Annotated in this window: 12 protein-coding genes (1 of these 12 running past the window's edge); 8 read left to right on the forward strand and 4 right to left on the reverse strand. The window is 72.6% G+C overall.

From position 1 onward, the window contains the following. Window positions 1-8676: type I polyketide synthase (locus tag IZR01_RS06500; protein WP_194923265.1), on the forward strand; the 8676-nt coding region annotated here is incomplete at its 5' end. 142 nt (window positions 8677-8818) lie between these two features. Continuing rightward, the gene (locus IZR01_RS06505) at window positions 8819-10321 is read left to right on the forward strand and encodes a glycosyltransferase family 39 protein (protein ID WP_194923266.1); all 1503 of its coding nucleotides are present in this window, start codon (window positions 8819-8821) and stop codon (window positions 10319-10321) included. Between the two features lie 215 nt (window positions 10322-10536). On the opposite strand, the gene IZR01_RS06510 is transcribed toward IZR01_RS06505, so the two are convergent. Further along, on the reverse strand, window positions 10537-11286 hold the full coding sequence (locus IZR01_RS06510; RefSeq protein ID WP_194923267.1) for a thioesterase II family protein: 750 nt from the start codon (window positions 11284-11286) through the stop codon (window positions 10537-10539). Between the two features lie 254 nt (window positions 11287-11540). Between IZR01_RS06510 and IZR01_RS06515 the strand changes: the two genes are divergently transcribed. After that, entirely contained in the window at window positions 11541-12119 is a 579-nt protein-coding gene (locus IZR01_RS06515) for a DUF1707 SHOCT-like domain-containing protein (RefSeq protein WP_194923268.1), read from the forward strand. A 693-nt stretch (window positions 12120-12812) separates the two neighbouring features. Here the strand turns inward: IZR01_RS06515 and IZR01_RS06520 are convergent. Beyond that, a complete protein-coding gene (locus IZR01_RS06520; protein WP_194923269.1) occupies window positions 12813-13346 on the reverse strand; it encodes a YybH family protein in 534 nt (177 codons plus the stop codon). Between IZR01_RS06520 and IZR01_RS53005 the strand changes: the two genes are divergently transcribed. Next, complete coding sequence (locus IZR01_RS53005; RefSeq protein ID WP_194923270.1) at window positions 13339-14256, forward strand: helix-turn-helix domain-containing protein; 918 nt, start codon at window positions 13339-13341, stop codon at window positions 14254-14256. The two genes, IZR01_RS06520 and IZR01_RS53005, sit on opposite strands and share 8 nt — an antisense overlap. A 36-nt stretch (window positions 14257-14292) precedes the next feature. Here the strand turns inward: IZR01_RS53005 and IZR01_RS06530 are convergent, their stop codons facing one another. Next, a complete protein-coding gene (locus IZR01_RS06530) occupies window positions 14293-15411 on the reverse strand; it encodes a hypothetical protein (protein ID WP_194923271.1) in 1119 nt (372 codons plus the stop codon). Between the two features lie 80 nt (window positions 15412-15491). Next, window positions 15492-15995: a SigE family RNA polymerase sigma factor gene (locus tag IZR01_RS06535; protein ID WP_194923272.1), complete on the reverse strand. Its 504-nt coding sequence runs from the start codon at window positions 15993-15995 to the stop codon at window positions 15492-15494. A 1031-nt stretch (window positions 15996-17026) separates the two neighbouring features. On the opposite strand from IZR01_RS06535, the gene IZR01_RS06540 reads away from it, so the two are divergent. The 4 genes from IZR01_RS06540 to IZR01_RS06560 form a co-directional block, all read left to right on the forward strand. Further along, entirely contained in the window at window positions 17027-18205 is a 1179-nt protein-coding gene (locus tag IZR01_RS06540; protein ID WP_194923291.1) for a cytochrome P450, read from the forward strand. A 91-nt stretch (window positions 18206-18296) separates the two neighbouring features. Beyond that, complete coding sequence (locus IZR01_RS06545; protein ID WP_194892233.1) at window positions 18297-19622, forward strand: serine hydrolase domain-containing protein; 1326 nt, start codon at window positions 18297-18299, stop codon at window positions 19620-19622. Between the two features lie 132 nt (window positions 19623-19754). Further along, window positions 19755-37937 (forward strand): non-ribosomal peptide synthetase, encoded by an 18183-nt coding sequence (locus IZR01_RS06555; RefSeq protein WP_228558979.1) that lies wholly within the window; start codon window positions 19755-19757, stop codon window positions 37935-37937. A gap of 13 nt (window positions 37938-37950) precedes the next feature. Continuing rightward, on the forward strand, window positions 37951-57671 hold the 5' portion of the coding sequence (locus IZR01_RS06560) for a non-ribosomal peptide synthase/polyketide synthase (protein ID WP_194923273.1). Its footprint extends 532 nt past the window's final position; the window shows 19721 of its 20253 coding nt (coding positions 1-19721); its start codon is at window positions 37951-37953; its stop codon lies off the right edge, out of view.

The raw sequence follows: 57671 nt of genomic DNA on the forward strand, positions 1-57671 counted from the left end.
CCCTGGCGCCTCGAAGTCACCCACCCCGGCACGCTCGACGGCCTGGCCGCCGCCGAATTCCCCCCGGCCGCCGCCGCCCTCGAACCCGGCCAGGTCCGGGTCGCGGTCCGCGCCGCCGGCGTGAACTTCCGCGACGTCGTCCTCACCCTCGGCCTGGTCCCGGCGGATCGGGATCCCGACGCCGGGATAGTCGGCAGCGAGGTCGCCGGCGTGGTGGCCGAGGTCGGCTCGGGCGTGACCGGACTGGTGCCGGGCGACCGGGTGATGGGCATCGTCACCAGCGGGTTCGCGCCCCTGGTGGTCGCCGACGCCCGCACCCTCACCCAGGTCCCCGCCGGCTGGTCGTACGCCGAAGCCGCCGCCGTACCGGTGGCCTTCTCGACGGCCTGGTACGGCCTGGTGGATTTGGCCCGGGCGGCGCGCGGTCAACGCATCCTGATTCACGCCGCGACCGGCGGCGTGGGTTCAGCGGCGGTCCAGGTCGCGAAGCACCTGGGCCTGGAAGTGTTCGCCACCGCCAGCCCTGGCAAGTGGGACGCGCTCCGTGCCATGGGCTTGGACGACGACCACATAGCCTCCTCCCGTGACGCCGACTTCGAGCAGAAGTTCGCAGCCGTCACGGCGAGTCAGGGCATGGACATCGTCCTGAACGCGCTGGCCGGTGAGCTGACCGACGCCTCACTGCGCCTCCTGCCACGCGGCGGTGCCTTCATCGAGATGGGCAAGACCGACCCCCGCGATCCGGACCAGATCGCCACCGATCACCCCGGCGTGGTCTACCGGGCCTTCTCCACCCAGGACGCAGGCCCCGACCGGTTGGCTGAGATCCTCACGATAATCAATGCCCTGATCAATGACGGCGTGATCACGCGTATGCCGGTTCGCTGCTGGGATATGCGCCGGATCGGCGACGCGTTCCGTTTCATGAGTCAGGCCAAGCACATCGGCAAGGTCGTCCTGACCGTGCCTCGCAAGCCCCGTGCCGCGGGCACCGTTCTGGTCACCGGCGGGACCGGCATGATCGGCGGCCGAGTGGCCCGTCATCTGGCCGCCAGCGGCCGGGCCGGTGAGCTGCTGTTGACCGGCCGCTCCGGCCCGGTCGCCAGCGGAGTCCCGTCGTTGGCGGCGGGCTTGGCGGGTTCCGGGGCCGGGGTCAGCGTCGTGTCCTGCGACGCCGCCGACCGCGAGGCGCTGGCTGGCTTGTTGGCCTCGGTGCCGGTGTCGTCGGTGTTCCACTCGGTCGGGATCCTGGATGACGGTGTGCTGACGTCGATGACCCCGGAACGAGTAGACGCCGTCATGCGCCCGAAGGCCGACGGCGCCTGGAACCTCCACGACCTGACCGCCGGCCGCGACCTGGACGCCTTCGTCCTGTTCTCCTCGGCGGCCGCGACCTTCGGTAGCTCCGGCCAGGGCAACTACGCCGCGGCGAATGCGTTCCTTGATGGTCTGGCCGCACACCGTCAGTCCTCTGGCCTTCCGGCTACAGCTCTGGCCTGGGGCCTGTGGTCCGAAGCCAGCGCCATGACCGGCCATCTGGCCACCGATCAGAAATCCCGCCTCGGCCGCGACGGCATCAATGCCCTGACTGCCGCGGACGGTCTGGCCCTGCTGGACACCGCCCTGTCCCGGGACGAAGCGATGCTGGTCCCGGCGCTGCTCGACGTCCCCGGCGTGCGAGCCCGCGCTGCCCGAGGCGAGTCCGTCCCGGCCGTGTGGCGCGGCCTGGCCGCCGGAACCGCGACCCGCCCGAAGGCCGCAGCCGTCGCGACGCTGGACGCCGCCGGCTTGCCGGACTGGCTGGCCGGGGTCGCCGAAGCCGATCGGGACCGGGTGCTGCTGGATCTGGTGCGCACGCACGTCGCGGCCGTCCTCGGCCACGACTCGCCCGACGCCGCCGCACCGGACCGGGCGTTCAAGGAACTCGGCTTCGACTCGCTCACCGCGGTCGAACTGCGCAACCGGCTCGGCACCGTGACCGGCCTGCGCCTGCCCTCGACCCTGGTCTTCGACCACCCGACCCCGGTGGCGCTGGCCCGCTTCCTGCGCACCACACTGCTCGGCGACTCGGCCGGGTCGGGCGATCCGGCCGGCCGGAACGCGTCCTCCCGTCCCCAGCCCGGCGCGCTCAGCGCCGAGCCGATCGCGATCGTGGCGATGAGCTGCCGGTTCCCCGGCGGCGTGGACAGCCCCGAGGACCTGTGGGAGCTGATGGCGCAGGGCCGCGACGCGGTCGCCGCCTTCCCCGCCGATCGTGGTTGGAACATCGAAGAGCTCTACCATCCGGATCCGGACCACAGCGGCACCTCGTATGTGCGCGAAGGCGGCTTCGTGGACGGCGCGGGCGACTTCGACCCGGCGTTCTTCGGGATCAGTCCGCGTGAGGCGCTGGCGATGGACCCGCAGCAGCGACTGTTGCTGGAGACGTCCTGGGAGGCCTTCGAGCGGGCCGGGATCGACCCGGCGGCGCTGCGCGGCTCCGACACCGGCGTCTTCGTCGGCGCCGCGACCTCCGGCTACGGCAGCGGCGGCGTCGAGGAGGCGGCGGCCGAGGGCTACCTGATGACCGGCACGGCCGCCAGCGTGATCTCCGGCCGGGTGGCGTACACGTTCGGGCTGGAGGGCCCGGCGGTGACGGTGGAGACGGCGTGCTCCTCCTCGCTGGTGGCGATGCACCTGGCCGGTCAGGCCCTGCGCGCGGGGGAGTGCGACCTGGCGCTGGCCGGCGGCGTGACGGTGGTCGCCGTACCCGGCGCGGTCATCGAGTTCTCCCGCCAGCGCGGCCTGGCCCCCGACGGCCGCAGCAAGGCGTTCTCCGACGCCGCCGACGGCATGGGCATCGCCGAGGGCGTCGGCATGGTGGTGCTGGAGCGGCTGTCCGATGCGCGCCGCAACGGGCATCAGGTCCTTGCGGTGGTCCGGGGCAGCGCGATCAATCAGGATGGTGCGTCGAACGGTCTGACCGCCCCGAACGGCCCGTCGCAGCAGCGGGTGATCCGGGCCGCGCTGGCTGCTTCCGGTCTGAAGCCGTCCGAGGTGGACGCGGTGGAGGCGCACGGTACCGGGACCGAACTGGGCGACCCGATCGAGGCCGGTGCGCTGATGGCGGTCTATGGCCAGGATCGGCCCGAGGACCAGCCGCTGTGGCTGGGCTCGGTGAAGTCGAACATCGGACACACGCAATGGGCCGCCGGCGCGGCCGGCGTGATCAAGATGGTGCTGGCGCTGCGGCATGCGGAGCTGCCCCGCACGCTGCACGTCGCGGAGCCCTCCTCGCACATCGACTGGGATGCGGGGAATATCAGGCTGCTGAGTGAGTCGGTGTCGTGGCCGGTGTCCGAGCGTCCGCGACGGGCCGGGGTGTCCTCGTTCGGGATCAGCGGGACCAATGCGCATGTGATCCTGGAGGAGCCGCCGGTCGTCGAGGCCACAGCGACTGTCGGGGCTGATCCGGTGGTCGGGGCCGATTCGGTGGGCGCGGCGGGTGGTGGTACCGGGGCCGGCCCGGTGGTCGGTGGTGTGGTGCCGTGGATCGTCTCGGGCCGATCGGATGCGGCGCTGTGTTCTCAAGCCGAGCGGTTGCGGGAGTCGACCGTGGCGCGCCCTGACCTCGATGCGCGGGACGTGGCGTGGTCCCTGGCCTCTACACGCGCGGTATTTGAGCACCGGGCGGTAGTAGTCGGATCGGCCGGTCAGGAACTGGCCGCTAGTTTGGCCGCGGTGGCGACCGGTCAGGCTGCTGGTTCAGCGGTCACCGGTTCGGCATCGGCAACCGGCCGTTCGGTGTTCGTCTTTCCCGGTCAGGGTGCGCAGTGGGCCGGTATGGGCAGCGAACTCGCTGCCGCCTCGCCAGTGTTCGCCGAGCGCCTCGCCGAGTGTGGCCGCGCCCTAGCACCATTCGTGGACTGGTCGCTGACCGATGTCCTCAGCGATCCGGCCGCACTCGAAGCCGTTGACGTCGTCCAGCCAGCCCTGTGGGCAGTGATGGTTTCCCTCGCTGCGGTATGGCAAGCGGCAGGCGTCACACCAGATGCGGTAGTGGGTCATTCCCAGGGCGAGATCGCTGCTGCGACCGTCGCCGGGGCTCTGTCTCTGGAAGACGGCGCGCGGGTGGTGGCTCTGCGCAGTCGTGCGTTGCGGGTGTTGGCCGGCGCCGGCGGGATGGTCTCGGTGGCTGAGCCGGTGGACGCGGTGCGTACCCGCATCGCAGAGTTCGGCGACCGCCTCTCGATCGCCGTGGTCAACGGCCCCTCGGCGACAGTTGTCTCCGGTGAGCCGGACGCGCTGTCCGAACTGCTCGCGGCCTGCGAAGCCGATGAGGTCCGCGCGCGCCGTATCCCCGTGGACTACGCCTCGCACAGCGCCCAAGTCGAGCAACTGCGTGCCGAGATCACCGAGGTCTTGGCGCCTGTCACTCCCGCCGACCTGAACATTCCCATGGTCTCGGCCGTCTCCGGCGAGTGGCTTCAGGGCCCTGAGTTGGGTGCCAGCTATTGGTTCGACAGCCTGCGCGCGACGGTCGAGTTCGACCGGGCCGTTCGCGCTCTGGCCGACTCCGGGCACGGCGTCTTCCTGGAGATGTCGCCGCATCCGGTACTGACCGCAGCGGTGACGGAAACCTTGGAGGACCAGGGCGTCGCAGCCCCCGTAGTCTCCGGTTCACTGCGCCGCGACAACGGCGGCCCGGCCCGCCTGCTGGCCTCGTTCGCCGAGGTGTGGGTACGCGGCGTCGACGTCAACTGGCCGACGGTCATCGGCGCGAGCCGTCAGGTCGACCTGCCCACCTACGCCTTCCAACACCAGCACTTCTGGCCGACGCCGGTGACGGCGTCGGCGATCTCCGGAACGCTCGGTCACCCGTTCCTGGCCACGTCGGTGGAACTGGTGTCGGGCGAGGGCGTGGTGCTCACCGGTTCGGTGTCGCTGCGGACGCATCCGTGGCTGGCCGATCATGCGGTAGGCGGGACGGTTCTGTTGCCGGGCACGGCGTTCGTCGAGATGGCGGTGCGCGCCGGGGATGCTGTGGGTTACGGCCGCCTGGACGACCTCGTCTTGGAAGCACCTTTGACCCTGTCCGCAGACGCGGCAGTCCAGGTACAAGTGGTGGTCGGCCCAGACATCGACGGGAACCGCTCAATCGAGATCCACACGCGGCCCGAAGACAGTGACCTGCCGTGGACCAGGCACGCCGCGGGCGCCCTCGCGCCGGCGTCGTCGGTCCCTGACACGTCAGAGTTCCTGGAGTGGCCGCCGCGTGACGCCGAGCCGGTCGCGGTTGACGATCTGTACGATCGGCTCGCTTCCGATGGCTATGGCTACGGTCCGGCGTTCCAGGGCTTGCGCGCGGGCTGGCGTCGCGGGGACGAGTTCTTCGCCGAGGTCGTCTTGCCCACGGAGCCGAACGCGGCCGGGTTCGGCATGCACCCGGCGCTCCTCGACGCGGCGCTGCACATCTCCGGCTCGGTCCTGCCGGAGGCGGGCCCGGGCCAAGTGCGACTGCCGTTCGCCTGGACCGGCGTCTCGCTGCACGCGTCCGGCGCGACCGTCCTGCGCGTGCGGCTGACGGCCACCGGCAACGACGGGATCGCGCTGGTCGCGGCCGACAGCGCCGGAATGCCGGTGGTCTCGGTGGAATCGCTTGTGCTGCGCCCCGCAGCGCTGGACCAGCTCGGGGCCGGCGCTGTGGTGCGCGACGGTTTGTTCGCGGTGAGCTGGACGCCGGTCGCGGCGGGGGAGTCGGCCGGGCGGATCGCGGCGCTCGGCGCCGGTGTCCCCGGAGTTTCGGCGGATGGTGTGTTCGCGGATGTGGCGGCGCTGGTCGAGGCGGTGCGGGCTGGCGAGCCGGTTCCGGATTCGGTGTTGGTCGCCGCCGGTGCGGATGCCGATGCATCACCTGCGTCAACCGCCACCACAGCCGCGACTCCGGCTTCGGCCGCGCCTGTGCCTGCCGTTGCGGGTTCGGCTGTGACTCTGCCTGGGGCTGGGGCTTCTGCTCGTGGTGCGGTGTCCGATGTGCTTGCTGTGGTGCAGCAGTGGCTGGCCGCTGATGAGTTGGCTGCGGCCCGCCTGGTCGTCCTGACTCGCGGCGCGGTATCCACCGGAACCGGCGAGGATGTGTTGGACCTCTCCGGAGCCGCCGTCTGGGGCCTGATTCGCACCGCTCAGTCCGAGAACCCCGACCGCTTCGTCCTCCTGGACATCCCGGGCCAGGGCTCTGATCTCCTACCCGGCGCCCTCGCCTCCGGCGAGCCCGAGTTGGCCATCCGCGGCGATGCCGTCCTGGCCCGCCGCCTCACCCGGCCCGCAGGCGGGCTGTCGATTCCCACCGATGGCACGCCATGGCGCGTGGAAGTCGAGCACCCCGGCACGCTCGACGGCTTGGCCGTCGCTGAGCTCCCGTCGGCAGCCCTCGAACCCGGCCAGGTCCGGGTCGCGGTCCGCGCCGCCGGCGTGAACTTCCGCGATGTGCTGATCACTCTCGGCATGTATCCGGGCGAGGCACTGCTGGGCAGCGAGGTCGCCGGTGTAGTGGCTGAGATCGGTCCCGGCGTGCGGCACCTGTCGCCCGGCGATCGAGTGATGGCCATGGCCGCCGGCGGGTTCGGCCCGTTCGTCGTGGTGGACGCGCGCACTGCCGTGTTGCTGCCGTCCCGGTGGTCGTTCGCCGAAGCCGCCGCAGTGCCGATCGCGTTCTCGACGGCCTGGTACGGCCTCGTCGATTTGGGTCAGGCGGCGCGCGGTCAACGTATCCTGATTCACGCCGCGACCGGCGGTGTCGGCTCGGCCGCAGTCCAGATCGCAAAGCACCTGGGCCTGGAAGTGTTCGCCACAGCCAGCCCCGGCAAGTGGGATTCTCTCCGCGCTATGGGCCTGGATGACGACCACATAGCCTCCTCCCGTGACGCCGACTTCGAGCAGAAGTTCGCAGCCGTCACCGCGAATCAGGGCATGGACATCGTCCTCGACGCTTTGGCAGGCGAGCTGACCGACGCTTCACTGCGCCTCCTGCCACGCGGCGGCGCCTTCATCGAGATGGGCAAGACCGACCCCCGCGACCCGGACCAGATCGCCGCCGACCACCCCGGCGTCCGCTACCAGACGTTCGAGACCGGCGAAGCCGGCCCGGACCGGCTGCACGAGATCCTCACCCAGATCAGTGCCCTGATCGAGGAGGGAGTGTTCACCGGCATGCCGGTCCGCTGTTGGGACGTCCGCCGGATCGGCGACGCGCTGCGCTTCATGAGCCAGGCCAAGCACATCGGCAAGATCGTGCTGACCGTCCCCCGGACGCCGTCCCGATCGGGCACGGTCCTGATCACCGGCGGCACCGGCATGATCGGCGGCAAAGTGGCGCGGCACCTGGCCGCCGGCGGCAAGGCCGGTGAGCTGCTGTTGACCGGACGTTCGGGCCCGGCCGCGACCGGTGTCCCGGCACTGGCCGCCGCGCTGGCGGAGTCCGGCGCCGCGGTGAACGTCGTGTCCTGCGACGCCGCCGACCGCCGCGCGCTGGCCGAACTGCTGGCCGCGGTCCCGGTCACCGGCGTCTACCACTCCACCGGCGTCCTCGACGACGGCGTGGTGGCCGCACTCACCCCGGAGCGGGTGGACACCGTCATGCGGCCGAAGGCGGACGGGGCGTGGAACCTCCACGACCTGACCGCCGACCGCGACCTGGACGCCTTCGTCCTGTTCTCCTCGGCCGCCGCCTCCTTCGGCGGTGCCGGCCAGGCGAACTACGCCGCGGCCAATGCCTTCCTGGACGGCCTGGCCGCCCACCGTCAGTCCTCTGGCCTTCCGGCCACGGCTCTGGCCTGGGGCCTGTGGGCGGACGCCAGCGCCATGACCGGCCATCTGGACACCGGCGACACCTCCCGCATCAACCGCGGCGGGATCGCGGCGATGACCGCGGACGAGGGCTTGGCCCTCATGGACGCGGCGCTGATCCGGGACGAGCCGCTGCTGCTCCCGGCCCTGCTCGACGTCCAAGGCGTCCGGGCGCGCGCCGGCCGGGGCGAGGAGGTCCCGGTGCTGTGGCGGGGCCTGGTCGGCGGCGCCGCCCGCCGGACCGCCGCCGCCACCGGCGGTCCGGCCGCCGGCCCCGGTGGCTCCGGTGGCGCCTCGCTGGAGCAGCGCCTGGCCGCGATGTCGCCGGCCGAGCAGGACCGGTTCCTGCTGGACCTGGTCCAGGCGCACGTCGCGGCGGTCCTGGGCTACGCCTCGGCGGACGCCGTCCGGCCCGACCAGACGTTCCGCGAGATCGGCTTCGACTCGCTGACCGCCGTGGACCTGCGCAACCGGATCAACGCCGCCGCCGGGACCCGGCTGCCCTCGACGCTGGTGTTCGACTATCCGACGCCGACGGCGCTGGCCGGGCATCTGCGCTCCAAGCTGGTGAAGCAGGAGCCGGGACACGCGCCGGTGCTGCGCGAGCTGGACGGTCTGGAGGCCGCGCTGGCGGTGATGGCCGGGGCGGAGCCGGAAGGCGAGGGGCGGATGCGGGTCCTGATGCGCCTGGAGGCGATCGTTCAGGGCCTGCGGACGGCGAACACCGAGGCGACGGCGGGTGTCGTCGCGGCGGGCGTCGAGGAGATCGGCGACGCGACCGACGACGACCTGTTCGACCTCATCGACAACGAGCTGGGCCTCGGCGGCGCCGGGGGTGAGGCGCTGAGCTGACCGACTATCATCCGGTATGCGCTCATCATCCACCCCATTCACTGGATGGGGTGGATGATCCCTTTCGTCAGCGTTCTGCGTCCCCGCGCGACCGTAAAGTCGTGATGACCGTACTGGCTGGTGGACGTGGGATGAGGCGACGATGGCGGATTCGGGTGTGGAACCGGTGGCCCGGTGGGCGACCGTTCCGGGGCGGCCGCCGGTGGCCTGGCGTGCGGTGGCGGTGGTGGCCGTCGTCGCCGTGGCGGTGCACCTGGCGGTGGCGACCCGCTTCGGCTGGCACCGCGACGAGTTCTACTACGTGCTCTGCGGCCGGAGCCCGGCCTGGGGCTACGTCGACCAGCCCCCGGTGGCTCCGGTCCTGGCCCGGCTGGCCGCCGCGCTGCCCGGCGGCGTCCTGCCGCTGCGAGTGGTCGCGATCGCGGCGCAGGCCGGCTGTGTGCTGCTGACAGCGGTCCTGGCGGCCGAGTTCGGCGGCCGGCGGCGGGCCCAGCTGCTGGCCGCCGCCGCGACCGCCGCCAGCCCGGTCTTCGTGGCCGCGTCGCTGCTGTTCGGCACCACCGTGCTGGACCAACTGGCCTGGGTGGCGGTGCTGGTGCTGGTCGCGCGGGCGCTGCGGCTGGGAAGCGTCCGGGCCTATCTGGCCGCCGGCGCGGTGGCCGGGATCGGGCTGGAGACCAAGGACACCATCGCCGTGCTGCTGCTCGGTATCGGCCTGGGCCTGGCCCTGTTCCGGCGCGATGCGCTACGCGGACCGGGGCCCTGGCTGGCCGGAGCCCTGGCGGTGCTGATCGCCGTGCCCAATCTGCTCTGGGACGCCCGGCATCAGTGGGCGAACTTCCACATGGCCCAGGTCCTGGCCGAGCAGGAGGGCGGCGCGTCCGGGGCGCTGACCCACCTGCCGACCATGGCGCTGCTACTGGCCGGGCCCCCGCTCGTCGGACTCTGGGTGCTCGGGGTGCGCCGGCTCGCGACGTCGGCCGGGCGCGACCACCGCTGGGTCCTGGTCGCCACGGTGGTGGCCGTGGTGGTGTTCACCGCCGCCGGCGGTCGCCCGTACTACCCGGCCCCGGCCCTGACCGCGCTGTTCGCGGCCGGGGCGGTGCAGGTGGAGGCGGCCGCCACGGCGCGCGGCCGGATCTGGTGGCCGGCCGCCGTCGCCGGCTCCGGGCTGCTCGCGGTGATCGTGGGGCTGCCGGTCCTCCCGGTGGCCGCCGATACCGACCTGCGCTCGGTCAACCCGCAGGTGATGGAGACCTACGGCTGGCCCTCGTTCGTCGCCACGGTGCAACAGGCCTCTGCGAAGCTGCCCGCCGGGACGCCGATCTTCACCAGCAACTACGGCGAGATCGGCGCGCTGACCATCCTCGGCCCGGCCGACGGCCTGCGGCGCCCGGTGTTCAGCGGACACAACCAGTACGCGCTCTCCGCGCCGCCCGGCACGCCGAACACCGTGCTGTGTGTGGGCCAGTGGAGCGCCGCGTTCCTGCGCCGCTTCTGGTCGCAGGTCACCGAGGTCGCGCCGATCAGCCTGCCGCACGGGCTCCGCGACCAGGAGACGACCCAGCACGCCGCGGTCTACGTGTGCAGCCGGCCGCACGGGTCGTGGGCCGCGATGTGGCCCGGCCTGCGTCACCTGGACTGAACCCGGCGCGGCACTAGGGCGTGTTTGAGAAGTCGGGTGGGTAGTGTCCCGCAGGTGATGAGCAGGTCGAGCGCGACGGCTCAGCGGCAAGCATGGCAAGACGGGCGGCCTGCCTCATCCTGGTTGGCTGTGGCTGGTCGTCTGGCGCAGCCAGGCGCCGGACGATCAGGCGTCGCGCCCCGCCCGACTTCTCAAACACGCCCTAGACGCTCACCTCAGCCGCGCGCCGGGCCGAAGTACCCCTTCAACACCGCCATGACCTCGGCCGGGCGCTCGCTGAGGAAGAAGTGTCCGCCCTGGAAGACATGGAACTCGAACCCGCCGGAGGTGTGCTGCTCCCAGGCCCGCGCCTCATCCAGCGTCGTCTTCGGGTCACTGTCGCCGGTCAGCACCGATATCGGGCAGCTCACCGAGACGTCGGGCCCGCAGCTGTACCGCTCCACCGCCGTGTAGTCGGCGCGAAGGGCGGGCAGCGAGGCACGCATCAGCTCCTCGTCGTCGAGCAGCATCGAGGCGGTGCCGTTCATCTTCCGCAGCTCGGCCAGGATCCCGTCGTCGTCGAGCAGGTGGATCTGCTCATCCCGACGCGTAGCCGGCCCCCGCCGCCCCGAGGCGACGATCCGCACCGCGGGCCGCCCGTCGGCTTCCAACCGCTGAGCCACCTCGAACGCCAACACCGCGCCCAAACTGTGCCCGAACAGCGTGGTCGGCGACTCCGGCTGCTTCCGCAGCACATCAGTCAGCTGATCAGCGAGCTCCGCCATATCCGTGATGGGCGGCTCCGACCGCCGCTCCTGCCGCCCGGGATACTGCACCGCGACGACATCCACACCCTGTCCCAGCCCCAACGCCACCGGCCGGAAGAACGGCGCCGACCCACCGGCATGCGGAAGGCAGACCAGGCGCGCGGGCGCGTCCCGCACAGGCAGGTAGCGGCGACACCACAGGGATTCCTCAGAAGACATGCCGCTCCAGGTGAGAGATCCGACGATGGCACGCCGACCCTAACCAGAACCCTGATGCACTGGCAATCACCCGCGCCCAACTGCCCCGGCGGCAGTTGAACGCCGAGCCACGCCCCGAACCTCCCCGAGTTGATCGAGCGCCCATCGGAAAGCATCATGCTACGAACAGTCGCTCATCCACGAGATGCTGAGAAGCAGCGGACCAACGCCACCCGCCAGGCCCGAAGAAAGGCGCAACCAGTGAGGGGATCCAAATGAGCGAGTCCACGGGGCATCCCCTGCAGCGGGTAAGCCATGACGACCGCGAAATGGCCGCCGAACGACTGCGCGCCGCAGCCGGCGACGGCCGCATCTCGCTGGAGGAACTGGACCGCCGGCTAGGCGCCGCCTTCACGGCAGCGACCTACGCCGACCTGGAATCCGTCACGGCCGACCTGCCGCCGACAGCCGTCGAGCTAGTGGCCGCCGAGGCAAACGGACGGCCGCTCCGCTTCGCGGTCAGCGGTGGATCCGTCGACAGGTTCGGGGAATGGGAGATTCCCGGCCGAATCGACCTCGAACTCAACCGCGCCACGTCAACGCTCGACTTCCGGGCTTCGGTGGTGCCCGCGACGGGGCTCCACATCGAAATCCACGCTCGCCGCAGTCGAATACGCCTTCTGGTATCACCAGACACATACGTCGACCTCGACAGCCTCGGCCGTCACGGGGCGACGGTCGCGGACCGGTACGCCCGATCCGGCTCCGCGCGGGAGCTCCATGCGATCCGCGTGACCGGCGACCTCTACGACGGCAGCTTGCGAGTCTTTCGGCGGCCGTTCCAGATGTTCTAGTGCAGCGCCGCATTGATCTTTCGGGGGCTGAGTGGGGGGCTTTGGTCACCGGCTTTACGGGAGTCGGGTGTGAGGCCGGCGGTCGCGTGCGGGGCTTTGGTCACCGGCTTGAGGTGAGCCGGGTGTGAGGCCGGCGGTCGCGTGCGGGGCTTTGGTCACCGGCTTGAGGTGAGCCGGGTGTGAGGCCGGCGGTCGCGTGCGGGGCTTAAAAGCGTTGTGAAAAAACCGCCAGATTTCGTCCGCCGGCTTCCCGAGGCCCGCGGCGGTCGCCCGGCAGGGCGGACAAAATCAGGCCGTTTTGTCACAACATGTGTGGTCCGCTTCCGAGAACGGGCAGTCCGGGCGTCAAGCCGGCCACGTCGCCGGCTGCCGGTCGCCCCCAGGGCGAGGTTCACAACCCTACGGCGCAAGGCGGGGACCGGCTGAGGTGACGGCGTACCCGGCCGCGGGCTTCGCGCGGTGCGGGACCCTGACTAACGCAAGCACACATGTTGTTAGAAAACGGCCAGATTTTGGCCGCCGGACCTGCTTACCGCCGCCCGACAGCGTAAGTCAGCGGCCAAAATCTGGCGGTTTTTTCACAACGCTTTTAAGCCCCGCACGCGACCGCCGGCCTCCGTACCCGACTCACCTCAAGCCGGTGACCAAAACCCCCCACCCAACCCCCGAAAGATCGACGCGGCGCTGCACTAGTTAGAGCTGTACCGGTGATGTGCCAAGCGGATTGAGCATGGTGAAGCGCCAATCCCCGTCAGCATCGCGCCGTGCGATGTTGGCGGTGGTGCCGGTGGCGGTAACCCGCTCGCCTCCCGGGCCGTCGATCTCCATGGTCCAATCGGTGACCAACAGCGCCGTGTCGGCGCCGAGCAGTGTGTGCCGCTGCACATTGGTCAGCCTGCCGCCGGCGGCGACAGTCCCGCTGATCTCCGCGCGTAGCGCGTCATCGCCGGAGATGATCTCGCCGGCCACGGTGCGCATGCCCGCCCCGGGCGCGAACAACGCGAGAACGTCCTCAATGGCACCGGCGTTCAGAGTGTCCTGGAACAGGATCGGGAGCTTGGCGGGGTCGGTGATGCCAGTGGACATGATGTAAGGATCCTTACTTCTAGAGACTTCTTGAAACTTCTCGAAGCGGTTCTGCCGCTGCCTCCACGATGCCTTCGGTCTCCCCGGGCGGACGAGGTGCGGTTCGGTCTCGCGATGGTCGAAAATGGACAGCGTGATCATCGACATCGCCTACGACAACCCGGACGGCTCGCACGCCGGCCTGGAGGTTCTGACCTTCGAGGAGCTGAAGCCGCGGCTGAGGGGCGCGGTCACGCGCCGGCCGAGTCGCCTGGACTTCCACCAGCTCATGCTGGTGCGCGACGGCGAGGGCACCGCGATGGTCGATTTCGCCGACTACGAGTGCGCGCCGGGCACGCTGCTACACCTGCGGCCGGGCCAGGTCCAGAGGCTGCCCTACGACGCGGTCGGCCGGCCGGCGAACCTCGATGCCGTGCTGCTGCTGTTCACCCCCGACTTCCCGCCGCCGCCACTCCTGCCGGCGGCGGGCGCGGTGCTCGACGGGTTCGGCCCCGTCGCGTGGTCGCTGCCGCCGGACTGCTTCGGCGCGTTCGATCGCGCGGTGCAGGAGCTTGTCGCCGTGTATCGGACGTGGCGCGGCGCTCCGATCGCGCCCGCGGCCGGCCTCGACCTCACCGGCGCGCTGCTCCGCCAACTCCTCGGTGCCCTCGTTCTGCGTATGGCGGGCCTGTCGGATCCGGTTACAGCGGGCCTGTCGGATCCGGCCGTCGACCGCGACATGCCCGCGCCCATCGCCGAGGCGTACCTCGCGTTCCGCCGCGAACTTGAACGGTCCTTCGCCGCCACGCGATCCGTCGAGACGTACGCCGCGCGCCTGGGCTATGCCGCGCGAACCCTGACCCGCGCCTGTCAAGCCGCCACCGGCCGCACCGCGAAACAACTCGTCGACGCGCGCGTGATCCTCCAAGCCCAGCGCTTGCTCGCGCACACTGATCAGCCGATCTCGGTGATCGCCCACGCCCTGGGCTTCACGGAGGCCACCAACTTCGGCAAATTCTTCGCCCGGGAGACCGGCCTTGCCCCCGGCGACTTCCGGTGCGCACAACGGTGACCGCGGGCTTGGCACGCGTTCGCCGCAGGCGATCGCTCAGTTCGCGAAAAGATCGGCGCTCCAGTGAGCGGGATCAGTGCCGAGTCCTTGAATGTGCGCGAGCAGGCCGTCGACCCCGCCGGGCAGCTCGGCGGCGGCGCGGGGGTCGGCCACGACGCAGATGTTCCAGCCGTCGGAGTCTTTGCACGCTGACGTGCCCCAGGTCCAGGGGCCTTGCGCCGTCCCGGTCGGCTCGACGAACACGTTGAGGCCGTCGCTGGCGGTGTTCAGCCCGATGTTCAGGTCGGAGGGGCCGGTGCGGCCGGGGGCGGGGTGGGTGAGCACGACTTGGTTGACGCCGAGCGCCGAGGGTGTCAGTCCCCTGATCTGGATCGGCAGTGGCAGGGGGGCCTGGCCCACCACGATGGTGCGGGCGACGTGTTCCAGGGTCGCGGCGGCGGTGGCGGGGTCCAGGGAGTCGCCGCTCACCGTGAGCCACTTGCCCGAAGGATCATGCCACATCAGGTCCGCCTGGCCGGGGACGACGCTCTGGCCTTTCCCCGCGACCCAGTAGGCGGCCGTGCCGAGTCCGGCGACGGGGATCTTGGCGGACGTGGCTGCCGGTCCGGTGTCGCCGACCGCGAGGAACACCCTCGGTTGGCCCGCCGCCTTGCCCCGAGTGGTTCCGGCGGCGGCCGTGTAAGTGCCGGCGGACGGGCCTTCGCCGATGAAGGCCATTGCCTGCGGGAGCCAGCCGAATCTGGCCGGCACGCGAACGCCGCCGGTCTGTGCGATGCCCGGGCCCGGCGTGGACGACGCCGTAGACGGGCTGTGCGGTGCGCCGCCCGCCGTGGTCGGGGGCGACGTTTGTCCGCCGGGCGCTACCTGCTGTCCGCCGGGCGTCACCTGCTGACCGGCGGGCAGCTGACCGGCCGCCGGCCGGCCGGCGCCGTGCGTCCCGGGCCCGGGGGAGTGGGCGATCGTGAGCACGGTGGCCGCGACGCCGAGTACTCCGACGGCGGCGGTGCCGGTCAGCGCCCGGTTGGCGCGGCGCCTGCGGAGCCGCAGGCGGTAGCCGTCGTCGCAGGCCTTGTACAGGTCGATGGTGGTGTCCGGGGCCGCCAGCTCGGTCAGGGCCGTCAGCTGGGAGCCGGGGTCTTCGGGCATGCCTGTCATGGCGATTCCGCGCTTTCTCTGGGTCTTGTACAGAGGTCTTATGCACAGGTCTTGGGCAGGTCAAATACGTCTTGCGCAGGTCACAGGGACGGCTGGGCCTGAAGGATCCGGCGCAACGCGTCCAAACCGCGCGCGGTCTGGCTCTTCACCGTGCCGGGGGAGCAGTTCAACTCCGCGGCGGTCTGCTCGACCGAGAGGTCGCAGTAGTACCGCAGGACCACCGCCGCACGCTGCCGGGGCGGAAGCTTGGCGAGCGCGGCGCGCAGATCGAGCGCGGCATCGCTGTCGGGCGCGCGTTCGGGCAGGTCGAGCAGGACCCCGGTGTCGGCGGTCACGAGACGCTTCCACAGCGGACGCCGGGTCTCGTTGATGTACGCGTTGACGAGGATCGTGCGCAGGTAGGCGTCGAGGTTGTCAGCGGAGCGGGCCTTGGGCCAGACGGCGTACAGCTTCGTCAGCGCGGTCTGCGCGAGGTCGTCGGCGTGGTGCCAGTCCTCGCACAGCAGGAACGCGATCCGGCGAAGCCACAGGACGCGCCCGGAGACGAACTCGATGAAGTCCCGGTCCGGGGTGTGTTCAGCCATGGGGATTCCGTCTTGCGAGCGCAGCAGTGGTTGTCACGCCGCTACTGACAAGAGCCGGCCGGGATTGGTTGCATGCGAAGCGGAGCGGATTTCCCGGCGGCTGGCTGAAGTCCCTTCCCGAAGGGGCTGCTGGTGGCACTGGAACAGGTGGGGCTCGTGGGTCCATCGCGTGTCGGCCCCAACCCACCTACCCAGACCCCTGATTCACTAACCAGGGTAGTAGATCGCCGGTGATTCTCGCCTCCCCGAGCGCCGGGAGCCGGGCGTGGGACCGGGACCGGGGCCGGATTCCTCCGATGAGCCCTCGGGCTCGCCATACCGCCTCGGTGTACTGCCGATCGGCGTGAGTAGATCAGTGCTTTGCGGTACCTCGGCTAGTCAGACGCCGACAGCGCCGACGCCCGTCCCCGCGGCGCCCCCACAGCGCCCCGGCGTGCGCGTTCGCGGCGTACCGCATCGAATCAGAGCTTTGCTTTACGTTCGACTCCGAGGGGTTGCCTTGGGGTGACCTATCGTGAAGACTGTGCCGCGTCGGGCGTGATGAAGCGCTCGATTTCGGGCATCATGCCGTCCCTGGCACCTGGTGCGGACGTCCGGCGCAATGGCTGCGCGGGACGGACCGCTTGGGGGGAACCCCAGGGCGGGCTGGTCTGCTGTGCGGGCCAGGATGTGGGATTCGGGCTGCCTGCAGAGGCCCGCAGTCCCTCGGCGTGCGGTGGTGCGGCATACCCCTGTGCCGCGATTCCCAAGCCCGGACCACTGAGCTGATAGGCGTCTGATCAGCGTTCGATCATCGGGCTTCGTGATCGGCTGCTGGTGTCGTCCCGCCCGGCCTGGACCGAACGCTGGGTGCGGAGTCAGCGTGGTGTCTCCCCCCTGTGTTCGGCGGAGCGCCATGCCATCTCGGAACCGCTCATGGCGTCAGTTCGCCGCGCTCTGCCGCGGGTCCGCTATCCGTGCCTGAACGTTGTCATCCCCCGAGTGTGACCTGAGGAGCAATCGTGACTGCCGATCGACTGGTCGTTCCCCCGATGCCGTTGGAGGAGATCCCCGAGCGTTGGCGCGCCCTGCGTGCGGCCGGACCGGTGCGCTACGAGGAGAGCCTGGGTGTGTGGCAGGTTCTGGACTACGAGAACGTGGCCGTCGTCTTGGCCGATCCGGCGACCTTCTCCTCGGACCTGTCTTCCCTGGCGCCCACCCAGGAGGACTTCGATACCTTCACGCAGGGCAACTTCGTCGGCATGGACCCGCCGGAGCATCGCAGACTCCGTACGTTGGTGAGTCAGGCCTTCACGCCGCGGGTCGTGGCCGGGCTCGGGCCGCGGATCGAGGCGCTGTGCGCCCGGCTGCTGGCCGAGGTCGACGACCACGACCGGTTCGACCTGGTCGAGTCGCTGGCCTACCCGCTGCCGATCATCGTCATCGCCGAACTGCTCGGCATCCCCGCCGAGGAGCACACGCTGTTCCAGGAGTGGGCCAGCGTCCTGTTCAGCGGCGACCAACTCGGTGAGGCGCCCGACGCGGCCGACCTGGAACGGGCCCTGGAGGCCATCGCCCCCACCATCCGCGAGATGAACGGGTACATGCTCCAGCACATCCGCGAGCGCCGTGCCCACCCCGGGGACGACCTCACCAGCAAGCTGATCGCGGCGGAGGTGGATGGCGTCCACCTGGAGGACCAGCAGATGGTCGGGTTCGTCGCCCTGCTGCTGGTCGCCGGGCACGTCACCACGACCGCGCTGCTCGGCAACGCCGTGGTGACCTTCGACCGGCACCCGGGCACGGACGCGGCGCTGCGCGCCGATCCCGGCCTGCTTCCCGGCGCCATCGAGGAAGTGCTGCGCTGGCTTCCGCCCTTCCCCGAGCTGGGCCGCCGCGTCGCCCGGCCGGTGGTGCTCGGCGGTCACGAGCTGGCGCCGGACACCATGGTGATGACCCACCTCGGGGCCGCCAACCGCGATCCGTCCCGCTTCGCCGCGGCCGACGTCTTCGACGTGAACCGCAATCCCAATCCCCACCTGACCTTCGGGCACGGGATCCACTTCTGCTTCGGCGCGCCGCTGGCGCGGTTGGAAGCGCGGATCGCGCTGCGCATGCTCCAGGAACGGTTCAGCTCCCTGGTGGTCCCCTCCTACGAGGACGTCACGTACCAGAACCCGGCAGTCATCCTCGGCGTGCGCCGACTCCCGGTCGAGGTCGTCAGACGGTAGGACCGCCGGTGCCCGCCGCCCGTGCTCGCCCGCGGCCGACACCACCCGCACATGAGACCCCTGATCCCATGTCAACGAGAGTGCCTTCGCCATGAACCGCATGCATACGCTGTATCCGCTGCGCCAAGAACTCCAGCACCGACTCGACACCCTCGCCCGCGTCCACAACGTGCCCGGCGCCCAATTGGTCGTGGACACCGGCGCGGAGATGGTCGCCGTGCACACCGGTACGGCCGATGTCGCCACTGGCGTACCGTTCACCGCGGACACCGCCGTCCCCTTGGGATCGCTGACCAAACCCTTCACGGCCGCACTCGTGCTGCTTCTCGCCGACGACGGCGACCTCGATCTGGACGACTCCGTCGCCGAGTATCTCCCGGAGTTCCGGGACGTCCCCGCCGTGACGGTCCGTCAGCTCCTGAGTCACACCGGCGGCCTGCCGACCGGACCCGATTCCGACACGGCCGCCCGGACCACCCCGGCCCGCTACCTCTCCTCCGTGTGCACCGCAGGGGATCTGCTGTTCGAGCCCGGAACCGACTTCTCGTACTCCAACGCCGGCTTCGTCGCCGCCGGTCGGCTGGTCGAGGCGGTGACCGGTATGCCGTGGTACGAAGCTATGGAAGCCCTGTTTCTCGAACCCATGGGCATCACGCCCGCGTTCCTCGGTATGACGACTGCCCGCCCGGTCGCCGCCGGTCATGGCCTGAACATCGCGACGGGCCGGACACGTCCGGTGCGACAGAATCTGGCCCCGTTGGAGGCGCCGGCCGGTGCGCTGCTCGCGAGCGCCATCGACCTCGGCGTCCTAGGTCGTGCCTTAGCTGGCCAGAGCGTATTCCTGCCCCCTGCGATCGTCAAGCATATGCATCACGCGGAGCCCTGTGCCGACCCCGGCGCGCTCGCGGACGGCTGGGGGTTGGGGGTGGCCCTGTTCCAACAGGACGACCGATCGTGGTGCGGCCACGACGGCAACGCCCAAGGCACCTCATGCCATCTGCGGGTCGACCCGGACAGCGGCGTGGTGGTCGCCTTCACCGGCAACGCCGGCACCGCCACGGCGCTCTGGCGCGAACTGGCCGAGGACATAGCGCACATCGCCGGGGTGCCGGTGCCCGCCGCGATCACGCCCTCGAACGCGGGCGACCCGGTCGCGCCGCCGGACTGCGCGGGCACCTATGCCAACGGCGGCATCCGCTACCGCATCGCGCTTGAGCCAGGCGGCGCGCCGACCCTGTCCGTGGACGGCGACCAGCCGCTGCCCCTGCGCTGCTACTCCGACCTGTCGTGCGATCTGGTCGACCCGGCCACCGGCCGCGGCGAGCCCGGCGGACGGTTCCACCGCGACCCGCACACCGGGGTCATAGACCGCGTGCAGATATCGGGGCGTACAGCGCGCCGCGCCAGCTTCGCCTGAGCCCGTCCGCCATCGGCGGCCGCCTAGGGCGTCCCGGACACGCGCCGAGCGGGTCCGGGATCGACCGCCGAACCGCTGCCGCGGGTCCGCCGACGTGCCGCCGCCTTGCTCCGATCCGGAAGGACACCAATCATGGCCGACCATTCCCTACCTGCCTCCATCGTGCCGCAGGCCGGTGGCGCCTGGTCCTCGGACGGCGGCGGCATCCCCGGACAGGGGCACCCGACGCTCGGCGAGCTCTTCGCCGCCTGGGTGGCCCGCACGCCGCACGCGCTCGCGCTGACCGACGGCCGGCGCACCTGGACCTACCGGGAGCTGGCGGCCCGGGTCGACCTGCTGCGCCGCGACCTGGTGCGGCGTGGCGCCGGGCCGGAACAGACGGTGGCGCTCGTCCTGCCGCGCTCGATGGAACTCATAGCGGCGGAGTTGGCCGTGGCGCAGGCGGGCGCCGCCTTCCTGCCGGTGGACCCCTCTTATCCCGCCGAGCGGCGGGCGATGATGCTGGCCGACGCGGCGCCCGCGGTGACCCTCGACGATCCGGCCGGTCTCCGTGCCCTGATGGACGCCGCCGACCGGGCCACCCCGGCGGAGGCCGCGGAAAGGGCAGGCACTGCACAAGGGGCCGGCGCCTCGGGTCCGACGGTCGGCGCCGACCACACGGCGTATGTGATCTACACATCGGGTTCCACCGGGACGCCGAAGGGCGTGGCGGTCACCCACCGCGGGATCGGCGCGTTCACCGCCGCCGCCATCGAGCGCTACGCGGTGCGCCCCGGTGACCGGGTGTTGCAGTTCTCGTCCCCCAGCTTCGACGCCTCCGTGCTGGAGCTGTTCATCTCCGTGCTGGCCGGCGCCACGCTCGTGGTGCCGCCGGACGGGCCCTGGCTGGGCGAGGAACTCGCCGCCGTCCTGGACGAACACCACATCACGCACGCCCTGATCCCGCCGGCCGCCCTGGCCACCGTCCCCGCCTCGGCGGCGGGGACCCTGCGCCGTTTCCGCACCCTGATCGTCGGTGCCGAAGCGTGCCCCGCCGCTCTCGTCGACCGCTGGGCACCGGGCCGACGCATGATCAACTCCTATGGGCCCACCGAGGCCACCATCGTCGCCACCTGGACCGGGCCGTTGTCGGCCGGCACTGGCACCCCGACGATCGGCGGCGCGCTGCCGCGCACCAGCGTCCACGTCCTGGACCCGGCGATGCGGCCGCAGCCCCCGGGCGCCGACGGCGAGCTGTACATCGGCGGCGAGGGCGTCGCCCGCGGCTACCTGAACCGCGGCGGGCTGACCGCCGCGCGCTTCGTCCCCGACCCCTTCGGCAAGCCCGGCGCCCGGCTTTACCGCACCGGCGACCGCGCGCGCTGGGGGAGCGACGGGGAGCTGGAGTTCCTCGGCCGGCTCGACCGGCAGGTGAAGCTCCGCGGTTTCCGCATCGAACCGGGGGAGATCGAGGCGGCACTGCGCCGACAGAGCAGAGTCGGCGAGGCCGTGGTCGTGCTCCGCGAGGACGAGCCGGGCCGGGAGCGCCTGGTCGGCTACGTGACGGCCACGGACCCCGAGCGCGCGCCGGATCCCGCGGCGTTGCGCACGGCCGTCGCCGCCGAGCTGCCGGGCCACCTGGTGCCCTCCGCCGTCGTCGTCCTGGCGGCGATGCCGCTCACCGCGGCGAACAAGATCGATGTACGGGCCCTGCCGGTTCCGGCCCGGCAGGCCGTCGCCGCCGCCGGCGAGGCGGCGCCGCTCACGCCGGCCGAGCACCGCCTGGCCGCGATCTGGGCGCAGGTCCTGGGCCTGGACGCGGTCGGGAGGACGGACGACTTCTTCGACCTGGGCGGGGATTCGATCCTGGCCACGCGGATGCTGGCCCGGCTCCGGGACGAGACGGGGTATCGGCTGGCCGTCCGGGACGTCTTCACCGCGCGTTCCATCGCGGCCCTGGCTCCGCTGTTGGACGCCCGGCACACCGCCGCGCGGCCGGAGCCGATCCCGCCCGCCCCGCGCGAGGAGCCGCTTCCGCTGTCCAACGCCCAGCGGCGGCTGTGGTTCCTGGACGACCTCACCGTCGGCGCGAGCGAGTACAACACCGGCGTCGCCCTGCGGCTGCACGGCACACCGGACCCCGAAGCCCTGCGCCGGGCCCTGCTGCTGCTCGCCGCGCGCCACGACTCGCTGCGCACGACGTTCACCACGATCGACGGCCGGGGCGTGCAGCAGGTCTGCGCCGAAGCCGTCCTGCCGCTGCGCACCGCCGACCTGACCGACGTGCCCGCCGAACGCCGCGCCGAGGCCGCCGAACAGCTGCTCACCGAGGAGCTGAGCCGCCCCTACGACCTGGCGAGCGGTCCGCTTTCCCGGGCGCTGCTGGTCCGCGTCACCGCCGAGGAGCACCTGCTGTTGGTGGGGCAGCACCACATCATCACCGACGGCTGGTCGGTGGACGTGCTGACCCGCGAGCTGGCCGCGCTCTACCAGGCGGAGGTCGGCGGCGAGCCGGACGGCTTGCCCGCGCCGGCTGTGCAGTACCCGGACTTCGCAGTGTGGGAACAGCGGCGGCTTGCCGCGGGGGACAGCGGCGTCGACGCCGCGGACCTGGCCTACTGGAAGCGCTGCTTGTCAGGGCTGCAACACCTGAAGCTGCCGGCCGACCGTCCCCGGCCGCCGGTCCGCACCACGGCCGGCGCGGCGCACCGGCGCCGGCTCCCCGCGGAGTTGGTGACCCGGCTGCGGCACCTCGCCAGCGGACGTGACACGACGGTGTTCACCTTGTTCGCCGCGGCGTCCGCACTGCTCTTCCAACGCTATTCCGGCCAGCACGACGTGGCGTTCGGCACCGTCACCAGCGGACGGGAGCGCCGGGAGCTGGAAGAGGTGGTGGGCTTCTTCGCCAACACCGTCGTGCTGCGCGCCGAGGTGGACACCACGGCCACCGTCGACCGCTTCGTCGAGGACATGCGCGCCACCGTGCTGGACGCCTTCGCACACGCCGGGGTGCCGTTCGATCGGGTGGTCGAGGAACTGGCCCCGCCCCGGGATCCCAGCCGCACCCCGTTGGTACAGGCGCTCGTCGTCCAGCAGCAGGCTGCCGCCGATCTGCCGGACGCCGGCGGTCTGCGGTGGCAGGACCACCCGCTGCCCCGCCCGGCTGCGCGCTTCGACCTGGTCCTGGAGTTCGCGCCGGACGCCGGGGGCGGCTGTGTGCTGACGGTCGAGTACAACACAGACCTTTACGACGCCCAGACCGTGGAGCGGATGTCCGGCCACTTGTCCCGCCTGCTGGAGGAGATGGCTGACGGCCCGCAACGCAAGCTCGCCGAGCTGGCCATGGTCTCGGACGTCGAGCGGCGCGCGCTGCTCGACGCCTGGAACCCGCCGACGTCCGGTGCCGGAGCGCGGGATTTCGGCGACGCGGAAGTGAACCGGCGCGTCGACCGCCTGGCCGGGTTGCTCGGTGCCGGCGATGCTGGTGTGGAGCTCGATGCCGATCCGGCCGACGCCGACTTGGCGGTCGCCGACGACCTGCCGGTGCCGCCGACGCGCGCTTATGTCCTCGATCGGTCGCTGCGCCCGCAGCCTCCGGGCGTAGCGGGCGAGTTGTACCTCGGGGGCGGCGGCTTGGCGCGCGGCTACTCGCGGCAGCCCGGTTTGACCGCCGCCCAGTTCGTCGCAGACCCCTTCGGTGTGCCGGGGGAGTGCATGTACCGCACCGGGGATCTGGTGCGATGGAGCGCCGAGCGTGGCTTGGAGTACGTCGGCCGGCTCGACGACCAGGCCAGGGTCCGGGGGTTCCGAATAGAACTGGGCGAGGTCGAGGAGGCGCTTCTTGGCTGCCAGGGCGTCGAGGACGCGGCGGCTGCCGTGTCCGAGCGCAACGGCGACCGGCGTCTGGTCGGCTATGTCGTCCCCGTTTCGCAGGACTCTGTCGAGCCGGAGGCCGTGCGCCGGGAGCTCGGCCTCACGCTGCCCGGCTATCTGGTGCCGTCGGTTGTCGTGGTGTTGCCCGCTCTGCCGCTCGATTCCCACGGCGAGCTCGATCGGAGCCGGCTCCCCGATCCGGGCCCGGCCGCGCACACCGTGCGCCACGTCCCGCCCCGCACTCCCACCGAGCGCGTGCTCGCCGCCATCTTGGCGGACATCCTGAAGGTGGAGCCGGTCGGCGCGGACGACAACTTCTTCCAGCTCGGCGGCGACTCCATCCTCAGCATCCAGGTGGTGGCCCGGGCCCGGCAGGCGGGCCTGGCGGTGACCTCCCGGGACGTCTACCAGCACCAGACGGTCGCCGCCCTGGCCCGCTGCGCGGACGCCGCCGACCGTGCGCAACCGGCCGCCGCCACCGCACCGGCCGCCGTCGGAGACAGCCCCCTGACACCGATTCAGCGCTGGTGGTTCGACAGCGCGGCGGGACGGGCCGGCCACTTCGCCCAGGCGCTCTCCCTCCAGCTGCCGGACGACGTGGACGCGCAGGCGCTCCAGGACGCGCTGAACGACGTGGCAGCCCACCACGACGCCCTGCGCTCGGTGTTCCCGGCCGGAGGAGACGGTGCCGGGCAAGTGAGCTGGAGTATCGAGGACCAGCAGCTTCGCATACCACTGATCCGCCATGCGGGCCCTGATACCGACACCCCGCACTTCGGACCCTTCGATCTGGGATCCGGGCCGCTGCTGCGTGCTGTACTGCACGATCGCGGATCGGACCGGCCGCCGGTGCTGCACCTGGCTGTGCACCACCTGGTGGTGGACGGGGTCTCCTGGCGGGTGCTGCTGGAGGACCTCGACCGCGCCTACCGCGCTCGCCGCGACGGCCAGGACGGCGCGGACGGCGAGGGCGGCGAGGGCGGCGAGGGCGAGAGCGAGGGCGGCGCGGCTGTGCTGCCGGCCAAGTCCTCACCGCTGCGGCAGTGGGCCCAAAGGCTCGGCGCGTTCGCCGCCGACGGCGGCTTCGACGAGGAGGCGGAGTACTGGTCGCGGGCGATACCGGACTCCGTGGACCCGATCCCGGCCGACCTGGAAGGTGCCGACACCTACGCTTCGGCTCGCTCGGTCAGCGTGCGCCTGAGCCCCACCGACACCTCCCTGCTGTTGCGCACCCTGCCCGACACCTACCGCACCCAGGCCAACGACGTGTTGCTGACCGCGCTGGGCCGGGTGCTGTGCCAGTGGAGCGGGCAGGACCAGGTGCTGGTGGACGTCGAGGGGCACGGCCGGGAGGAGCTGTTCGCAGACCTCGATCTCAGCCGCACCGTCGGCTGGTTCACCACCCGGCACCCCGTCGCCCTCGCCGTGCCGGCCCGGGCCGACTGGGACGCGGTCCTCAAGCAGGTCAAGGAGCAGCTGCGCGCGGTTCCCCGCCACGGCCTGGGCCACGACGTCCTGCGCGGCCTGGACCGGCTGGGGACGGACCCGGGGCGTCCGAGTGCCCAGGTCAGCTTCAACTACCTGGGGCGGATGGCGTTCCCGGACGATCCGGACGGCCTGTACCGGGGCACGTTCCGGTCGCTGGAACTGGACGTCGACCCGCGCGCGGAGCGTCCGCACGCGCTGGAAGTAGTCGGCCAGCTCGACGGCGACGCGCTGGAGTTCACCTGGTTCTACAGCGACCAGCGGTACCGGGCGGCCACCGTCGAGGCCCTGGCCGCCGGGTTCGCCGACGCCCTGGCGGGCCTGGCCCGGCACGCGGCACGGCCGGACGCCGGCGGACGCACCCCGTCCGACTTCCCCTTGGCCCGGCTCGACCAGGCCGCCGTGGACCGGATCGCGGACGCCGACCCGGCTGCCGTGGAGGACGTCCTGCCGCTGACGCCGACCCAGGCCGGCATGCTCTTCCACAGCCTGTCCCAGCACGACGGCGCCGCCTACTTCCAGCAGCTGACCTTCGTCCTGGAAGGGGTGCCCGATCCGGACAAGTTCGCCGCGGCCTGGCAACAGGTGACCGACCGCACCGCGGTGCTGCGCGGCCGGGTCCTGTGGCAGGACGTGCCCGAACCGCTGCTGGTGGTCCAGCGGCACGCCCCGGTGCCGGTCACCGGACTGGACTGGCGCGACCTGACGCCGGACGATCGCCGCGACCGGCTGGCAGACCTGCTGGCCCTGGACCGCACCACCGGCATCGATCTGGCCAAGGCGCCGCTCCAGCGGCTGACGCTGGTCCGGCTCGGCGCCAGCGAAGTGCGCGTGGTGTGGTCTTTCCACCACCTGGTCCTGGACGGCTGGAGCCTGTTCCAGGTGCTGTCGGACGTCTTCGCCCGCCACGCCGAACTGTCCGGGGCTGGGACTGGTTCTGGGACTGGGACTGAGACTGGGACTGGGACTGGTGCTAGGTCTGAGACTGGTTCTAGGTCTGGTTCTGGGTCTGGGTCTGGTTTTGGTTCTGGTTCTGGTTCTGGAACCGGGCTCGGGCCGAGCGCCACGACCCCGGCGCCGCACACCGTGCCGGAGCGTCGTCCCTTCCGCGACTACGTGGCCTGGCTGCGCGAGCGCGACTGGGAGCAGGCCGAACGGCACTGGCGCGACCGCCTCGGCGGGCTGGCCGAGGCCACGCCGCTGCCCTGGGACCGCGAGCCGCGCCAGAGCCACCACGCGGAGTCCACCCGCGCCGTGCGGGTGACCGTGCCCGCGGAGACCACCCGGGCCCTGGACGACTTCGCGAAGAGCGCCGGTCTCACCGTCAACACCCTGGTCCAGGGCGCCTGGGCGCTGCTGCTCAGCCGGCAGGCGGGCCGGCCGGAGGCGGTGTTCGGCACCACCGTGTCGGGCCGCCCGCCCGAGCTCGACGGTTCCGAGGCGATGACCGGCCTGTTCATCGCGACGCTGCCCACCCGCGTCGCGGTGCCGGCCCAGGGCACCCTGCTGGACTGGCTGCGCCGGTTGCAGCAGGACCAGAGTGATGACCGGCGTTTCGACTACGTCCCGCTGACCCGGCTGCGGACGTTCACCGATCTGCCCGAGCGGACCGAGCTGTTCGGCAGCATCGTCGTCTTCGAGAACTACCCCGTGGACGACGACCTCGCCGCCGCCCACGGTCTGCGCCTGAGCGGTCTGGACGGGGTGGAGACCACCAACTATCCGTTGAGCCTGGTCGCCTATCCCGGTTCGGAGCTGGCGCTGCGGCTGAGCTACGACCCGGAGCTGTTCGACGCCGGTACGGCGCAGCGGATGGCCGAATACCTCAGTGTCCTGCTGGCCGGTATGCCCGCCGGCGCGCAGCGTCCGCCCGCCCGGCTGCCGCTGCTGACCGCCGAGCGCCGCGCGCAGGTGCTCGAAACCTGGAACGACACCGCCACCGACCTGCCCGAGCGCAGCGTCGCCGAGCTGTTCGCCGACCAGGTGCGCCGGACGCCGGACGCCGTGGCGCTGGAAGCCGGCGACGAGCGGCTCAGCTACCGGGAGCTCGACGCCCGGGCCACCGCCTTGGCCGATCGGCTGGTCGGGTTCGGCGTCCGGGCCGAGCGCTCGGTCGGCGTGCTGATGGACCGCTCGGTGTGGCTGATCGTCGCTCAGCTGGCCCTGGTCCGGATCGGCGGGGTCTACGTGCCGCTGGACGGCCGCGCGCCCCGTGAGCGGCTGCGCAGGATGCTGACCGAGGCCGGCGCGGAGCTGGTGCTCACCGATGCCGACTGGGAGCAGACGGCCCGCGAGTTGGACCCCGCTATCAGGGTTCTGCGCCTGGACGGCGCCGATGCCGACGCCGACCTCCACGCCGACCCACACGCCGACCTACATACCGACCCCTACACCGAGCACCGGCCGACGGCGACCGGCCCGAACCGGTTCCCGGCGATCGATCCCGACAACCTCCAGTACCTGATGTTCACCTCCGGCTCGACCGGCAACCCCAAGGGCGTAGCGGTCCGCCAGCGGGACGTGGCCGCGCTCGCGCTGGACCGGGCCTTCGCCGACCACGATCGGGTGCTCGTGCACTCCCCGCACGCGTTCGACGCCGCCACCTACGAGGTGTGGGTGCCGCTGCTGCGCGGCGGCACCGCCGTTCTGGCTCCGCCGGAAGACCTGGACGCGGCCGGGGTCCGCCACGCCATCGCCGACCGGGGCGTGCGCTTCCTGTGGCTGACCGCGGGCCTGTTCCGCCTGCTCGCGCAGGAGGATCCAGGCTGCCTGCGCGGCGCCCGGGAGGTGTGGACCGGCGGCGAGGCGGTGCCGGGCGCGGTGGTCGGCCGGGTCCTGACGGCCTGCCCCGGCCTCACCGTGGTCGACGGTTACGGCCCGACCGAGACCACCACCTTCGCCACCCGGCGGATCTTCCACGCCGGCGACCCGCTGCCGGCCGTGCTGCCGATCGGACGCCCGCTCGACAACACCCGGGTCTACGTGCTCGATGACGCTCTCCAGCCCCAGCCGCCCGGCATCGCCGGGGAGCTGTACATCGCCGGCGCGGGACTGGCCCGGGGCTACGCCGGGCGTCCCGCCGAGACCGCCGCGCGCTACCTCGCCGACCCCTTCGGGGCGCCCGGCGGCCGGATGTACCGCACCGGTGACGTGGTCCGCTGGAGCCAGGACGGCGACCTGCACTTCGTGGGCCGGGTGGACGACCAGATCAAGATCCGCGGGTTCCGCGTCGAACCCGCCGAGATCGAGGCGCGGCTGGTGGCCCACCCGGCCATTGCCGAGGCGGTCGTGTCGCTGTATCAGGACGCCGGGCGCAAGCGGCTGGCCGCCCACCTCGTGCCGGCGGACGGCACCGAGGTGCCCTCGGCCACCGACCTCCGGGCCCATCTGGAGGCGGATCTGCCGGACTACATGGTGCCCGCCGCGTTCGTCGCCGTGCCGCGGGTGCCGCTGACCGCCAACGGCAAGGTCGACCGCCGACGGCTGCCCGCCCCGGACTGGGCGGTGGGCGGCGACAGCGCCTACCGCGCCCCGGGCACCGAGACCGAGCAGGCGCTCGCGGCGATCTGGGCGGAGCTGCTCGGTGTGGACCGGGTCGGCGCCGACGACAACTTCTTCATGCTGGGCGGCGACTCGATCCTGAGCATCCAGGTCGTCTCCCGCGCCCGGTCCGCCGGGCTCGCGCTGTCCCCCCGCGACTTGTTCCGGCATCCCACGATCGCCGCGCTGGCGGCCGCCGCCACCGACACCGCCCGGACCGTCGTCGGGACCGAGCCGGTGAGCGGGGAGGTCGGCCTGACCCCCATCCAGTCGTGGTTCCTCGATCCGCGTCCGCCGCACGCCGGGTTCTTCAACCAGTCCCTCGTTTTGCAGACCCCTGACGAGGTCGATCCGGAGGCTCTGCGCCGCGCTCTGAAGGCGCTGTGGGCGCACCATGACGCGCTGCGGTCCCGGTTCGTCACCGGGGAGGACGGTCGCTGGCGGCAGTACTGCGCCCCCGCGCAGGACACCGCGCCCGAACTGCTGGAGGTCCAGGACCTCGGCGGTCTGGACCCTGCTGCGGCGCAGCAGGCCGAGGACCAGGCGACAGCAGCCGCGCACGCCGGGTTCGACCTGGAGACCGGCCCGCTGCTCGCCGCCCGCCTGTTCACCGCCGGCGCCGGTCGGCCCGCCCGGCTCCTGCTGGTCGTCCACCACCTGGTGATCGACGGCGTCTCCTGGCGGGTACTGCTGGAAGACCTGGAGACCGTATACCGGCAGGCCGTGACCGGCCGGACGCTCCGTCTGCCCGAGCGCACCAGCTCCGGGCAGGAGTGGACGCGGCGGCTGCGGGCCCACACCGAGGCTGGTGGGTTCGCTGACCAGCGCGCCCACTGGCGGCAAGTCGCAGAACACTGCGCGACGCCGCTCCCGATGGACGTCGGCGGCGGTAACACCGCCGCCGACGTCCGCGCCGTGACGGTCCGGCTGGACCGCGCGCGCACCGACGACCTACTGCGCAAGGTTCCCGGCGTCTACCGCACCCGGATCGACGACGTCTTGCTGGCCGCCCTGGGCCGGGTGCTCGGCGAGTGGACCGGGCGGGACACCGTCGCGGTCGACCTGGAGGGGCACGGCCGTGAGGACCAGCTCTTCGAGGACGTCGATCTGTCGCGCACCCTCGGCTGGTTCACCACCTGCTTCCCCGTCGCGCTTCAGGTCCCTGACGGCGACTGGGGCACCGCGCTGAAGTCTGTGAAGGAGCAGCTGCGGGCGGTGCCGGACCGGGGACTGGGCTACGGCGCGCTGCGCTACCTCGCTCGCGACGAACAGCTCGCCGACGTGCCGGACCCCGGCGTCAGCTTCAACTACCTGGGCCGGTTCGACTGGTCGGCAGACGACGCCGTCCTGGTCCGCGCGGTCCCCGGCGGCCTCGGCGGCGCGGAGGCCCCCGACACGGTGCGTGCGCACCTGCTGGACGTGGTCGCCCGCGTCGAGGACGACCGCCTGGAGATCGGCTGGCACTACAGCGCCGGACGGCACTCCGAACAGACCATCAGCGCTCTGGCGGCGGGCATGTTGCGCGCCCTGGAGGGCATCGTCGAGCACTGCGGGCTCCCGGACGCCGGCGGTCGTACCCCGTCGGACTTCCCGCTGGCCCGCATGGACCAGGCCGCCGTGGACCGGATCGTCGGGGACGGCCGCGCCGTCGCGGACGTCTACCCGCTGACGCCGATGCAGGCGGGCATGCTCTTCCACGGCTTGCTCGAACCGGACGGCGACACGTATCTCAACCAGGTCCAGCTGGTGCTCTCCGGGGTCACCGACTCCGAGGCGCTGGCCGAGGCGTGGCAGCGGGCCGCGGATGCCAACCCGATCCTGCGCACCCGGCTGAGCTGGCAGGACAGCGCCGAGCCGGTCCAGGTCGTGCAGCGGCGGGCTGTGATTCCGGTGACCCAGCACGACTGGACCGGGCAGCCGGCCGAGCAGATCGAGCGGCAGACCGCCGAGCTGCTCGCCGAGGATCGGCGAGCCGGGTTCGACCTGAGCGCGGCGCCGCTGATGCGGCTGGCCCTCATCCGGCTCTCGCCGACCCGGGTGCGGATGGTGTGGACCTTCCACCACGTCATGCTGGACGGCTGGAGCGCGGCCCAGGTCTTCGACGAGGTCTGCGAGCGGTACGCCGCCCTGACCTCCGGACGTCGGCCGCAACTGCCTGAGCGGCCGCCGTTCGGCGACTACCTGCGCTGGCTGGCCGCACAGGACACTGCTTCGGCCGAATGGTACTGGCGCGATGCCCTCGCCGGGTTCCCCGCTCCCACCGAGCTGCCGCGCGACCACCGGCCCGCCGAAGCGCACCGTGCCTCCTCCTCGGAGTCGGTGAAGGTGACCCTCGGTGGCGAGGTGTCGGCGCGGCTGCGGGAGACGGCGCAGGCTGCGGGGCTGACCGTCAACACCGTCTTGCAAGGCGCCTGGGCGCTGCTGCTGTCCCGCTACGGCGGCGGTGAGGACATCGTGTTCGGCACGATCGTGTCCGGCCGGCCCGCCGATCTGGCGGGCGTGACCTCGATGGTGGGCCTGTTCATCAACACACTGCCCACCCGGGTGCGGATCGATGGAGACCGGCCTGTTCGGGAGTGGCTGCGCGACGTGCAGAACGTCCAGTCGGAGGACCGGCGCCACGAGTTCGTCTCGCTGGCCCAGCTCCAGACCTGGAGCGAGGTGCCCGGCGGCACCGCGTTGTTCGACAGCATCCTGGTCTTCGAGAACTACCCGTTCGACGCCGACGCGGCGACCCGGCACGGCCTGGCCGTCGAAGCCGAGCGCGACGTGGAGCCGACCAACTACCCGCTCACCGTGGTGGTGGTACCCGGCGACGTCCTGGCGGTCAATCTCGACTACGACCCCGCCGCCTTCGACGCGACCACCGTCGAAGGGCTCGGGGCGAGCCTGGCGACGCTGCTGACCGCGATGGCGACCGGTCTGGACCGCCGGCTCGCCGACCTGCCGCTGCTGGACCCCGATCGGGGACGCGAGCTGCTCGACCGGTTCGGCGGAACGGCCGCCGAGGCGCCGGCGCGGACGCTGCCCGAGGTGTTCGCCCGCCAGGCCGCACGTACTCCCGACGCCCCGGCCGTCCGGGCCGGATCCGAACTCCTCAGCTATCGGGAGCTCGACGAGCGGGCCAACCGATTGGCTCGGCTGCTGATCGAAGCCGGCGCGGGCCCTGAGCGCTTCGTCGCCCTGGCGCTGCCGCGCACCGCCGACCTGATCGTGGCGCTGCTCGCGGTCCTCAAGAGCGGCGCCGGCTACCTGCCGGTCGACCCGGGGTATCCGGCCGAGCGCATCGCCTTCCTGTTCGCGGATGTGCGGCCGGAGGCCGTGATCACGACCGCGCAGACCGCGGGCCGCCTGCCAGAGGGCGTGTTCACCCGGATCGTGCTGGACGACCCGGCCTGCGCCGAGCAGCTGGCCGCCGCGGATACTTCGCCCCTCCGCGACGGCGAGCGCCGCAGCACTCTGTTGCCGGAGCACCCCGCCTATGTCATCCACACCTCGGGCTCGACCGGCCGGCCCAAGGGCGTCGTGGTCGCCCAGAACTCGGTGCTGGCGCTGATCGACTGGGCCGTGGCCGAGTTCACCGGTCACGGACTGGACCACGTGGTGGCCTCCACGTCGCTGGACTTCGATGTGTCAGTGTTCGAGATCTTCTCGCCCCTGCTGTCCGGCGGATGTGTGGAGGTCGTGCGCGACGTGCCGGCCCTGGCCGACCGGGCCGAGCCCTGGCACGCCGGCCTGCTCAGCGCGGTGCCCTCGGCGCTGGGCCGGCTGCTCGCCGAGGACGTCGTCCGCGTCGGCGCGGACACTGTGGTGCTGGCTGGCGAAGCGCTGCCCGCCCGGGCCGTCGGCGAGGTGCGCGCGGCGGTCCCCGGCTGCCGGGTGCTGAACGTCTACGGGCCCACCGAGGCCACCGTCTACGCCACCGCCTTCCTCTGCGACCCCGCCGACCCCGACCGCGAGCCGCCGATCGGCCGACCGGTCGGCGGCACCCGGGCCTACGTGCTGGACGACCGGTTGCGTCCGGTACCCGTCGGCGCGCCGGGGGAGCTGTTCCTGGCCGGTACCGGGGTGGCGCGCGGCTATCTGCGGCGCCCCGGTCTGACCGCGTCCCGGTTCCTTCCCGACCCCTTCGGCCCGGCCGGCCGGCGCATGTACCGCACCGGCGACCTGGTGCGCTGGACGGCCGACGGCGATCTGGCCTATCTGGGCCGCACGGACGACCAGGTGAAGGTGCGCGGGTTCCGGATCGAACTCGGCGAGGTCGAAGCCGCCCTGGCCCGCCACCCCCTGGTGGCGGCGGTCGCGGCCCGGGTGGTGGCCCACGAGGGCCATCCGCGCCTGGTGGGCTACGCCGTGCCGCGCGCGGACGCCGAACTGCCGGAGGCGGCCGACTGGCGTGCCTTCCTCTCGCGGGTGCTGCCCGACCACCTGGTGCCGGCGCTGGTGGTGCCGCTGGCGCGGCTGCCGCTCGGCGCGACCGGCAAGCTGGACCGGCGCGCCCTGCCCGAGCCGGTGTGGGCCGCCCCCGCCGCGCGCGGTGACCGGGCGCCGGGCACCGCTGCCGAGAAGACGCTCGCCGCGATCTGGGCCGAGGTGCTCGGCGTGCCCGAAGTGCGGACGGACGACAACTACTTCGCCCTCGGCGGCGACTCCATCCTGGGCATCCAGCTGGTCTCGGCCGCGCGCCGGGCCGGTCTGGCCCTCACCCCCCGGCACCTGTTCACCCATCAGACCCTTGCCGAGCTGGCCCAGGCGGCCCAGGCCGTCGGGCAAACCCCGAGCGTGCAGGCCTCCGCCGAACAGGACGCGGTGGTCGGCGAGGCACCGCTGACCCCGGTGCAGCACTGGATGTTCCGGACTCTCGGCGCCGACGCCCGGTTCGCCCAGGCGGTCTCCTTCGAACTCGCCGAAGACGCCGACGAGACGGTGCTGCGCGCCGCGCTCAGCGCGGTCCTGGAGCAGCACGACGCGCTGCGCCAGCGGTACGAGCCGGTCGGCGGCGGGCAGTGGCGCCAGTACGGCACCGCGCCCGACGGCGCGGTGAGCCTGATCACCAGTGACCAGGAAGCTGATGTCGATGAGCTGACCGAGGAGCTCATCGGCGGGTTCGACCTGGCTGCCGGACCGCTGCTGCGGGCCGCGCTGTGCCGCTTCGGCGGCGCGCGCCGGCCGGTCCTGCTGCTGGCCGCGCACCACCTGGTGGTGGACGCGGTGTCCTGGCGCCTGATCCTGGAGGACTTGGAGACGGCCTATGCGGCCCTGCGCGCCGGAAAGCCGGCCGCCCTCGGATCGAAGAGCACTTCGTTCCGCACCTGGGCTTGGCGGCTCGCCGCGCGCACCGGGACCGGCGGCTTCGACGACGAGCTCGAATACTGGTGTGGTCTCGCCGATCCGGCCCGCCTGCCGGCCGACCTGGACGGTGCCAACACCGCCGCCAGCGAACAGACGCTGACCGTCGGCCTGGATGCCGAGGACACCCGTGCGCTGCTCCAGGACGTGCCGCAGGTTTACCGCACCCGGATCAACGACGTCCTGCTCTGCGCGCTGGGCCGCGTGCTGGCCCGCTGGACCGGCCGCGACCGGGTGACGGTGGCGTTGGAGGGGCACGGCCGTGAGGAGCTGCTCGAGGGCGTCGATCTGTCCCGCACCGTCGGCTGGTTCACCGCGATGTACCCCGTCGCGCTGGAGGTGCCCGGCGGCGCGGACACCGGCGCCGCGCTCAAGGCGGTCAAGGAGAGCCTGCGGGCGGTGCCCCATGGCGGGCTGGGCTACGGCGCTCTGCGCTACCTGCGGCCCGCGACCGGCGCGACCGGCGAGACCGGCGCGCAGCCGGATCTGCCGGATCTGCCCGATCTGCCGCAGATCAGCTTCAACTACCTGGGGCGGCAGGACAGACGCGGCACCTCGGGCGGACTGCTGCACGCCCCGCAAGGCCCGCTGACCGGCGGCATGGACCGCGCGGGCAGCCGACCGTTCCTGCTCGACGTTCTCGGAACGGTCAGCGCTGGGCGGCTGGGGTTCACCTGGTCGTACTCCTCACAGGTCCACCAGCGCGACACCGTCGCCCGGCTCGCGGCCGAGTTGGCGGACGAGCTGCGGACGATCATCGAGCACTGTGCCGAACCCGGCGCGGGCGGCCGCACCCCCTCCGACTTCCCGCTGGCGCCGCTGGACCAGGCGGCTGTGGACCGGCTGGTCGGTACCGGAGCCGGCGTGGCGGACGTCTATCCGCTGACACCCACGCAGACCGGCATGGTCGTGCACGGCTTGGACGAGGCCGAACACGGCCTCTACACCGAGCAGCTCACCTTCGTCCTCGACGGCGCCCGCGACCTCGGGCAGCTGGCCGCCGCCTGGCAGCACGTGGTCGATCGCACCCCCGTGCTGAGAACCGCTGTGGCCCTGCACGGCATGCCGGTCCCGGTGCAGGTGGTGCACCGGGACGTGAGGCTGCCGGTCACCGAGCGTGACTGGAGCGCCCTGTCGGCACAGCAGATCGCCGCGGAGCTGGAACGCCTCCTCACCGAACAGCGGACTCCCGCGCTGGCCCTGGATCAGGCTCCGTTGATGCGGCTCGCCCTGGTCCGGCTCGGACCGGACGCGGTGCGGGTGGTGTGGACCTTCCACCACGTCCTGCTGGACGGCTGGAGCGTCTTCCACGTCCTCGCCGACGTCCTGGCCGCGCATGCCGCGCTCGCCCGCGGCGAGGAGCCGAACCTGCCCGAGCGCCGGCCCTTCGCGGACTACGCCTCCTGGCTCGCGTCCCTCGACACGGCGGGAGCGGCAGAGCACTGGCGCGGGGTCCTGGCAGACCTCACCGCGCCCACCGAGCTGCCGTACGACCACCGGCCCGCCCCGGACACGACCGCGCGCTCCGAGACCTGGCTGTCGCAGCGGCTCGACGAGGTGCGGACCGGTCGGCTCCAGGAGTTCGCCCGGCGGCACCACGTCACGCTCAATTCCCTGATACAGGGCGCCTGGGCGCTGCTGTTGTCGCGCTGGAGCGGACAGGAACAGGTGTACTTCGGCACCACGGTCTCCGGGCGTCCGGTGGACCTGCCCGGCGCCGACAGCATCGTCGGCCTGTTCATCACCACGCTGCCCGCCCGGGTCCGCGTCGACGGCGGCGCGGACTGCGGCACCTGGCTGCGCTCCGTGCAGAAGGCCCAGGCCGAGGACCGCCGCTTCGACCACGTGCCGCTGTCCGAGCTGCACCGGCTGGGCGGTCTGCCGCCCGGGACGCCGATGTTCGACAGCCTGGTCGTCTTCGAGAACTACCCGGTCGGCGACGCCACGGCCGGGGCGCACGGCCTGCTGATCCGGGAGCTGGACGCCAGGGAGGCGACCAACTATCCGGTCACCGTCGTCGTCTCACCCGGCGAGCGGCTCAGCGTGGAACTCGGCTACGACCCGAGGTGGTTCGATCCGGGCACGGCCGCCTCGATGGCCGGCCAGCTGCTGCACACACTGTCGGCCCTGGCCGCCTCCGACGGCGCCGTCCGGCTGGACGACATCGACGTGCTGCCGCCCGCCGAGCGAGAGCAGCTGCTGCGAGGCCCGGCCCGCCCGCCGCTGGATCCGGTGACCCCGGCCACGCTGCCCGCGCTCGTCGAGGCCGCCGTGGACCGGGACCCGACCGCGCCGGCACTGAGCGCCGCCGGCAGGGAGCTGACGTTCGCCGAGGTCGAGGCGCTCGCCAACCGGCTGGCGCACCGGCTCATCGCGCGCGGTGCGGGGCCCGGCGACGTCGTCGCCCTGCTGCTGCCGCGCTCGCCGGACATGGTGCTGGCCGAGCTGGCGGTCACGAAGGCCGGCGCCGCGTTCCTGCCGGTCGATCCCGGCTATCCGGACGAGCGGGTCGAGATGATGCTGGGGGACGCAGCTCCCGTGCTCACCCTCGACGCCAAGGAGGTCGCCGACCTGCTGGCCGCGCCCTTCGACGGCGTCCGCGGCGAGCGGCCTACCGGCATCGATAGGCCCACTGATACTGACCGGCCCACTGATACCGCCCGGCCTACCAACACCGATCGGCCCACTGATACCGACCGGATCCGCCCGCTGGACCTGGACGACCCGGCCTACGTCATCTACACCTCCGGCTCCACCGGCGTCCCGAAGGGCGTCGTCGTCACCCACCGCGGCCTCGCCGGGTTCGCCGCGGCCGAGGCCGAGCACTACCAGGTGGCGCCGGGTGACCGGGTGCTGGCCTTTGCCACGCCGAGTTTCGACGCCTCGGTACTGGAGCTGTGCATGTCCTTGCCGTACGGCGCCCGCTTGGTGGTGCCCGCCCCCGGCCCGCTGCTCGGCGCCGAGCTGGCCCGGGTGCTCCGGGAGGAGCGGATCACGCACACCCTGCTTCCCCCGGCCGCGCTGTCGACTCTGCCCTCTGATACCCCCGGCAGCCTGCCCGATATGAAGACCCTGATCGTCGGTGCCGAGGCCTGCGGCCCCGACCTGGTCGCCCGCTGGGCTCCGCACCACCGGATGGTCAACTCCTACGGGCCCACCGAGGCCACCGTGGTCGCCACCTGGTCCGCGCCGCTAAAACCGGACGGCTCCGCACCGCCGATCGGTCGCGCGCTGCCCGGCACCGGCGTCTACGTCCTGGACGCCCGGCTCCGGCCGGTCCCCGGCGGCGTGCCGGGTGAGCTGTGGCTGAGCGGACCGGCCCTGGCCCGCGGCTACCTGGGCCGTCCCGGGCTGACCGCGACCCGCTTCCTCGCCGACCCGTTCGGCCCGCCCGGAACCCGGATGTACCGCACCGGCGATCTGGTGCGGCGCGACCGCGACGGTGAGCTGTACTACCTGGGCCGCACCGACCACCAGCTCAAGCTGCGCGGCCACCGGATCGAGGCGGGCGAGGTCGAGGCGGCGCTGGTGCGGCACCCGGCCGTGCTGGACGCCGTGGTGAGTGTGCGGGAGGACGAGCCGGGGCGGCCGCGCCTGGTCGCGCACCTGCTCGCCGACCCGGATCCCGGCGCCGGGGTTCCGACCGGCGTCGAGCTGCGCGCGCTGCTCGCCCGCTCGCTGCCGGGATACATGATCCCCTCGGCGTTCGCGGTGCTGGACCGCTTCCCGCTCACGGAGAACGGCAAGACCGACCGGGCAGCCCTGCCCGCACCACCACCCGAGGAAGAGCAGGAGGCCGTCGGCCAGGTCGCACCGCGTACGCCGACCGAGGAGGTGCTGGCGGAGATCTGGGCGCTGAGTCTTGAGACGTCCGTCGGGGTCGAGGACGACTACTTCCTGCTGGGCGGGGACTCCATGCGGGCCCTGCTGATCGCCTCCCGCGCCAATGACGCCTTCGATGTAGCGCTGACGCCCCGGGACGTCATGGTCGGCCGCACCGTCGCCGCCCTGGCGGCACAGGTGCAGGAACAGGTGCTGAGCGAACTAGAAGCAGCCGCGTACGGCGGTCCCGACGATGACGAACGGTGAGGATCCGACGACCATGACGGCATCCGAGCAAGACCGCGCCGCCGCCCTGCCCGCCGACCTGCAAGAGGCGCTGCGCCGCCGGCTGGCCGGACGGTCCGGCGGCGCGGCGGCCGCCGCCGGCCGGCCCATCCCCCGCGCCGACCGCTCGGGCCCGCTGCCGCTGTCTTTCGTCCAGCAGCGACTGTGGTTCCTGGACCAGTTGCGGCCCGGGGACTCCCGCTACAACAGCGCTGTGGCGGTGCGGTTCACCGGGACGCTGGACCGCCGGGCGCTAGCCGAGGCCCTGACCGCGGTCGTGGGACGCCACGAGGCGCTGCGGACCACGTTCGAGGAGACCGACGGCCGGCTGGCGCAGCTCGTGCGGCCGGCCGGGCCGGTGCCGATGCCGGTCCGCGACCTAGCCGCATCACAAGACGTTGAGACAGTTTTGCTGGCGGAGTACTCGCGCCCCTTCGACCTGCGCCAGGGACCACCGCTGCGGGCCCTGCTGGTGCGGGAGTCGGACACCTCGCACGCCTTGCTGCTGACCGCGCACCACATCGTCACCGACGGCTGGTCGATGGGTGTGGTGCTCGATGAGCTGTGCACCGCCTACGACGCCTTGGCCCTGGGCGCCGCTCCGGACCTGCCGCCGGTGGCGACGCAGTACCCGGATTTCGCGGCGTGGCAGCGTGCGCAGCTCTCAGGCGCCCGGGCGGAGAAGCAACTCGCCTACTGGAAGGACCAGTTGGCCGGCGCGGTGGCCCCGGAACTGCCGGTGGACCACCCGCGGCGCGGCGAGGAGGCCGGGCCGGGGGCGGTCCACGCCTTCTCCGTCCCCGCACAGCTGACGGCCCGGCTGCGCGCGCTGGCCACCGAGCGGCACACCACGCTCTACACCGTGCTGGTCGCCGCCACCCAGGCGCTGCTGGCCCGCTGGTCCGGACAGGACGACGTGACCGTCGGCTCGCTGACGCCGGGGCGGTCCCGGACCGATCTGGAACGGGCAGTCGGCTGCTTCGTCAACACGGTGGTGCTGCGCACGCCGGTGGAGCCGTCGGGCTCATTCCACGATCTGCTGGCCGCCGCCACAGCCACCGTCAACGACTCCTTCGCGTACGGCGACACACCTTTCGAGCGCTTGGTGGAGGCGGTGGGCGCGCCGCGCGAGGCTGGCCGCAACCCGCTGTTCGATGTCATGGTCCTGCTGCATCCCTCCCCGCCGGGCGCCACCGCCCCGCACGGGCTGCGAGTCTCCCCGGTCGACATCCCCAGGCAGACTGCCACCTTCGACCTGAGCGTGGAGTTCGTGCCCGACGGGGACGGACTGACAGGACTGCTGGAATACCGCAGCGATCTGTTCGACGGATCCACCGCGGAGCGGATGGCCGAGCAGCTGCTGCATCTGCTGGACGGCGCCGCCGCCGAGCCGGATCGGCCGCTGGGCACGCTGAATCTGCTCTCTGACGCGCAGACCCGCCAAGTGACGCAGGACTGGAACGCCCGCGTGCTTCCCGTCGAAGACATCACCTATCCGGAAGCCTTCCAACGCCGGGTCGCCTTGACCCCGGACGCTCTGGCCCTGGTCGCAGGAGAGGAGCGGCTGGACTACGCGACGCTCAACACCCGCGCCAACCGGCTCGCCCACTACCTGATCGCCCTGGGCGCCGGTCCCGAACGGCTGGTCGCGCTGCGGCTGCCGCGCACCGCCGACATGATCGTGGCGATCCTGGCCGTCTGGAAGTCCGGTGCCGGTTACCTGCCGCTGGACCCCGGGCTGCCGGACGAGCGGGTCCGGTACCTGCTGGACGATGCTCAGCCGGCGCTGGTCCTGGACGAGACGGTGTTGGGTGCGATCCCGGCCGATAGCCCTGGCATCGATCCCGCCGACACTGACCCCACCGACGCCGACCGGCTTGCGCCACTGGACCCGGCGAACATCGCCTACGTCATCTACACCTCCGGCTCCACCGGCCGCCCCAAGGGCGTCGCGGTGTCGCATCGCTCGGCGACCCACCTGCTGGCCACCCACCGGGCGGGCTTCGTCGCCGACGCCGGTGGCGGGCCGCTTCGGGTCGCGCTGACCGCGTCCTTCTCCTTCGACACCTCGCTGGAGGGCGTGCTGCTGATGGCCGACGGCCACCCGCTGCACCTGGTGGACGAGGCGACCCGGATGGACCCGGCCGCCCTGGTCGAGTACGTGGTCCGGCATCGCGTCGACTTCCTCGACGTGACCCCCTCCTACCTCGGTCAGCTGCTGCCCGCCGGGCTGCTCACCGATGCGCGGCACCGTCCCCGGGTCCTGATGCTCGGCGGCGAGGCGGTCGGCGCCGGCTTGTGGCGCGAGCTCGCTGGACACCCCGAGGTGGCCGTCTACAACTTCTACGGCCCCACCGAGTGCACCGTCGACGCGCTGTCCTGCCGCGTCGCGGACGCCGATCGTCCGCTGCTGGGCCCGCCGCTGCCCAATGTCCGGGCCTACGTCCTGGACGCCCGGTACCGGCCGGTGCCACCCGGCGTCGGCGGCGAGCTGTACCTGGCTGGAGAACAGGTCGCCCGCGGCTACGCCGGCCGTCCCGGCCTGACCGCCGCGCGCTTCACGGCCGATCCGTTCGGGGCGCCCGGAACCCGGATGTACCGCACGGGCGACCTGGCCCGCTGGACCGCCGACGGCCGCCTGGACTACCTGGGGCGCGCCGACGACCAGGTCAAGGTTCGTGGTCACCGCATCGAACCGGGCGAGGTCGAGGCGGCGTTGCTGGACCTGCCGGAGGTCGGCGCGGCGGCGGTCGTGGCCGTCCCCGACGCGCATGGGCAGGCGCGGCTTGCGGCTTATGTGGTGCCCGCCGGTGCCGATGGAGGTGCTGGTGGCAGCGGGAGTAGCAGCGGCGGCGGCGGCGCCGTGCCGCCCTCGGCCGAGCTTCGGGCGGCGCTGCGGCGCGTGCTGCCGGACCACATGGTGCCGTCCTCATTCACCGCGCTCGCCGCACTGCCACTCACCACCAGCGGCAAGCTCGACCGCCGCGCCCTGCCCGCGCCCGACGTCGAGGCGGAGGGCGGGCAGCGCGAATTCGTCGCCCCCCGCACGCCGCAGGAGGAGATCCTGGCGGGCATCTGGGCCGACGTGCTCGGCGTGAGCCGGGTGGGCGTCACGGACAACTTCTTCGAGCTGGGCGGCGACTCGATCCTGAGCATCCAGGCCGTCTCCCGAGCCCGGGCCGCGGGCCTGCGCCTCAGCTCGGCCGACGTGTTCCGGCATCAGACCGTCGCCGACCTCGCCGCCGCAGTCGAGCACCGCCCCACCGCCCCGACCGCGACACCGCTCCAGCACGACACCGGTCCCGCGCCGCTGACCCCGGTCCAGGAGTGGTTCTTCGCCACGCACGGCCCGCTGCGCCACTTCAGCATGTCGATGCTGCTCGATCTGCCGCGCGACCTCGACGAGGCGGCGCTGGAGCAGGCGCTGCAAGCGGTGGTGGCGGCGCATCCGGCGCTGCGCACCCGGTTCGCGCGCACGGCGGACGGTTGGCGGCAGGAGCCGGTTGCCGGGCCGATCAATGGATTGCTGACGCGCCACGACCTGCCTGCCGATACTGCTGACGCCGAAACCGAGCGGCTTCAGGGGGCTGATGCCGCTCGCGCGGCTCTCGACCCGGCGACCGGAGTACTGCTGCGCGCGGCTCTCCTTCTTCCAACCAGTGAAGCGCTCTCAGCCGGTGAAGAGCTCCCGGCCAGTGCAGCGCTCCCGGTCGGCGAAGCCCGCCCTCAGCTCTTCCTCACCGCCCACCACCTGGCCGTGGACAGCGTCTCCTGGCGCGTGCTCCTGGCCGACCTGGCCTCGGCCTACCGCCACACCGCATCGGGCGAGCCGGAGCACACCGCGTTCACCGACTGGGCCCGCCACCTCTCCGAGCGGGTGCGCGCCGGCGATCTCGACGCCGACCTGCCCTACTGGACCGCCGAAGCCCAGACCCCGCGAACCCCGCTGCCCGTCGACCGCCCAGGCGTCCCGCTCGCCGGCTCCGTGCGCACCGTCCAGACCCGGCTGGACCGGGCCACCACCGAGGCGTTGCTGCGCCGGGTCCCAGGGGTCTACCACACCCAGGTCGGCGACGTGCTGCTCAGTGCGCTGGGCCGGGCGCTCGCCGACTGGGTCGGCAGCGAAGCGGTGAGTGTCGTCCTGGAGGGCCACGGCCGCGAGGACCTCGGCGGCCCGGCCGGCGGGGAGATCGACCTGTCCCGCACCGTCGGCTGGTTCACCAGTCAGTACCCTGTCACCCTGGCCCCGGCGGGCCCGGCCAATGCGCCAGACTGGGCCGCCACCTTGAAGGAGACCAAGGAGCGGCTGCGGGCCGTGCCCCGGCGCGGGCTGAGCTACGAGGCGCTGGCCCGCCTCGGCTCGCCCGAGCCGTCCGCCCGGGCTCTGCGTGACGTGCCGCTGCCCCAGGTGTCCTTCAACTACCACGGGCAGTGGTCGGCCTCGCAGGACGGGGACTTCGCCCCCGTCGGCCAGACCCTGGGCCGGGACATCGCCCCCGATGCGCCGCTGGACCACCTCCTCGACGTCTCCGCCGTGGTGGCCGAGGGCGAGTTGGAGATCACCTGGCACTACAGCGACCAGGTGCACGAGGCGCAGACCGTCCAGGGCTTGGCGGACGCCATGTCCGGCGCGTTGGCCGCCATCGTCGAACACTGCGACCGCCCCGGCGCCGGCGGACGCACCCCGTCCGACTTCCCGTTGGCCCGCTTGGACCAGGCCGGTGTGGACCGGGTGGCCGGCGACGGGCGGGACGTGGACGACCTGCTGCCGCTCACCCCGCTCCAGGCGGGCATGCTCTTCCACCGCCTGGTCGGCGGTCCGGACGACGTGTACGTCGACCAGGCCGCGCTGCTCCTGGACGGCGTCGCCGACCCGCACGCCTTCGCCGCCGCCTGGCAGCGGGTGGCCGACCGCACGCCCGCCCTGCGCACGTCGGTGGTGTGGGAGGGCGTCCCCGTGCCGCTTCAGGTCGTGCACCGCTCCGTCCGGGTCCCGGTGACCCACATCGACCTGCGCGCGGCGAGCCCGGCCGAACGCGCCGACCAGCTGGACCGGCTGCACGCCGAGGACCTCGCGCTGGGCCTGGACACCGGGACCGCGCCCCTGATGCGGCTCACCCTGATCCAGCTCCCCGAAGCCCGCCTGCACCTGCTGTGGACCTCCCACCACCTGATCCTGGACGGCTGGAGCCTGGCCCAGGTACTCACCGACGTCTTCCAGGAGTACACGGCGCTCACCACCGGCGCGCAGGCGCGCCCGGAGCTGCGCAGGCCCTTCGGTGAATACGTGCGCTGGCTCGCCGAGCAGGACATCGAGGCCGCCCGCGATCACTGGCGCGGCGTCCTGGACGGCTTCGCCGACGCCACGCCGCTGCCCGCCGACCGCTTCGCGCACGGGGTCCACCGAAACCGTTCGGCGGCCGTGCACGCCGCCGGGCTGTCCGAGGAGGAGTCGCGGCTGCTGGCCCGCACCGCCCGGCAGGCCGGGCTGACCCTGGGCACCCTGGTCCAGGGCGCCTGGGCGCTGCTGCTGTCCCGCTACAGCGGCGAACCGGACGTGCTGTTCGGGACCACCGTCTCCGGACGTCCCGACGACCTGCCCGGCGCCGAGTCGATGATCGGCATGTTCATCAACACCCTGCCCACCCGCGTCCGGCTGGACAGTGACCGCACCGCCGCCGCCTGGCTCAGGGACCTGCAACAGGCGCAGGCCGAGGCGCGGCGCTTCGCCTCGGTCTCGCTGGCCGAGCTGACCGCCATGGCCGAGGTGCCCTCCGGCAGCGCGCTGTTCGACAGCATGGTGGCCTTCGAGAACTACCCCTTCGACCAGGCCACGGCCGACTCCGGGGTGCGCCTGGCCGAGGTCTCCTCCCGCGACGCCACCAACTTCGCGCTGGTGCTGCGGGCCTACCAGCAGGAGCGGTTCGGCTTCGACCTCGCCTACGATCCGGAGCTGTTCGACGCCGCGACCGTGCGCACCCTAGCCGACCGCCTCTGCCTGCTGTTCACCGAGCTGGCCCGAGATCTGGACCGCCCGCTGCGCGACTTGGCGTGGACGACCGCCGAGGAACGGCGGCGGATGCTGGCCGACGTCAACGGCGACGCGCACGGCAGGCCCGGCCAGAGCCTGGTCGACCTCTTCGAAGCGCAGGTTGCCCGCACTCCGCACGCCGAGGCGGTCAGCTACGGCGACGAGCGCATCGACTACGCCACGCTGGACGCGCGCGCCAACCGACTCGCGCACCGCCTGGCCGAACTCGGCGCCCGCCCCGAACGGTTCGTGGCCCTGGCGCTGCCCCGCTCGGTCGATCTGGTGGTGGCGGTCCTCGCCGTGCTCAAGACCGGCGCCGCCTATCTGCCCATCGACCCCGCGCTGCCCGCCGAACGCCTGGAGCAGCTGCTGCAAGACGCCGAGCCGGTCGCACTGGTGACGCTCACCGACGACGCCACGGCCAACGCGGCGACCGGCGTGCCCGTCCTGTCGCTCGGCGACCGCGAAGTCCGCGCCGACCTCGCGCGGCGCTCGGCCACCGCGCTCGCCCCGGCCCACCGCCCGCTGCCCGACACCCCCGCCTACGCCATCTTCACCTCCGGCTCCACCGGACTCCCTAAGGGCGTCGTGATCCCGCACGCCAACGTGGTGCGGCTCTTCGAGCAGACCGAGCAGTGGTTCGGTTTCGGCGCCGAGGATGTCTGGACCCTGTTCCACTCCTACACCTTCGACTTCTCGGTCTGGGAGCTGTGGGGCCCGCTGCTGCACGGCGGGCGGCTCGTCGTCGTGCCCGACGACACCGCCCGCTCCCCGGAGGACTTCCTGCGACTGCTCGCCGACGAGCAGGTCACCGTCCTGAATCAGACCCCGTCGGCGTTCTACCCGCTGGTGCGCGCGGACGCCGAACACCCGGAGCTCGGCGACCGGCTGGCCCTGCGCACGCTGGTCTTCGGCGGCGAGGCGCTGGACGTGACGCGGCTCGCCGACTGGTACGACCGCCACCCGGACACCGCGCCGCGCCTGGTGAACATGTACGGCATCACCGAGACGACCGTGCACGTCACCCACGCCCGGCTGGAAAGCGCCACGGCGCGCGCCGGCGGTCCCGGACCGATCGGCACCGGCATCCCCGATCTGCGCTTGTACGTGCTCGACACCGACCTGGTCCCGCTGCCCGCCGGCGCGGTGGGCGAGTTGTACGTGGCCGGGGAGGGCCTGGCCCGCGGCTACCTGAACCGGCCGGGCCTGACCGCCACCCGCTTCCTCGCCGACCCGTTCGGGCGTCCCGGTACCCGCATGTACCGCACCGGCGACCGGGTCCGCCGACGGACTGACGGCACCCTGGAATACCTGGGCCGGGCCGACCAGCAGGTGAAGATCCGCGGCTACCGCATCGAGCCCGGCGAGATCGAGGCCGCCCTGCACACCCACCCGGGCGTGGGCGCCGCCGCAGTCGGCGTATATCAGGACGCCTCCGGAACCCGCCGGCTGGTGGCGCACGTCGTCGGCGCGAACAGCTCCTCGGCTCCGCCGTCCGCGGCTGAGCTGCGCGCCCATCTGGAGCGGCAGCTGCCCGCGTACATGGTGCCCGCCGCCTACGTCCCGATGGCGGCCCTGCCGCTCACCGTCAACGGCAAACTCGACCGGCGCGCGCTGCCGGTGCCCGGACCGGAGGGTTTCGCGGTCGACGGCGAGCGCACGGCGCCGCGCACCCCGGCCGAACGGCTGGTCGCCGCCGCCTGGGCGGACGTCCTGGACACCGGCGAGGTCGGCGAGATCGGCATCGAGGACGACTTCTTCGCCCTCGGCGGGGATTCCATCCTCGCCATCCGCGTCATCTCCCGGCTGCGCGCGGCGTTCGGCACCGACGTCTCGCCGCGGCTGCTGTTCACCCACGCCAGGCTGGCGGATCTGGCCGCCGCCCTGGGCGAGCCGGTCGGCGAGCCGGGGGTGTCGGCCGACGCCATCCCGGTCGCGGACCCGGACCCGGACACTGACACAAACACAAACACTGACCCGAACACCGAGCCGCCACTGTCCTACGCGCAGCAGCGGCTGTGGTTCCTCGACCGCTTCGAGCCGGGCAGCACCGAGTACACCACCATGTCAGTGCTGCGCTTGAGCGGAAGCCTGGACGAGCCCGCCCTGCGCACCGCCCTGGACGGCCTGGTGGAACGGCACGAGGCGTTGCGCACCACCTTCAGCGAGCACGACGGCCATCCGCGTCAGGTCGTACACCAGCCACAGCCGGTCGAACTGGCCGTGGACGACCTCGCCGGGGAACCCCCGGCAGCCCTCGACGCCCTGCTGGAACGCCTGGCCGCCATCCCGTTCGACCTGGCCGCCGGGCCGCTGCTCCGGGCCCGGCTGGTGCGCTCGGCGTCCGACGAGCACGTGCTCATCCTGGCCCTGCACCACATCATCACCGACGGCTGGTCGATGGGCGTCCTCGGCCGGGACCTGGCGGAGCTGTACGCGGCAGCCTGCGAGAGCCGCCGCCCCGACCTGCCCGCGCTCCCCGTGCGCTACACCGACTACGCCGCCTGGCAGCGCGCCCGCACCGACCGCGCCGAAGCCGACCTCGCCTACTGGCGCGAGTCGCTGGACGGCGTTCCCCCGCTGGAACTGCCCACCGACCGGCCCCGTCCCGCCGTCCGCACCCGCGAGGGCGCGCTGGCCACCTTCACCCTTCCCGCCGCGCTCACCGGACGGCTGCGCGAGCGCGGCAGGGAGGCCGACGCCACCCTGTTCGTGACACTGCTGACCGCGTGCCAGGTGCTGCTGTCCCGCTGGTCCGGCGAGCAGGACATCGCCGTGGGCACCGTGACCGCCGGCCGGGAGCGGCCCGAGCTCCACGACGTGGTGGGCATGTTCGTCAACACCCTGGTCCTGCGCGGCAGCGTGCGCCCGGACCTGCCGTTCCGCGATCTGCTGGCCGCGACGCGCGAGACCTTCCTGACCGCGCTTTCCCACCAGGAGGTGCCCTTCGAGCAGGTGGTGGACGCCGTCCAGCCCGAGCGGGACACCAGCCGCACCCCGCTGTTCCAGGTCATGGTGGCCCTGCACAACCTGGGCGCCGAAGTGCCGCGGCTGCCGGGTCTGCGGGTGGCGCCGGTGACCCCGCCCATCCACAACGCCACCTTCGACCTCTCCTTCGACTTCGTCGAGGACGAAGGCGGCCTGACCGGCTACCTGGAGTACAGCACCGGTCTGTTCGACGAGGCGACCGCCGAGCGGCTGACCGCCTGTCTACGGACCCTGCTGGAGGCCGTGGCAGCGGACCCGGCGCGCGCCGTCGGCGCTTTGCCGCTGACCACCGCCGACGAACGGCGCCAGGCGCTCCGGTCGGGGCTGGGCGAGTCACTGCCGGCGCCGGACACCGTCTTCACCGCCCTGTTCGAGGAACAAGCAGCCCGGACCCCGCACACCACCGCGCTGGTGGCCCGGGACGCCACCTTGGACTTCGCCGCCCTGAACGAGCGCGCCAACCGGCTCGCCCGGCACCTCGTTGCGGGAGGCGCCGGGCCGGAGGACGTGGTGGCGATCCGGCTGCCCCGCGTCTCCGACGCCGTGGTGGCCCTGTTCGCGGTGCTCAAGGCGGGCGCCACTGTGCTCTGCCTGGATCCCGAACTGCCGGCGGAACGGGCCGGCCTCCTGATGGCCGACGCCCGGCCGAAGCTGCTGCTGACGCTTGACGACCTGCGCGAGGTGCCGTGGGACCGGCTGCCCGCCGGCGACCTCACCGATGCCGATCGGACGCGTCCGCTGCTGCCGCAGCACACTGCGTACATCATCTACACCTCCGGCTCGACGGGACGGCCCAAGGGCGTCGCGGTGGAGCACCGCCAGTTGGTCAACCTCTGCCGGGACCACGGAGCCGGGCTGTTCGCACCACACTCGTCACACCCGGCCGGCGGGTGGCTGCGCATGGCGCTCAGCGCCGCGTTCTCCTTCGACACCAGCTGGGAGGGGCCGCTGCTGCTGGCGCTGGGCCAGGAGGTCCACCTCATCGACGAGGACGTCCGCCTGGACCCGGAGGCGTTCTGTGCCCTGATCGCCGAGCGCCGCCTGGACGTGGTCAACGTCACCCCGTCCTATCTGCGCGAACTCCTCGCCGCCGGGCTACTCGCGCCGGACCGCCACCGTCCACGGCTGCTGATGGTGGGCGGCGAGGCAGTCCCCGGCGACGTCTGGCGGGAGTTGTGCGCCGCGCAGCGCGACCTCGGTGTGGCCGCCTACAACGTCTACGGGCCCACCGAGTGCACCGTCGACGCCTTCTACGGACTGTGTGCGGACCGCCCCGACCACCCCGACCGTCCGGTCGTCGGCCGTCCCGGCCGCAACCTGCGGGCCTACGTGCTCGACGATGCGCTACAGCCGGTACCGCCGGGCTTGCCGGGGGAGTTGTACCTGGCCGGCGCCCAGGTGGCCCGCGGCTATCTGAACCAGCCGGGTCTGACCGCCGCCCGCTTCCCGGCCGATCCGTTCGGCTCGCCGGGGGAGCGGATGTACCGCACCGGCGACCGGGCCCGCTGGGACGCGGACGGACTGTTGGAGGTGCTCGGCCGGGCCGACGAGCAGGTCAAGATCCGCGGGTTCCGGATCGAGCCCGGCGAGGTGGAGGCCGCCCTGCTCGACCATCCGGACGTCGCGGAGGCCGTGGTCGTCGTGCGCGAGCACGCGGGCCGTCCGATGCTGGTCGGCTACCTGGTGCCCGCCGGGGATCAGATCCCGCCCGCCGAGGAACTGCGGGTCCGGTTGCGGCGGACGCTGCCGGACTACATGGTGCCCGCCGCGTTCGTCCCGCTGGACCGGATCCCGCGCACCACAGGCGGCAAGACCGACCGCCGCGCACTGCCCGCCCCGGACACCCAGCCCGACAGCGGCGCCGAGTACGTGGCACCGCGGACCGGGATCGAGGAACAGCTCGCTGCGATCTGGGCCGAGGTGCTGGGGCTGGCCCGGGTCGGCGCGCACGACAACTTCTTCGCGCTCGGCGGCGACTCCATCCTGAGTATCCAGATCGTCTCCCGGGCCCGGGCCGCCGGGATCGCCCTGACCACCAAGGACGTCTTCCGCTACCAGAGCGTCGCCGAACTCGCTTTGCAGGCCGGCCCCCTGACCGCGCCCCGGGACGCCGACGGCGGCACCCCGCCCGCCGAAGCGCCGCTCACCCCGATCCAGCACTGGTATCTCGACGGCCGCCGCCCCGGCGACCCGCTGCGCTTCACGATGACCCAGCGGCTGGAACTGGCCCCCGGCACCGACTCCTCGGCCCTGCGTCAGGCGACCGAAGCCCTGGTGCGCCGGCACGCGGCGCTGCGGACCCGGATGCGCCACACCGAGACCGGCTGGCGTCAGGAGGCGCTCGCCGAGGTGCCCGACGGCCTCTTCACGGCGCGCGACGTCGCAGACTTCGATGACGCAGCTTTTGAGGCGGCGGTGCAGAGCGCCACCGACCAGGCTCAGCTCGGCCTTGATCCGGTCGGCGGCCGGATGGTCCGCGTGCTCTACTTCGACCGCGGTGCCGAACAACCGGGCCAGCTCGTCATCACCGTTCACCACCTGGCCGTGGACGGCGTCTCCTGGCGCATCCTGCTGGCCGATTTCCAGACCGCGTACCGGGCGGTCAGCGCCGGCGGATCCGCCGAACTGCCCGGCGCCGGCACGTCCTACGGTCACTGGGCTGCCCGGCTGGAGCAGCACACCGGCTCCGGCGCCCTGGACACCGACACCGAGTACTGGACGCGCGCTGTCGCAGCCCCCGCCGAGCTGCCCGCCGGCCGGCTCGGGGCGAACACCCACGGCTGCGCGGCCACCGTCACCGTCACCTTGGACGCGCAGACCACCGACGCGCTGCTGCGGCAGGTTCCTGAGGTCTACCGCACCCAGGTGAACGACGTCCTTCTCAGTGCACTGGGACGCACCCTGTCCCGCTGGTGCGGGCGCGAGACCGTGCTGGTCGGTGTGGAGGGGCACGGCCGGGAGGATCTTTTCGACGAGCTGGACTTGTCCCGAACAGTGGGCTGGTTCACCGCCGAATTCCCGCTCGCGTTGAGCGTCGCGCCCGATGCCGGGTGGCATGACACTCTCCGCTCGGTCAAGGAGCAGCTGCGCGCGGTGCCGCTCCACGGACTCAGCTATGGCGCTCTGCGGCACCTGGTGCCGGACAGTGCTCTGGCCGGTGTGCCGAGTCCGCAGATCGGCTTCAACTACCACGGCCGCTGGGACGCCGAAAGTGGCGGCGAGCAGGGGTTGTACCGCAGCTCGCTGCCCCCGGCCGGTCGCGATACCGACCCCGATGAAGCCCGTCCCTACCTGCTGGACATCACGGGAATAGTCCAGGGCGGCCGCCTCGAACTGGGCTGGACCTACCCGCCGGCCGTCTACGACGAGGACACCGTCAGCCACTTGGCCGAGCAGATGTGCGCCGCCCTGCGCGAGATCGTCGCGCACTGTGCCCGCCCGGACGCCGGCGGCCGCACCCCGTCCGACTTCCCGCTCGCCGTACTGACCCAGGACCAACTGGACGGGCTCGTCGGCGACGGGCGTCAGGTCGCCGACATCCTGCCGCTGACACCGTTGCAGTCCGGGATGCTCTTTCACGGGCTCGTCGACGACGAGGGTGTCTACTTCGACCGGATCGCCGTCCGGATGTCCGGGGTCGCCGACCCCCGCGTGTTCGCACAGGCCTGGCAGACGGTCGCGGACCGCACTCCGGCGCTGCGCACCGCCGTGCACTGGCGCGGCCTGCCGCATCCGGTCCAGCTGGTCCTCAACCGCGCCGAGGTGCCCGTCACCTATCTGGACTGGCGTCAGCTGCCGCCCGAGCAGTGGCCCGCCGAGACCGACCGGCTGCTGGCCGCGGACCGTGCCGCCGGCATGGACCTGACGACCGCGCCGCTCACTCGCCTGACCTTGGCCACCCTGCCCGGTGACGAGTTGCTGCTGCTGTGGTCCACCCACCACCTCATCCTGGACGGCTGGAGCACCGGGCAGCTGCTCACAGAGGTCTGCGAGCAGTACGCCGCCCTGACCGGCGGTCCTCAGCAGCGGCGGCAGCACCCGCCGGTCCGCCGCCCCTTCGCGGACTTCCTGCGCTGGCTGGCCGACCAGGACGAGAACGCCGCCGAAGACCACTGGGCCGGTGTCCTGGCCGGGTTCACCGCGCGCACTCCACTTCCGTACGACCGCTCGCCGGCGCAGGCACACCGGGCCCGGTCCGCCGCGGCCGTCCACCACGAGCTGGACGAGGCGGTCTCCCAGCGGCTGCGGGAGTCCGCGGCCGCCGCCGGACTGACCGTCAACACGGTGCTGGAAGGTGCCTGGGCGCTGCTGCTGGCGCGCTACAGCGGCAGCGACGACGTGGTCTTCGGGACGACGGTCTCCGGCCGCCCGGCCGAGCTGCCCGGCGTCGAGGCGATGATCGGCATGTTCATCAACACCGTGCCGACCCGGGTCCGGATAGCCGCCGGCGGCGTGCGGCCCTGGCTGCGGGACCTTCAGGAACGGCAGAGCGACGGCCGACCCTTCGACCATCTGGCGCTGCCCCGCATCCAGGCCCTGAGCGAGCTGCCTGCCGGCGAGGCGCTGTTCGACAGCATGCTGGTCTTCGAGAACTATCCCGTCGACGAGTCGGCCGCGGCCCGGACCGGCGTGGGCGTGGTGGACGTGCGGGCCGACGACGCCGCCACGTTCCCCTGGTGCCTGCGCGTCCACCTGGCCGAACGGCTCGGCTTCGACCTGGCCTACGACCCCGCGCTGTTCGACCGGGCGACCGTGGAACGCGCGGCGGAGCGCCTGGCCGTCGTGCTCACCGCCCTGGCCGCCGATCTCGACGGCACGCTGGACGAGCTGGACCCGCTCACCCCGGCTGACAGGGCTGTGCTGACGTCATGGCAGACCACTGCCCGCCTGGTCGCCCCGCGCAGCCCGGTGGAGGTCTTCGCCGAGCAGGTCCGCCGCACCCCCGACGCGCTCGCGCTGCGCGACGGCGCTCGCGAGACGACGTACCAACGGCTCGCGCAATGGTCCGACCGCCTGGCCGCCCGGCTGCTGGCCGACGGGCTGGCGGCCGAGGACCGGGTGGCGCTGCCGATGGACCGATGCGCCGAACTCGTCGTCGCGCAGCTGGCCGTGCTCAAGGCGGGGGGTGTCTACGTACCGATAGACGCCCGGGCTCCCGAAGACCGGCGCCGAGCCCTGCTGGCGCTCGCCGGTGCCGACCGGTCGCTCACTGTCGAACAGGTCGCCGATGCCGATGCCGATGCCGATGCCGACCCCGACTGCCCAGTAGCCCTTCCCCCGGCCGATCCCGACCAGCTCGCCTACGTGATGTTCACCTCGGGCTCCACAGGAGAGCCCAAGGCGGTGGCGGTCCGGCACCGCGACGTGGCCTCCCTGGCGACCGACAGCCGCTTCGCCGACGGCAGCTGCGCCCAGGTGCTGCTGCACTCCCCGGTGGCCTTCGACGCCTCCACCTTCGAAGTCTGGGCGCCGCTGCTCACCGGCGGCTGCGTGGTCGTCGCTCCCGAAGGTCCGGTGGACGCGGCGCTGGTGCGGCGGTTGGCCGGGACCGGTGCCCTGACCGCGCTGTGGTTGACCGCCGGGCTGTTCCGGCTGCTGGCCCAGGACGCGCCGGACTGCTTCGCGGGCCTGCGCCGGCTGTGGACCGGCGGTGACGTGGTGCCCGCGGCCGCCGTCCGCCGGGTCCTGGCCGCCTGCCCGGACCTGAGTGTGGTGAACGGTTACGGACCCACCGAGACCACCACCTTCGCAACCTCCTTCGTCCTGTCCGACCCGGCGGCGGTGCCCGACCCCGTACCGATCGGCCATCCCCTGGACGACAAGCGCGCGCACGTCCTGGACGCCGCGCTGCGCCCGGTCCCGCCGGGCTGCGCGGGCGAGTTGTTCGTGGCCGGCGAGGGCCTGGCGCGCGGCTATCTGGGCCGCCCCGGCCAGACCGCGGCGCGCTTCCTGGCCGATCCCGCAGGTCCCCCCGGAGCCCGGATGTACCGCACCGGCGACCTGGCCCGGCGGCGGCCGGACGGGACCGTCGAGTTCCTGGGCCGCACCGACGACCAGGTGAAGATCCGCGGCTTCCGAGTGGAGCCCGGCGAGGTGGCGGCGGTGCTCGCCGACGCCCCCGGCGTCGCCGACGTCGCCGTGATCGCCCGTCAGGACCGGCCCGGCGGCAAGCGGCTGGTGGCCTATGTCGTCGGCCCGGCGGGGGAGGACCTGCCCCGGCTGCGGGACTTCGCCGCCGACGCCCTGCCGGACTACCTCGTGCCCGCCGACTTCGTCCCGCTCGGTGCCCTCCCGCTGAACCGCAACGGCAAGGTGGACCGTGCGGCGTTGCCGGCTCCGGACGCCGAGGGCGACACCGGGCGGCCCGAGCGCGTCGCGCCGCGTACCGAGGCCGAACGCCGCGCGGCGGAGGTCTTCGGGGAGGTACTGGGCATAGCGCCGCCCAGCGTCGAGGACGGCTTCTTCACCCTCGGCGGGGACTCCATCCTCAGCATCCGGCTCGCCTCCCGGCTGGCCGAGGCGTTCGGCACCGACCTGACACCGCGCGCCGTGTTCACCCATCCCACACCGGCCGGGCTGGCCCGGCTGCTCACTGAAGAACTCGGCCGAACGGACGGGCCGGCCGGCGCCGAGCGCCCCGCCATCGTCCCGGTCTCCCGTCAGGGCCCTGCGCCGATGTCGTATGCCCAGCAGCGCCTGTGGTTCCTGGAGGAGTTCGCGCCCGGCGGCACCGAATACGTCACCGCTCTCGCCCTGCGCCTGCGCGGCGTGCTGGACCTCGACGCCTTGGGCTCGGCCCTGGACGCCCTGGTGGCCCGGCACGAGTCGCTGCGCACCACCTTCGACAGCGTCGACGGGCACGGCGTTCAGCTCGTCCACCCGCCGCACCCGGTGCGGATCCGGGTACACGACCTGTCCGGACTGTCCGAGGACAAGCAGGATCCGGCCTTGCGCCTGCTGCTCGCCGAAGAACGCGCCCGTCCCTTCGATCTGCGCCGCGGACCGCTGCTGCGCGCCGACTTCATCCGGCTGGCCGACGGCGATCAGGTGCTGGCCTTCCACCTGCACCACATCATCACCGACGGCTGGTCGACCTCGGTCCTGCTGACCGACCTGGCCCACTTCTACCGCGCCGAACTCGGCTCCACCGAACCCTCCGCCGAACCCCCGTTGCCGCAGCTGGCGGTGCAGTACGCCGACTACGCGCACTGGCAGCGCTCGACCAGCGGCACCGGCTCCGGCTCCCACACCGGTACCGACGACCAGCTCGCCTACTGGAAGGAGCAGTTGGCCGGTACCGAGCCGCTGCACCTGCCCACCGACCGCCCCCGGCCCGCCGTGCGCACCGCGAACGGCGTCAGCACCCGCCTGGAGGTTCCCGCCCAGACCGCCCGCCGCCTGGCCGGAGTCGGCCGGAAACAGGGCGCCACCTTGTTCACCACGCTCGTCGCCGCCACCCAGGCGTATCTGGCCCGGCTCAGCGGGGACACCGACATCGCCGTCGGCACCGTGACCTCCGGCCGTGATCGGGGGGAGACGCAGCACCTTGTCGGGTTCTTCGTCAACACCCTGGTTCTGCGCTCCCAGGTCGAGGCGCGGCGGTCCTTCACCGACTTCCTCAGCGGCGTGCGGCTCACCGTCGTGGACGCCTTCGCCCACCAGGACGTGCCGTTCGAGCGGGTGGTGGACGAAGTACAGCCGGCCCGCGACACCAGCCGCACCCCGCTGTTCCAGGTGATGGTGGTCCTGCAGAACACCCCGGCCGCCGACCTGGACCTGCCCGGCCTGGCGGTCACCGACGTCGAGACCGAGGTGGATCAGGCGGCGTTCGACCTGACCTTGGAGTTCGTCGAGACGGACTCCGGAGCCTTGCACGGCTTGATCACCTACAACCTGGACCTGTTCGACACGGCGACTGCTGAGCGGATCGCCGACCAGCTCAGTACCCTGCTGGCGGCCGTCTCGGAAGATCCCGAACAGCCCATCGGCACTCTGCCGCTGGCCGGCGACGGCGAGCTGAAGACCCTCCTGACCCAAGCCCGCGGCCCGTTCCACCCGGTCGCCGAGGCGACCCTGCCGGAGCTGTTCGAATGGCAGGCGGCCCTCATGCCGGACGCCCCGGCGCTGCTGGTGGGCGAGCGTGAGCTGACCTACGCCGAGCTGGACCGGGCCGCCAACCGGCTGGCCCACCGGCTCATCGCCCGAGGCGTGGGGCCGGAGCGGATCGTGGCTCTGGAGCTGCCCCGCGCGGCGGAGGCGGTGGTGGCGCAGCTCGCCGTGAGCAAGGCCGGCGGCGCCTTCCTGCCGGTGGATCCCACCTATCCGGCGCAGCGGCGGGAGTTCATGGTGCGCGACTCGGGTGCCTTCCTGGTGCTCGACGACCCGGCCGAGGTGTGGGCCCAGGCGTGGGCCGAGGACGGCCGGCAGAGCGCGCCCACCGACGCCGACCGCACTACCGCGCTCACCTTGGCCCACCCCGCCTACGTCATCTACACCTCCGGCTCGACGGGGACGCCCAAGGGCGTGATGGTGACCCACCGCGGACTGGCCGGCTTCGCCGCGGCCGCCGCCGAGCAGTACGCGGCCGGACCCGGCGACCGGGTGTTGCAGTTCGCTTCCCCCAGTTTCGACGCCTCCGTGCTGGAGCTGTGCGTCTCGCTGCTCAGCGGGGCCGCGCTGGTCGCCGGCGAGGAGGGTCCGCTGGTCGGCGAGCGGCTGGCCGAGGTGCTCGCGCAGCGGCGGATCAGCCACACGCTGATTCCCCCGGGAGCGCTGGCCACCGTGGACCCTGCGGCGGCGGACGCGCTGCCCGCGCTGCGGACGCTGATCGTCGGCGCCGAAGCCTGCCCGGCCGACCTGGTCGACGTCTGGGCGCCGGGCCGCCGGATGATCAACTCCTACGGTCCCACCGAGGCCACGGTGGTCGGTACCTGGACCGGCCCGCTGACGGCGGGCGCGGGAACGCCGCCGATCGGCAGCCCCGCCGGCACCACCGTCGTCTACCTGCTGGACGCCGCGCTGCGGCCGGTCCCGCCGGGGGCGATCGGGGAGCTGTATTTGGCCGGCCCCGGTCTGGCCCGCGGCTATCTGGGCCGCCCGGGTCTGACGGCCGCCCGGTTCGTGGCCGACCCCTTCGGCGCCCCGGGCGAGCGCATGTACCGCACCGGCGACCTCGCGCGCCGGCAGGCCGACGGCGACCTGCGCTTCGCCGGACGCGCGGACCACCAGATCAAACTGCGCGGCTTCCGGATCGAGCCGGGGGAGGTCGAAAGCGCGCTGCGGCGCGGGCCGCTGGTACGTGACGCGGTCGTCATCGTGTCCGGCGGCGGGACGCAGGACACGACGACGACCGCCGGGCCTGCCCGGCTCGTCGCCTACGTCGTCTTGGCGCAGGAGCCGGCCGAGACCCCGGGGAACGGGGTGCCGGTCGCGGAACTGCGTGCGCACCTAGCCGAGCTGCTGCCGCCGCACATGATCCCGTCGGCCTTCGTGCCGCTGGACCGGCTGCCGCTCACCCCGAACGGCAAGCTCGACCGGGCGGCGCTGCCCGACCCCGGATCCGTCCAGGCCGTCGCCGGGCCGCGGGTCGCACCGCGCACCGACGTCGAACGCCGGATCGCCCGGATCTGGGCCGACGTGCTGGGCGTGGAGGAGGTCGGCGCCGACGACAACTTCTTCGTCCTGGGCGGCGACTCCATCCTGAGCATGCAGGTGGTGTCCCGGCTGCGCCGAGACGGCCTGCACCTGGCGACCCGCGATCTGTTCAGCCACCAGACGGTGGCGGAACTGGCGACCGTCGTGCGCGACGCCCCGCAGCGCGGCGGCGACAGCTGGACGACCGGAACGGTGCCGCTCACACCGATCCAGGAGTGGTTCCTGACCACCCCGCGCACCGCGCACCACCACTTCAACCAGTCGACGCTGCTGGAGCTGGACGGCACCTGCGACCCGCAGGCGCTGCGCGCGGCCCTGAAGGCCTTGCTGGAGCACCATGACGCGCTGCGCATGCAGTTCACCCAGGACGCAGAGGGCTGGCACCAGTTCAACCCGCCGCCGGCGCGCGCCGATGCCGCCGACGACGCCGATGCCGCCGACGACGCCGATGCCGCCGACGACCTCCTGGTCTGCCACGACCTGAGCGGGCTCGCCCCGGAACAGGCCGACGAGGCCATGGCGAAGGCGGCCGACGATCTGCACGCCGGTTTCGATCTGGCCCGCGGCCCGCTACTACGCGCGGCCCTGTTCAGCGGCGACCCCGATCGGCCGGTCTTCCTCCTGCTGGTCGCCCATCACCTGGTCGTCGACGCCGTCTCCTGGCGCATGCTGCGCGACGACCTGGAGGTCGCATATCAGCAGGCTGCGCAAGGCGACCCGATCGCGCTCGGGGAGCGCGGCACGTCCTTCCGGGACTGGGCGCTGGGACTGGCCGCGCATGTCGCTGAAGGCGGTCTGGACGAGGAGCTGCCCTATTGGGAGCAGGCTGCCGCCGTCGAGTCCGGCGTGCCGGCCGAACTTCTGGCCGCCCCGCCCGCCGAGACCGCGGAGGTGACCATCGAACTGAGCGAGCAGGACACGACAGCCCTGCTGCGCGCCGCCCCGGCGGCGTACCGCACCCGCGTCAACGACGTGCTGCTGGCCGCCCTGGCGCTGGCGCTGGCCCGCTGGCGCGGGGATGACCTGGTCCGCCTGGATCTGGA

Origin of the sequence: Catenulispora pinisilvae, assembly GCF_015356865.1 — a bacterium.
Classification (GTDB): Bacteria; Actinomycetota; Actinomycetes; order Streptomycetales; family Catenulisporaceae; genus Catenulispora; species Catenulispora pinisilvae.

Coding starts and splice junctions, on each gene's coding strand:
- IZR01_RS06505 (WP_194923266.1), top strand. CDS start 8,819: ATGGCGGATTCGGGTGTGGAACCGGTGGCCCGGTGGGCGACCGTTCCG.
- IZR01_RS06510 (WP_194923267.1), bottom strand. CDS start 11,286: ATGTCTTCTGAGGAATCCCTGTGGTGTCGCCGCTACCTGCCTGTGCGG.
- IZR01_RS06515 (WP_194923268.1), top strand. CDS start 11,541: ATGAGCGAGTCCACGGGGCATCCCCTGCAGCGGGTAAGCCATGACGAC.
- IZR01_RS06520 (WP_194923269.1), bottom strand. CDS start 13,346: ATGATCACGCTGTCCATTTTCGACCATCGCGAGACCGAACCGCACCTC.
- IZR01_RS06530 (WP_194923271.1), bottom strand. CDS start 15,411: ATGACAGGCATGCCCGAAGACCCCGGCTCCCAGCTGACGGCCCTGACC.
- IZR01_RS06535 (WP_194923272.1), bottom strand. CDS start 15,995: ATGGCTGAACACACCCCGGACCGGGACTTCATCGAGTTCGTCTCCGGG.
- IZR01_RS06540 (WP_194923291.1), top strand. CDS start 17,027: ATGCCGTTGGAGGAGATCCCCGAGCGTTGGCGCGCCCTGCGTGCGGCC.
- IZR01_RS06545 (WP_194892233.1), top strand. CDS start 18,297: ATGAACCGCATGCATACGCTGTATCCGCTGCGCCAAGAACTCCAGCAC.
- IZR01_RS06555 (WP_228558979.1), top strand. CDS start 19,755: ATGGCCGACCATTCCCTACCTGCCTCCATCGTGCCGCAGGCCGGTGGC.